The organism is Streptomyces sp. NPDC052040, from assembly GCF_044548405.1.
Taxonomy (GTDB): domain Bacteria; phylum Actinomycetota; class Actinomycetes; order Streptomycetales; family Streptomycetaceae; genus Streptomyces.
Map to the genome: position 1 here is coordinate 746497 of NZ_JBIUBV010000001.1, position 56648 is coordinate 803144.

Here is a 56648-nt window from a genome sequence, read left to right on the forward strand (position 1 = left end):
CTCGTCGGAGGCGCCGTACCGGCCGAGCAGCACCTGCACATACGGGATCTTCAGTGCGACGTCGGCGGTCTCCATGCGCCGTACGGTCGCCGGGGCGACCCGCAGCACCCGCGCCGCCTCCTCGCGCCTGAGCCCGGCGGCCTCCCGCAACTCCTGGAGCCGCCGTCCGAGCACCACTTGCCCCACGGTGGGGGCAGCCCGTCGCTCACTCACGCCATGCCTCCCCTGCACGCCGAGTCACCTCAGCAGTGTGGCACGCCGGGCCCTCTCTCTCACTGGGTCCGGGGGAAGCGGATCTTCCGTCAAACCCCCATGGCCTGGAGGTACTTGACCGTCGCCGGATCGGCGGGCAGAAATGTCTCGATCGCCAGTTCGGCCACTGTCACGTCCATGGGCGTGTTGAAGGTGGAGATGGACGAGATGAAGGACAGCGCGCGGCCCTCGTGCTCGATCCGCATCGGCAGCGCGAAGTACGGTACGGGCTCGGCCGGTTCGGGGTCGGCCGGTTCGGGGTCGGGCGCCCCGCCCCGGTCCGGAACCGGATAGGCCGCCACCTCCTCGTACAGCTCCCGCAGGACCGCCGAGCGTTGCAGTGCGATCTGACGCTCCATCTGTGCCAGCAAGTGGCCGCGCCACTCACGGAGGTTGAGGATGCGGGGCGCCAGACCCTCCGGGTGCAGCGTGAGGCGCATCGCGTTCAGGGGCGGGGCGAGCAGCCGTTCCGGGACGCCCTCCAGGAGCATGGCGATGCCCCGGTTCGCCGCCACCACGTCGTACCGCGCGTCCACCACCAGCGCCGGATAGGGCTCATAGCCCCGGATCAGCTGCTCGACGCCCGCGCGCAGCGCGCCCATCGACGGGTCGTCCAGCGGGGTCTCCGGATAGTGCGGGGCGTAACCGGCGGCCAGCAGCAGCGCGTTGCGCTCCCGCACCGGCACATCGAGGTGCTCGGCGAGCCGCAGCACCATCTCCTCGCTGGGCCGCGACCGCCCCGTCTCCACAAAGCTGATGTGCCGTGCCGAGGACCCCGCCCGCAGTGCCAGCTCCAGCTGGCTGACCCGCCTCCGCTCCCGCCAGCCCCGCAGCAGCGGACCGACGCCCGGGCCGGAAGGGGCCGGTGGGGAGACGGCGGTACCGGTCGCGACAATGGTCATACGGAGGACCGTAGTCGAGGAGTGGTGCATGTACGACCGGATTGACCTGTCCTGGGAGGCCACCGCGGTCCATCGGGCCCGGGTGCGCGGATCCCTCCTCGGGGGCGCCCTGGGCGACGCCCTCGGACATCCCGTCGAGTTCCTCTCCCTGGACGGCATCCGGGCCCGGTACGGGGAGCAGGGCGTCACCGGTCTCGTACCGGACAGTGAGGGTGTCGTCGGCAGGGTCACCGACGACACCCAGATGACCCTGTTCACCGCGGAGGGGCTCCGCCGCGCGTACGCACGTGAACGGGACCGGGGCATCGGCGGCGGCTGGTCGCAGCTGGTGCGGGAGGCGTACGGCCACTGGTTCGACACCCAGCGCCTGCCCGGCCCGCCAGAGGGCGCCACCGGTCTCGCCGCCCGGCCCTGGCTGTACGCGCGCCGCGCCCCCGGCAACGCCTGCCTGTCCGGCCTCGCCCAGGACTTCGTCCCCGACCCGGCGGCTCCGCTCGGCCGCCCCGGCCCGGTGAACCCCGACTCCAAGGGCTGCGGGGCGGTCATGCGCTCGGCGCCCTTCGGCCTCACCCGCGTCACCGCGGACACCGCCTTCGCCATGGCGGCCCACAGCGCCCAGACCACCCATGGCCACCCCACCGGTTACTACTCCGCGGGCGCCTTCGCCGCGATCGTCGCCCACCTGGTGGAGGGCGAGTCCCTGGAGGGCGCGGTGCTGCGCGCGCTGCGGCTGCTCGCCCGGCATTCCGGGCACGAGGAGACCACGGCCGCGCTGCGGGCCGCCCTCGACCTGGCCGCCGGGGGCCCGCCCAGCGCGGAACGGGTGCGGTCGCTCGGCGAGGGCTGGATCGGTGAGGAGGCCTTGGCCATCGCGGTGTACTGCGCCCTGGCCGAGCCCGATGTCCGGCGCGCCCTGCTGCTGTCCGTCAACCACTCCGGGGACAGCGACTCCACCGGCGCCCTCTGCGGCAACCTCCTCGGAGCCCGCCACGGCGACCACGGGCTGCCGGCCGACTGGCTGGAACACCTGGAGGGCCGGGCCGAGATCGCGGTGGCCGCGGACGACCTGGCGGCGGAGTGCGCCCGCGGCTGACGGTTCGCGGGGCGGGACACGAGTAGCGCGCCCCACGGAGGGGATGGGACAGGGTGGGGCGCATCCCGCGTCGTACGGAAGGAGCCGGATCATGCCTGTGGAACCGCTGTCGCAGAAGGAGATCGAGGACCGGCTCGCGGAGCTGCCCGGCTGGTCGCTGGACGGCGACCGGATCGCCCGCTCCTACCGGCTCGGCTCGCACATCGCGGCGACCGCGATGGTCGTGCACATCGCCCAGGTGCAGGAGGAACTCGACCACCACTCCGACTGCACCCTCGGCTACCGGACCGTCTCCCTCACGGTGCACACCCACTGCGCGGGCGGCGCCATCACTGAACTGGACTTCGAACTGGCCCGCCACATCGAGGAGTTGGCCCCCGGCCACGGAGCGAGCTGACCGGGCCGCCTACCCGGGAGCCGGTGCGTGAAGCCTCGAGGTGCTCTCGGTGCCGTGGATACCGGTGTGCCGTGTCGTACGGCGTCGTACGGCGTCGTGCAGAGTCGTTCGGAGCCGTACGGACAAATTTGCTGCTCCAGCAAGGGAAGTGGCCCCGTCGCGGTGCACCGGCGCAGGCTGGCGGCACCGAGCAGAAAGGGCGACCGACATGGCGCACGAGCACCACGGCCACCACGGCGGACACGGGCAGGGCGGACACGGCCACCACCACGACACCGATATCGACTGGGCCGTGATGGGTCCGCTGCTGGAGTCGCAGGCGGAGCTGTTCGCCCCTCTCTACACAAGTGTGACGGCGTGGCTCGCGGAGCAGTCGCCGGAGCCCGGGCTGATCGTCGACACCGGCAGTGGGCCCGGTGTGGTCGCCGTGCTCTTCGCCGAGGCCTTCCCCGGCGCGCGGGTCGTCGCGGCGGACGGTTCCGGTCCCCTGCTGGAGCGGGCCCGCGCCCGGGCCGACCGCCTCGGCCTCACCGGCCGCTTCGACACGATCACCGGTGAACTCCCGGACTCCCTGGACGCGTTGGACCGCCCGGCCGATCTGCTGTGGGCCGGCAACAGCCTCCACCACCTGGGTGACCAGAAGGCCGCCCTCGCCGCGTACGCCGAGCGGCTGGCGCCCGGCGGCACCCTGGCGCTGCTGGAGGGCGGTCTGCCCGGCCGTTTCCTGCCCCGGGACATCGGCATCGGCCGTCCGGGCCTCCAGACGCGGATCGACGCGGTCGAGGCGGAGTGGTTCACCCGGATGCGGGACGACCTGCCCGGGACCGTCGCCGAGGCCGAGGACTGGCCCGCCCTGCTGACCGCCGCCGGTCTGAAGCACACCGGCACCCGGAGCTTCCTCCTCGACCTGCCCGCACCGGTCGACGAGCGGGCCCGGGAGTATGTCGTCGCCTCCCTGAACCGGCTGCGCGAGGCCGTGGGTGACGGCCTCGACGCAACCGACCTCGCCGCCCTCGACCGTCTCCTGGACCCCGAGGACCCGGCGAGCGTCCACCGCAGGGCGGATGTGTTCGTGCTGAAGGCCCACACCGTCTACACGGCCGTACGGCCCCTCTGAGGGTGAAGGCGGCCCGACGGGAGGCGCCGGGCCGCGCCCGACCCGTCAGGCCGCGCCCACCCCGTCAGCCGACGTCGAAGGCCGCCGGGTCCGGGCCGATGCGCCGGTCCTCGTTCAGCGCGCTGATCGCCGCCATGTCCTCGGTGTCCAGGGAGAAGTCGAAGACCTCGATGTTCTCCCGGATACGGGACGGCGTCACCGACTTCGGGATCACGATGGTGCCGAGCTGGAGGTGCCAGCGCAGCACGACCTGGGCCGGGGTCCGGTTGTGCTTCTGCGCGATGGCCACGATCGCCGGGACCTCCAGCAGCCCCTTGCCCTGGCCGAGCGGCGACCAGGCCTCGGTCGCGATGCCGTGCTCCGCGTGGATGTCACGGGCCGCGTGCTGCTGGAGGTGCGGGTGCAGCTCGATCTGGTTGACCGCGGGGACCACCGAGGTCGCGTCGATCAGCTCCCGCAGGTGCTCCGGCAGGAAGTTGGAGACACCGATCGCCTTGGCGCGGCCGTCCGCGTAGAGCGTCTCGAAGGCCTTGTACGTCTCGATGAACGTGCCCCGGGACGGCAGCGGCCAGTGGATGAGGTACAGATCCACATAGTCCAGGCCGAGCTTCTCCAGCGAGGTGTCGAAGGCGCGCAGGGTGGAGTCGTACCCCTGGTCGCCGTTCCAGAGCTTGGTGGTGACGAAGAGGTCCTGGCGCGGGATGCCGGAGGCGGCGACCGCCTTGCCGACGCCCTCCTCGTTGCCGTAGATCGCCGCTGTGTCGATGCTGCGGTACCCGGCCTCCAGGGCGGTGGCGACGGCGCTCTCCGCCTCGTCGTCCGGCACCTGCCACACGCCGAAGCCCAGCTGGGGCATCTCGACGCCGTTGTTGAGGATGATCTGGGGGACCTTGCTGCTCACGAGCTCTTGATCCTTCAAGTCGTCGGGTGGTACTCCCATCGTCAACGATCAACGGCCCCGCCGCATTCCTGACCGGCGATTTCGCCCCCGATTCCCGGCCGCGGACCCGGGAATGACCGAAAACGGCCCCGTACGGGCACCGCGGCCCGCTCAGCCCCCGTACAACGCCTCCACCTCGTTCCCGTACGCCTTCTCGATCGCCCGGCGCTTCAGCTTCAGCGAGGGGGTGAGCAGCCCGTGCTCCTCGGTGAACTGGTGCGCCAGGATGCGGAAGGTCCGGATCGACTCGGCCTGGGAGACCAGCGTGTTCGCGGCGACCACCGCCCGCCGCACCTCGGTCTCCAGATCGGGGTCGCGCACCAGCTGTGCCGCGGTGAGCCGCGGCTTCTCGTGCATCTGGAGCCAGTGCTCCACGGCCTCGGAGTCGAGGGTGATGAGCGCGGCCACATACGGGCGGTCATTGCCCACCACGATGCACTGCGCGATCAGCGGATGGTCCCGCACCCGCTCCTCCAGCGGCCCCGGCGAGACGCTCTTGCCGCCGGAGGTCACCAGGATCTCCTTCTTGCGCCCGGTGATGGTGAGGAAGCCGTCCTCGTCCAGCAGGCCCAGGTCGCCGGTGGCGAGCCAGCCGTCGTGCAGGGTCTCGTCCGTGGCCTTCTGGTTGTTGAGGTACCCCTGGAAGACATGGCCGCCGTGCAGCCAGACCTCCCCGTCCTCCGCGATGTGCACCGTGGTGCCGGGAATGGCCTGGCCCACCGTGCCGTAGCGGGTGCGCCCGGGCGGGTTCGCGGTCGCGGCGGCCGTGGTCTCGGTGAGTCCGTAGCCCTCGTAGATCTGCACCCCGGCGCCCGCGAAGAACAGCCCGAGCCGGCGGTCCATCGCCGAGCCGCCGGACATCGCGTGCCGCACCCGGCCGCCCATCGCGGCACGGATCCTGGCGTAGACGACCTTGTCGAAGAACTGGTGCTGCACCCGCAGGGCCGCCGAGGGCCCCGGGCCGACACCCCACGCCTTCGCCTCGATCGCGTCCGAGTACTTCACCGCGACCTCGACCGCCTTCTCGAACGGCCCCGAGCGGCCCTCCTTCTCGGCCTTGCGGCGGGCCGCGTTGAATACCTTCTCGAAGATGTACGGCACGGCCAGGAAGAAGGTCGGCCGGAACGAGGCCAGATCGGGCAGCAGGGCCGCTGCGTTCAGCTGCGGCTGGTGGCCGAGCTTGACCCGGCCGCGCAGGGCCGCGACCTGCACCATCCGGCCGAAGACATGCGCCAGCGGCAGGAACAGCAGCGTCGCCGCCTCGTCGCCGCGGCGGGAGCGGAAGACCGGCTCCCAGCGTTCGATGACCGTGTCGGCCTCGAACATGAAGTTCCCGTGCGAGATCACACAGCCCTTGGGGCGGCCGGTGGTGCCGGACGTGTAGATGACGGTCGCCGTGGCCGCGGGGGTGACCGCCTGCCGGTGCCGGTGCACCACCTCGTCCTCCAGGTGCGCGCCCGCGTCGTACAGCTCCTGGAGCGCACCCCCGTCCAGCTGCCACAGCCGGTGCAGCCGCGGCAGCCGGTCGATCACCGTCGCGATGGTCATCGCATGGTCCTCGTGCTCCACCATCGCGGCCGACACCTGCGCGTCGTGCAGCATCCAGAACACCTGCTCCGCAGACGAGGTGGGGTAGATGGGCACCACCTCGGCGCCGATGGACCACAGCGCGAAGTCGAACAGGGTCCACTCGTAACGGGTACGGCACATGATCGCGACCCGGTCGCCGAACCGGACGCCGTCGGCGAGCAGCCCCTTGGCCAGCGCCAGGACCTCGTCGCGGAACTCGGCGGCGGTCACCTCGCGCCAGTGCCCCTCCTCGTCCTTGCGGCCGAGGGCGATACGGAGCGGGTCCTCCTGGGCATGGTCGAAGACGACGTCGGCCAGGCCGCCCGCGGGCGGCGTCGACGCCGCCCGAGGACTGGTGAACTCGCGCAATCCCGCTCCTAGAGGCGCTCCGCACAGCGCCGTGAAAGCTACCCCACAGAGCGTGAGGGCGGGAGGGGGTCGAAAACCGGCGGGCATGTCGCAAAACGCACAGGTCAGCCCGGGCGAATTCCCGCATACGCGGAGGGGAGGGACGTAATGTCCGGCGGCGTTTCAGGCCCGGGCCCGGCAATCTCCACGGAATCTGTACGACGCGATTACCGCCCCGCGACGCGATGACCGGACCCGCACACCCTACTCGCCAGTAGTTTCGATCCCTGTACCGGGTCGCGGGTTCCGGGGTCGTGGTCCGGCGGCCGCTCCGGCCTCGTCCACGACTGCCGTCGATCCGGCCCCGGTGCCCCGGCCTCGGGGTGTGGATCCGCGTCCCCTCCCGGATGCGGATCCGCGTCCCCTACCGCCGGTGCAGCCGGTCCCCGCCCGCCAGGATCGCCGCCGCCAGCGCTCGCGCGGTGTGCCGCGCCGCGCCCGGCCGCTCACCCTCGACGAGGACGAAGTCGATCTCCCCCAGCTCCGGCAGCCCGGCCCGCTCCGGAACCCGTACCAGGCCCGGCGGGACCAGTCCGCGGGCATGGGCCATCACCCCGAGCCCGGCCCGGGCGGCCGCGATCAGGCCGTTGAGGCTGCCGCTGGTGCACGCGATGCGCCAGGCGCGCCCCTGCTTCTCCAGTGCCTCCAGGGCCCGCGCGCGGGTGATGCCAGGCGGCGGATAGACGATCAGCGGCACCGGCCGCTCCGGATCCAGCCGCAGCCGCTCCGCGCCGATCCACACCAGCCTGTCGTGCCACACCAGCTGGCCCCGCGGATCCGGCGGCCGCCGCTTGGCCAGCACCAGATCCAGCCGCCCCGCCGCAAGCTGCTCGTGCAGCGTGCCCGACAGCTCGACCGTCAGCTCCAGGTCCACTTCCGGATGGTCGTACCGGAAGCGCTCCAGGATTTCCGGCAGCCGGGTCAGGACGAAGTCCTCCGAGGCGCCGAACCGCAGCCTGCCCCGCAGCCGGGTGCCGGTGAAGAACGCCGTCGCCTGCTCGTGCACCTCGGCGATCCGCCGCGCGAAGCCGAGCATCGCCTCCCCGTCCTCGGTCAGCTGCACGGAGTGCGTGTCCCGGGCGAACAGCGGCCGCCCGGTCGCATCCTCCAGGCGCCGCACATGCTGGCTCACCGTCGACTGGCGCAGCCCGAGCCGCCGGGCGGCCTGGGTGAAGCTCAGCGTCTGGGCCACCGCCAGGAAGGTACGCAGCTGGGCGGGGTCGTACACACCTCGAGGTTATCGCGGAACGCGATGGCAGTCAGAGCGGTGTACGGGATTCCCGATCGCCTGGGTCCGGGGCACGATGGACGGGGCACACCCGTGTCCGACCCCTGACGTACAGCGAGGCAGTGGAGCACTGTGAAACGCCTGCGATGGCCGCGCCGGATGCCCGTCGACCCGTACATCCTCCTGCTGCTCGGGACCGTGGGACTCGCGGCCCTCGTCCCGGCACGGGGCACCGCCGCGCATGCCGTGTCCGGCGCCGCCACCGCCGCCATCGCCCTGCTCTTCTTCCTCTACGGGGCCCGGCTCTCCACCCATGAGGCGCTGGCCGGACTGAAGCACTGGCGGCTCCATGTCACCGTGCTGGCCTGCACCTTCCTGGTCTTCCCACTGCTCGGCCTCGCCGCCCGCGGACTGGTCCCCGTACTGCTGACCCCGGGCCTCTACACCGGCCTGCTCTTCCTCACCCTGGTCCCCTCCACCATCCAGTCCTCGATCGCCTTCACCTCCCTCGCCCGCGGCAATGTGCCCGCGGCGATCTGCGCGGGCTCCTTCTCCTCCCTCGTGGGCATCGTGCTCACCCCGCTGCTCGCGGCGGCCCTGCTGGGCAACAGCGGCGGCGGCTTCTCCGCGGACTCGCTGCTGAAGATCGTGCTCCAGCTGCTGGTGCCGTTCCTCGCCGGGCAGGTGCTGCGGCGCTGGATCGGCGGTTTCATCACCCGGCACAAGAGGGTGCTCGGGCTCGTCGACCGCGGCTCGATCCTGCTGGTCGTCTACACCGCCTTCAGCGAGGGCATGGTGCAGGGCATATGGCACCAGGTGAGCCCGGCCCGGCTGGGCGCCCTGCTCGTGGTCGAGGCGGCCCTGCTCGCCGTGATGCTCGCCCTGACCTGGTACGGCGGCCGGGCGCTCGGTTTCGGCAGGGAGGACCGGATCGCGATCCAGTTCGCCGGGTCCAAGAAGTCCCTCGCCTCCGGGCTGCCCATGGCCGGGGTGCTGTTCGGCGCCCATGCCTCCCTGGCCGTGCTTCCGCTGATGCTCTTCCACCAGATGCAGCTGATGGTCTGTGCGGTCATCGCCAGACGCCGTGCCCGCGACCCCGAGCGGCCCGAGGTCAGCCCCGGGACAGCCGCAGCACCAGAAACCGCGGTCGGTACAGCGACACATCCCGGCTGAGGTTCGCCTGCGCCGCGAGCCCCGTTGCATCCAGCCAGTTGACGTCATAGCTGAGCACCAGCCCGCCGTCACCCCCCAGTTCCGGATGCGCCTGAGGGTTGTACGCGGCGACCTCGCCCGCGGGCAGCGGCGCGCGCAGCCCGGGCCCCGGACCGTGCCAGGGACCGGTCGGCGCGCACGCCCAGTAGGAGGTGACCGTGGTCAGCCCCCGGCTCCCGGCGGCCATGGTGAGCAGGACATACGTCCCCCGGTCACGGACCACCGTGAACGCGCTGCTCACACCGGTGGCGCGCCCGTCGCCCAGCACCGCCCCCGGGCGCGGCCGGGACGTCCAGGCCGAGCCGTCCCAGTACTGCCAGGCCGAGGCCTCGGCGAGCCGCCCCCGCTCCACCCGGGCCACGAAGGCCTGGGAGGCGGGCCGCGCCACGGCCCGGGCGTCGTCGCCGCCGAAGACATAGGTCCACCTCCCGTCGGCCGCCGTCGTCGTGCCGAACAGCACCCGCCGGGACGGGTCGGCCACCTGCTCCTGGTCGAGGATCCGCACCACACCCTCCACGCGCAGATCCGGCAGGGAGAGCGTGGCGACCTCGGTGGCGACGGGGACCCCGTAGATCCAGGGGTACGCGCCCGCCGCCCGGGTCCACAGCAGTACGCGCACCACCTGCTCGGACGAGCCGGGGGAGCGGGGCTCGACCCGTGCCGCCACCGGCCAGCGCCACCGGCCGGGCGCCGGATCGGGGAACAGCGGCGTGGGCAGGGTGCTCTCCAGCCGTCCCGCGGGGGACATCACCACCGCCGAGTTGCGCACCAGCGGGGCCGAGGTGTCCCGCCAGGCGTGCGGCTCGCCGTACAGATTGGGCGGGCCGTACACCCGGCCGAGATAGGTGTCCGAGAACAGCCACAGCACCCGCCCGTCCGGCAGCCGCACCGAATGGGTGCCGTCGCCGCCGGTCCAGTCGTCGGCCCGGGTGTCGTCGTCGCCGTACCGGGTGAACTCGGCGTCCAGCGCGCTGTCGGCCGTCCAGGACCGGGTGGTCAGCGGACCGCAGCCGCCCGGGTCCTCCCGCTCCTGGGGCGGGAGGACCCTGAGCAGCATGGCCGTGCAGACCAGGGCCAGGACCAGGCCGAGCCCGGCCCCGGCCCGCCGCCGTGCGGTGACGTCGTCGGGCACGCCAAGAACGCTATCGGCCTCCGCGGACGCGGTCCATGGGCAGCCACAGCACCGTGTCCCGCGGGGAGACCGGGGCGCCGGTGCGCAGCGCGGCGACCTCGTCGTCGCCGAGCGCCCGGCCGTAGACCCGTACGTCGTCGATCGCGCCGGTGAAGAAGGCCCTGCTGTCCATCCGCTGGCCGATGTGCACACCGAAGGGCGAATTGCGGCTCACCGAGCCGGGCACGTCCGCCGTGTCCAGCACGGTGCCGTCGAGGAACAGGGTGAGCCGCCCGCCGCCCCGGCGCAGCGCGAGATGGTGCCACTGCCCGTCGTTGTACGCGCCGGTGGTGCGCACATACGCGGACCGCGGGGCCGCGGCGCCGTCGCGGACCGTGATGAGGCCCTGGACCCGGTTCGACGCGGGCTCCCCGCGCAGCCACACCTGGGGCTGCGAGGTGCCGATGCCGCCCATCCAGAGCAGGGGCTGCTCCCCGGTCGCCGCGGTGTACCGGAACCACAGAGAGGCGGTGAAGTCCTTTGTGCCGAGCGGCAGTTGCGACTGGTACGGCAGGCGTACGGCGTCGTCGGCGCCGTCGAACTCCAGGGCCCCGCCGAACACCCCGTCCGTCTGCCGCGCCCCGCCCAGGACCGCGGCGGGCCGGGCGCCCGGGGCCCGGTCGGGGGTCGTCGGGTCGGGGCCGCGGCGCGGTTGCAGCCAGTCCTCGGTGAAGCGGGCGAACCGGATCTCGTCCCGCGCGTCGACCGCGCCGCCCTCGTAGAGGAGCCCCACGGTGTCCGCGTCGGCGCGGACCAGGTCCGAGTAGCCCGACCAGTCCGTGGTGACGACCGTGCCGCGGTCCACGCTGTCCCAGGTGCGCCCGCCGTCGTAGGAGGAGCGGATCATCATGGTCCGCCGACGGTCCGGGTCGCCGGGGCAGGCCAGCAGGAGGCGGTCGCCGAGGCGCAGCATCGAACCCTGGACCTGCGGTGCGTACAGGTCCGGCAGATCGCGGAAGGGGGAGACGAAGCTGTCGCCGCCGTCCCGGCTCACGGTCTGGGTACGGTGACCGAGGTCGGTGCCGTCCTGCTCGCGCCCGCTGACCAGGACCGAGCCGTCCGCCCGCTCGGCGAGGGCGAGTTCGGACGGCTTCTGACGGAAGGTGCCGTCGTCCGCGATCGGCCAGGAGTCGGTGGCGCCGACGCGCCAGCGGCCGCCGCCGTCGTCGCTGGTGATGAGCGCGGCATGGTTGGCGGTGACCCGGTTGCCGTTCCAGGTCTCGGCGTTGACGCCGAACACCAGCCGGCCCGCGTGCCGTCCGCGGGTCAGCTGGATGCCGTGCACCGGCCCGGTCGCGTACCAGGAGTTCCAGTCGGCGGGCAGGATCTGCGGGCTCAGGTCCCGCGGCGCCGACCAGCTCAGCCCGTCGTCGTCGCTGTACTGGAGGTGCGGGGTGCGGTCGCAGGGCACCGGGCAACTCGTGTTGTCCGTACGGCCCGTGTTGTACGTCTCGGCGATCAGGATGCGGCCGGTCCTGCGGTCCACGAGCGGAGCCGGGTTCCCATGGGTGTCCCCGCCGCCCTCGTTGACGACCTGCAACGGGCCCCAGGTGCGCCCGCCGTCGGTGGACCGCTTGACCACGATGTCGATGTCGGTCGCATCCCCGCAGTTCAGCACCCGGCCCTCGGCGAAGGCCAGCAGGGTGCCCTGCACCGTGCGGACGACCGCCGGGATGCGGAAGCAGGCGTAGCCGGGATCCTGGGAGGCATTGAAGAGCACCTGCTGCTCGAACTGGCCCTTTCCTCGCGCCGGTTGCGCATCCGCCGGACCCGGCAGCGCAAGCAGTGCGGCGCTGGTGAGGACGGCGATCAGGATCGGTCCGAGTCGGGCACGGAGACATGACGCCATGGTGCGGTCCGCCCTTCGAGCGTCTGGACTCACTGGACTCATGCGTCTGGACACAGCGGCACTACCTGTCCAACGTGCGTGTCGCAGACGGTACTTGGGGGCTCAGCGCCCTCACAAGGAGCGTGCAGGACCCGCGTTGCCCGTCCCGCACAGGGGCACTCGGGCCGGGATCAGGGGCGCAGCACCACCTTGCCGAGATTCCGCCGCGACTCGATCACCGCGTGCGCCGCAGCCGCCTCCTCCAAGGGGTCAACGACCTCCAGTCCGCCGGACTCGTGGTGCGCGCACCGGACCCCGGGGACCGGCGCAAGAACGCCGTGGCGCTCACCGCGGACGGCCAACGGCTGCTGAAACGCTGCAAGAAGGCGGCCCGCGAGGCCAACGACGCCCTGCTGGCCCCTCTCTCGGCGGCCGAACGGGACCACTTTGTCGACCTGTTGACCCGGATCGCGGGTGTCGACGGCTGAGGAGAAGGCTTGCGCGCCTCGATGCGTGGCCGGAGGGGGAACCGGAAATGAGGCGGCGGGGTGTGGCCCTCGTAGGGGGAACGGGGCGTTGGGGTGCGGCTCCGTGGGCTGGGCCGCGGTCCCCGTAGAGCCGGGCCGCGGTCCGGTCCCGTAGAGCCGGGCCGCGGACCCCGTATCAGCCGAGTCGCGGGCTCCCGTAAAGCCGCCGTAGCCCGCCCGGTTTCAGCCCTGCTGTGTCGCCGGGTCCCCCAGCACGACACGCTCCTCGCCCGCGTAGATGTTCATGGAGCTGCCCCGCAGGAACCCCACCAGGGTCAGCCCGGTCTCCGCCGCCAGGTCGACCGCGAGAGACGAGGGCGCCGAGACCGCCGCCAGCACCGGGATGCCCGCCATCACGGCCTTCTGCGCCAGTTCGAAGGAGGCCCGGCCCGAGACCAGGAGCAGCGTGCGGGACAGCGGCAGGTCACCGTTCTGAAGGGCGCGCCCGACCAGCTTGTCGACGGCGTTGTGCCGCCCCACGTCCTCCCGGATGTCGACCAGTTCCCCGTCCTCGGTGAACAGGGCCGCCGCATGCAGTCCGCCGGTCCGCTCGAAGACCCGCTGGGCGGCGCGCAGCCGGTCGGGAAGGCTCGCGAGCAGCTCCGGATCCACCCGGACCGCAGGGGTGTCGGCGATCGGCCAACGGGCCGTCGTACGCACCGCGTCCAGGCTCGCCTTGCCGCACAGTCCGCATGACGAGGTCGTGTACACGTTGCGTTCGAGCGTGATGTCGGGGAGGAGCACCTCCGGGGCGGTCTGCACATCCACCACGTTGTAGGTGTTCGATCCGTCGGCGGTCGCCCCGGCGCAGTAGACGATGTTCCGCACCTCGGCCGCCGCGCCGAGCACCCCCTCGCTGACCAGGAAGCCCGCCGCCAGCGCGAAGTCGTCACCCGGGGTGCGCATGGTGATCGCGAGGGGCTTGCCGTTGAGCCGGATCTCCAGCGGCTCCTCCGCGACCAGGGTGTCCGGGCGGGCGGAGACCGCGCCGTCCCTGACGCGGATCACCCTGCGTCGTTCCGTGACTCGTCCCATGTCCTGATCAGCCCCGGTTCTGTCTGCTCCGACTGTTGGTCTCATTGTCCGGCACACGCGGGGCGGGGGAGCAGGCGGCGGCCGCACCGGGCTCCGGAGCCCCGCCGCGCTCCCGGGCAGGGACACCGTGCCGGACACCCCGGGCTGCGGGAAGCCGCACATCCCAGTCGGTGGTACTGCGCATCCGGTCGGCGGGACTGCGCATCCGGTCTGCGGGAAGCCGACAACTCGGACGCCCCAATCCTGTCGCTTCACCTGCCGTCGTACCCGTGAGTCACTGATCAGACTGGTGGGTCCCGCTACCCATGGCACCGAGGGGAAACCACCCATGCACGGCTCACGCATCGCCGCCGTCGGCCACTACCAGCCCGCAAAGGTGCTCACCAACGAGGACCTGGCGGCCATGGTCGACACCAGCGACGAGTGGATCACGTCCCGGGTGGGCATTCGCACACGCCACATCGCGGGCCCCGACGAACCCGTGGACGAGCTGGCCGCGCACGCCGCGGCGAAGGCGCTCGCGGCGGCGGGCCTGACCCCCGGCGACATCGACCTGGTCCTGGTCGCCACCTCCACCGCCATCGACCGCTCGCCGAACACGGCGGCCCGGGTCGCGGCCCGGCTCGGCATCCCGCAGCCGGCCGCGATGGACATCAACGTCGTCTGCGCGGGCTTCCCGCACGCCCTCGCCACCGCCGACCACGCGGTGCGCGCGGGCGCGGCCGCCCGGGCGCTGGTGATCGGTGCCGACAAGATGTCCGAGGTGACGGACTGGACCGACCGCTCGACCTGCGTACTCGTCGGAGACGGCGCGGGAGCCGCAGTGGTCGAGGCCTGCCCTGCCGGGGCGGAGACCGGGATCGGGCCGGTGCTGTGGGGTTCGGTGCCCGGCATGGGCCACGCGGTACGCATCGAGGGCACGCCCCCGCGGTTCGCGCAGGAGGGCCAGAGCGTGTACCGGTGGGCCACCACCCAGCTGCCGCCCATCGCCCGCAAGGCCTGCGAGCGGGCCGGGACCGCCCCCGAGGACCTCGCCGCGGTCGTCCTGCACCAGGCGAACCTGCGGATCATCGAGCCGCTCGCCGAGAAGCTCGGCGCGGTCAACGCGGTCGTCGCCCGGGACGTCACCGAATCCGGCAACACCTCGGCGGCCAGCATCCCGCTCGCCCTGTCCAAGCTCGTGGAACGCGGAGAGGTCTCCACGGGCGACCGGGTCCTCCTCTTCGGCTTCGGCGGAAACCTCTCGTACGCGGGCCAGGTCGTCCGCTGCCCCTGAGTACGACCGCCCTCCGGGCGGGGAGCGGAGGCAGGCGAGGCCCACTCGGGTCACAGTCCCATGACGCAGGGTGCCCCCTCCGGCCTGCCCGCCCCACCCCCCGAATATGCAGGTGAAGGGCACTCCGAAACCTTGGTATTGTTGTCCATGTCGCCGCGGGGAAGATCCCCGGCCAGGCGGCAGACACCTTGTCCGGGTGGCGGAATGGCAGACGCGCTAGCTTGAGGTGCTAGTGCCCTTTATCGGGCGTGGGGGTTCAAGTCCCCCCTCGGACACCAGCTGAGACCCCTGTTGATCAGGGGTTTTCTGCTTTCCAGGACGGTGGCGTGACCAACCGAGCACTGCTCTGACTGCTCGAACTGTGATCACGTCTCTAGCGTCAGTGGTCGGATCCGCCCTCGGACCCTCGTCATGGCGATACGCGGATGAGGGCCTCGACCTGACGGTCGCGGCCCGCTCTGTGTTTTCGTAGCTGCGCTCGACCACCCGTCTGCGAGGCAGGACGCTGAAGCCCTTGGTGCCGGGAGTGCGGCGGACGACTTCGAGGCCGATGCCGAGGCGAGCGGCATGGGCAATGAGGTATTCGCGATATCCGCGGGTCGGTCCAGCCCTTGTGCCGGCCGGGAGTGGTCGGCGGGCAGGCGGTCCATGAGACGTCGGTCCTGGCTGTGGGGTCGTAGGCGAGCGGACGTCGCGGCGGGCAAGGGGCCGTTCTGGCCAAAGGATGCGACAACATCGCGTTATGACCCCCTAAAGAGCCCTTCCCTGCGGATCAATGACTCCGGTACTGCTGGTCTGTTCATGCATTCGACCATGGGGAGCGGAATGAGCCAGTTCGGTGTCGACCCCGACAGGCTGACCGACCTTGCCGGGAAGTTCGACAGGGAGGCGAAGGACCTGGCGACGCCGATCGACGGCTTCGCGGCGATCGCGTCCGAGATCGGAGAGGCCTTCGGCCTGCTCGGCGCCTGCGACGGTGCGGCCGAGAAGTACCAGACGCTGTTGGACAGCACCCTCAAGGCACTCGGGCAGCTGCCCGGGGTGCTCACCAGCGACGGCGACCGGCTGCGGCTCAACGCGACCAACTACAAGGACTCGGACCAGACCGCCGTGGACCACCTCCGCGCGGCGACCCAGCGGGCGGCGGGCCCGGCGTGAACATCAACGGCTGGATCGACGGCAAGGTCCTTGAAATCCTCCAGGCCTGCGGGGTGGAACTCCCGGGCGGCAATGGCGACACGCTTCGCTCGGTCGCTCGTGCCTGGGACACCATGGGCGACGAGCTGGCAGACGTCGTGCATGCCATCGACGTCCAGATCCAGGGCGTCGACAAGCAGGGCTGGCACGGTGAGGCCCGCGATGCCTTCGAGAAGCACTGGGGGGAGCAGAAGCACGTCATCACGGACGTCGCGCACAACTTCCACCAGGTGGCCGACGGGCTGCGGGTGTACGCCGACGAGATAGACAAGATCAACGAGGAGATCATCGACATCTGTGTCGAGATCGCCGAGATGGAGGTGGCCGGCGCGGCGCTCTCCTTCTTCACCGGCTTCCTCTCCGACCTCGTCGCGAACACGGCCGTGGCCTCGCGCGTCGCCAGGATCATCGACCTGGTGAAGCTCTTCACCTCGGCCGCGGAAAAGGTGGCGGCGCTCATCGAGAGGTTCTGCGGCCTCGCCGAGGAGTCGGCCGCGTTCGTGGAGAAGACGCTCACAACCGGGGCAAAGGTTCTCGGAAACTTCGCCAAGAAGGGGCTCGAGGGCTTCGCCACGAACTTCGTCGCCGACTCGGGCAGCATGATGCTCAACCAGGCGCTCAACGGCCAGCCGGTCACGGCAGGAGAGGACTTCGCCACTGGCGGCAAGGAAGCTCTGGGAACGGCCGCTTTCACGGCGGGTGGCGCGTCGCTGGCCCAGGGCGCCGACCTGACGGGCGCAGTCGGCAAGGTCCTCAGCGCCGACGGCCGGGTCGGGAGCGCGATCAACGGGGCGCTCGGCAACATCAGTGGCGGCCTGACGGCCGACGTGTGGAATCATCAGGACGGCGCGACGATCGGGTGGGACGCGGCGACGAACGCAGTGACCGGAGCGACCGGAAACGCCGCCAACGACGCCCACTTCCACCACATGGAGGAACACGGCAGCCTCGGCGGTGAAAACCTCAGCGACAGGGGCGAACTCACCGACTCCGCGTACAAGAACTCCTTCAGCACCGGCCTCAACGCGGCGGTCTACGCGGCGGGCTCCGGTATCGAGTCGGATGTCCAGAACCTGGCCGAGGACGCCGAGAAAGCGGGCGAGTGATCTGTGAACGGTGAGCTTGGCAACGTGATCCTCGCGGGAGTTGCCCACAACAACCCGAACTACGACCCCGGTTGGAAGGGCTTCCTCTCGGCGCTGGTCGTTGTCGCTGGGGCTGCACTCATCGGCGCGGGTGTGGTCGCGGGCTTCACCACGTGGCGGCGCACCGAGCAGCCGCGTGCAAAGGGTCTTTGGCGGGTGCTCCTTGCGACGACGGGGTGCTTCGGGGTCGTGGGCCTTGCGATCATCGCCGTCGGTGTGTGGCTGTATTGAGCCGCGCGCCCCGTGCCCCCCGCTCCAGGGCACTCTCTGGCCCAGTAATCCCCAGGGCCTCTTAGGGCGGGCCCGCCGACAGGTAGTGGCCGCCGACCGTGACAGTGCGGCGGGGCGTGCTCGCGCTGGGTACGACTAGCCCACTCAGGCGGTTGGGTTCTTCGACCGCCCTCGCGGCGTTGAGCTGGCACCCCTTCGGGTTCCTTGCGCTTCGACCGTCGCCGTGCGCGGCCCGGGTGGGTGCGGAGCAGGTAGTGATACGCGTAGTTCTCCCCTGCCCGGGACCGTGGTGCTCCGGGAGAGTGGTGGGGCCTCTGCTTCCGGTGTTCGACCTGTGCGATTGCCGGGAGTGGGGCCGAGGGGTCTCGCGTGGGCGGCTCGGGTGCATGCCGCTCTTCCTGGATTTCCTGCCTGGACAGGTTAAGCCCTGCCCTCTCGCCTGTTCTCTCAGGGGTTCATTGGGGCTGGGCTTGAACATGGCTGTTCAGCGGGTGTGACGTGCGTTACGTGAGCCTCGGGAATGGTGACAGGGGGATTCCCTGTTCGGACAGGTATTCAGGTGTGGGCTGCGGACGGAGCGCCCGAGCCGCGGAACGTCACTCCATCCAGAGAGGGAGAGATCATGACCACTGCTTTCGATCCGATTGTGCTGGGCGGTATGCGTCTGGCGAATCGTTTGGTGATGGCGCCGATGACGCGGAGTCGTGCGTTCGGGGTGGGTGCGGAGCCGACGGAGTTGATGGCGGCGTATTACGCGCAGCGTGCGGGTGCGGGGCTGATTGTGACGGAGGGGGTGCAGCCGTCGGTGGTGGGTCAGGGGTATCCGGATACGCCGGGGCTGCATTCGGCGGGGCAGGTGCGGGCGTGGCGTGGGGTGACGGATGCGGTGCACCGGGAGGGGGGTGTGATTTTCGCGCAGTTGATGCATACGGGGCGGATCGGGCATCCGAGTCTGCTGCCGGAGGGTGTGGTGCCGGTGGCGCCGTCGGCGGTGTCAGTGTCCTGGCCACGGCCGGGGACCACGACCTCGAACGCCTCACCGCACTCGGGGCGGCCGCGGTCCGCTACGGCGACGGCTGGCTCCAGCGCGTGAGGGCCGCGGCCCCGCAGGGCGTCGACCGCGTCTTCGACGCCTCCGGAGCGGGCGTACTGGCCGGCTCCGTCACCCTGACCGGCGACACCGCACACGTCATCACCATCGCCGACATGACCGCCGCGCAGCACGGCGTCCGCTTCAGCTCCGGCAACGCAAGCCAGGCCGGGGACTCTCTGCCCCAACTGGTGCAGCTGGCCGCCGACGGCAGGCTGAGCCTGCCCGTCTGGCGGACCTACCCGCTCGCCGACGCGGCCCACGCCCACGCCGATCTGGAGGCACGCCGTAACCGGGGCAAGGCCGTTCTGCTGCCCTGACCCCGGTAGGACCCCGTCCACCACGGTGGGCGGTCCCGGGCCGCAGCCGGACTTCCCGGGCCGGCTGCGGCCCACCCATCACCAACCGAACCCCGCCAACCCGCTGTCCCAGTCAACTCGTCGGCCCAGTCGACCCGTTGGTTCAGTCAACCGTTGGCCCCACCAACCCGATATCTCCTCGAAGAATGGAAGAACGCATCATGTCCGCTCGTGCCCTGCCCAAGGCGACCTTCGCCCGTACCGTCCTGGGGTCCGGCCCCGGCCTCGCGCTCGCCCACGGTGCCGGTAGCAGCGTGGCCGGCACCTACGGCCCGATCCTTGAGGGCCTGGCGGCCCGCCACACCGTCGTCGGCGTCGACTACCCCGGCAGCGGTGACACCCCCCGCTCCACCACCCCGCTGGAGCTGGACGATCTCGCCGACCAGCTGGTCGCCGCCGCCGTCGCCGAGGGCCTGGACACCTTCGCCCTGTCCGGCTACTCCCTGGGCGGCCCCGTCGCCATCCGTGCCGCCGCCCGCCACCCCGAGCGCGTCACCGCTCTCATACTCACCGCGACCTTCCCCCACCGGGACAACCGCCTCGCCCTCGCCCTGCCCGTCTGGCGCAAGCTGGCCGAGTCGGGCGACCGTGAGCTGCTGGCCCAGTACCTGACCATGATGGCCCTGGGTGCCGACGCCCTGGAGGCGATGCCCGCCGAGCAGCTTCAGCAGGCCCTTGCCTTCACCGCCGCCAGCGTCGCCGACGGCACCCCCGAACACGCCGACCTCGCCCCCCGGGCCGACGTCCGCGACGACCTGCCCCACATCAAGGCACCCACCCTGGTCATCTCCACCACCCAGGACTGGTTCACCTCCACCCGGCTGCACCACCAGCTCGCCGACAGCATTCCCGGCGCCCAGCTCGTGGAGATCGCCACCGGCCACCTGCCCATGGTGGAGCGCCCCGAGGAGTGGCAGAAGCTCATCACCGACTTCCTCGGCGGGCACGGCGCCTGAGCCTCACCGCCGGTGGGGGCACACCGATGACGCTGTGCTCCCACCGGCGGTGCGGTGGACCGAGCAGGTAGTGCTTGCGTAGCGGTTCACGTAGTTTCCGCCTTCTCGGGCGCGTGAGGGGCTGCGCAAGCTGAGAAGTGTTCAACCGCTGAAGACCGCTGAAGCCCGCGGAGGTCCGCTGAAGGCCACTGAAGGCCACTGAAGGCCGCCGACAACCGCTGTGCCGTGCAATGTCTGGAAAGAGCGATGGAAACTTCGCAGCAGCTCTCACAGGTGATACGGACGCCGGTGCGTACCGCCGGGGCCCTGGTCGAGAGCGATCCTCTCCTCGTCGATCACACATCGCGTCGCCTTGCTCACCGACCGGAAGCGGTCCGCCGTGCCCGGCGCATCGCCGAGTCGGCGCTCACCGCCTGGGGCATCCACGACGACGCCGCCCATTCGGTGCTGCTTGTGGTGTCCGAGCTGGTCACGAACGCGGTGGAGCACGGACAGCCGCCGCTGGCCCTGCATCTGGGCCGCGAGTGCACGGGCCCTCGGGTGTGGGTCGGCGTCACCGACGGCGGCCCCTCGGCAGGGGGAGGGCCCTGGACGTCGTCCTGCGCCCATGACGAACACGGCCGCGGCCTGGCCATCGTCGAAGCCCTGGCCGCCGCTCACGGCACCCACCGCCACCTGGGCGGAACCACACACTGGGCCCGCCTCCCGTGACGTCGGCTGACTCAAAGTCACTATCTGAGACTACTTTCTAGTAGCTTTTTATACCGTTCGAAGGTCGATTAATCTCCGGAAGTATGACTTCCGTGGCTCGGCCCAGCGCCCTGGAGGGTGCCGAGACCCTTCCGGTTGACGTCACTAGTTTCGTCGGCCGACGGCAGCAGGTGGCCGATGCGAAACGGCTGCTGGCAGCCTCAAGGCTATTGACGCTCACCGGTCCCGGAGGGGTGGGTAAAACGCGCCTCGCCCTGCATGTGGCCACCGCCGTGCGACGGAGTTCCCGGGACGGTGTGCGCTTTGTCGGACTGGCTGAATTGCGTGATTCCGCTCTGTTCGCGCATACGGTGGCGGCGCAGCTCGGACTGCACGACCAGCCCTCGGCCACGACGATCGACATCATCATCGACTATCTCGGCTCCCACGAGGTGTTGCTCGTACTCGACAACTGCGAGCATCTGATAGACGACTGCGCGCTGTTCGTCGATGCTGTCGTGCGCGCGTGTCCGCGGGTGCGGATTCTTGCGACGAGCCGTCAGTCGCTGGGCGTCTACGGCGAATCGACCCTGGTGGTCCCTCCGCTGCCGGTACCCGACCCGGAAGCGGTGCCGTCACCGGACGCGCTGACGCAGTACGACTCGGTGAAGCTGTTCGTCGACCGTGCCGGTGCCGTTCTGCCCGGGTTCGACCTCCACAGCCAGGACTGCACGGCCATCGCACGCCTGTGCCGCGCCCTCGACGGGATCCCGCTGGCGATCGAACTGGCCACGGTGTGGCTACGCGCACTGTCGCTCGGCCAGATCGAGGAACGCCTGTCCGAACGCTATCGCCTGCTCACCGTCGGCCCCCGGAACGCACCCACACGGCAGCGCACACTGCAAGCGCTGATCGACTGGAGCTACGACCTCTGCTCGGGGCCCGAGCAGCAACTGTGGGCCCGGGCATCGGCATTCGCCGGCAGTTTCGACCTGGACGGAATCGAATATGTCGGGGCCGACGAGGGAGTGTCGGCGGAGAAGATACGGAACATCGTCCTGTCCCTCGTCGACAAATCCATTCTCATTCGCGACGAGCGTGATGGCCAGGTGCGCTATCGGATGCTGGAGACCATCAGGGAATACGGTCAGGCGCGCCTTGTGGCATCCGGCGGGCATACTGCCGTCCACCGCCGCCATCGCGACTGGTACGCCCGTATGGTGGAGCAATTCCAGGCCGACTGGATGGGACCGGATCAGGAGTCCTGGATTCTTCGGCTGCGCCGAGAACACGCCAATGTGCGGGAGGCCCTCGGCTTCTGCCTCACCCAGCCCGGCGACGCCGTCCTCGCGCTGAGCCTGGCGGACCGGCTGGGGACCTACCTGGGCGTCCAGGGCTTCAACAGTGTGACGCGCCACTGGCTCGACCAAGCGCTGGCGGCAAGCTCCGAGCCTTCGCCCGAGCGGACCTCGGCGCTGCGCCGCAACGCCTGGGTCGCGCTGCTGCAAGGGGACGTCGACGCCGCCGACGCGCAACTCGCCGAGGCCGCCGAGTCGGCCGAGCGCCTCGGCCTCACCAAGGAGAGCGCGTTTGTGACGCTGGTGGCGGGGATGAAGGCCGTCTCCGCGGGAGACATGGAGCAGGCGGCACTGCTCACCGCCGACGCCATGTCCGGGTTCCGCTCGGTGCGGGAACTCAGCGGCAGTCTCCTGGCGATGTCCGTACACGGCCTCGTCCTAGGGCAGCAGGGTCAGCGCGAACAGGGTCTGGCCCTCCTCGAAGAAGCGGTCGCGATGAGCGCCGAGCGGGGAGAGGTGATCTGGCGCTCCTGGGCGCTGCTGGCCCTCTCCTTCGTCGAGTTCGACCACGATCTGGCCCGCGCGGAAGCGGCGGCGCACGAGGCTCTGAGCCTGCGCCGCCGGGTGAGCGCCCAGTTCCTGATGGCCTTCGCGTTCGAGATCCTCGCCTGGGTGAGCGAACGGCAGGGCCGCCATGTCAGGGCGGCGACCCTCAGCGGTGCGGCGGCCGCCATGTGGCGGACGGTCGGCACCTCCCCGGACTACTTCCACCCGGTGGTGGCGGTGCACCAGCAGCACATCGGCATGATCCGCGCGGCCCTGGGCGACGACCGTTACGACACCGCCTTCCAGCGCGGCTACGACCTCCCCGAACAGGCAGCCGTCGACTACGCCCTCGGAGCAGGGGCCTCGACCGGTGAGCAACGGCAGTCGAGCGGCCTCGAGTCGCAACTGACGCCGAGAGAGGCGCAGATCGCCAGACTGGTGTCCGAGGGCCTGACCAACAAGGAGATCGCGGCGCACCTGGTCATCGCCCCCCGCACGGCCGAGGGGCATGTCCAGCGCATCCTCACCAAGCTCGGCTTCAGCTCCCGTGCGCAGATCGCCGCCTGGTACGTCAGCGGACAGGCCGTACGGGACGTGCCCATCCCCTCGAACTGAGTGCGGAGCCCGGCCGAGACGCACGGGCGAAAGCCGAGGCGCACGGGCGAAAGCCGAGGCGCACGGGCGGGAGCCGAGGCGTACGGGCGGGGGAGGGCCCCGGCCCGATGGCCGGGGCCTGAGGTGCGGGCCGTGCGGGTCACACGTGCGGGCGGTGGCCCCTCTCCTGGCGGGGAAAGGTCTGGTCGGCACCGGGCAGGGTCGGCTTCGGGAGGGTCGCCACTTCTTCCTTCGCCTTCTCCAGTTGCTCCGCCGTGTCCTGGGGGAGCCGGGGAGCGCGGGGGCGGACGTCGGTGAAGCGGAAGGCGGACGTCAGGTCACCGAAGGCCGAGCGCCGCCAGTCGCTGATGTTCGACTCCTCCACACCGGTGAAGCCCTCCAGGAACTGGAGCGCGGAGGTGTGGTCGAAGGTCTCGGAGGCCACCCAGCCACCCACCGTCCATGGGGAGATGATGATCGCCGGAACGCGGAAGCCGCCGCCGATGGGCAGTCCCTGGATGAACTCGTCCTGTGTGCCCGCGGGCGGGGTCGGCGGGGCCACATGGTCGAACAGGCCGTCGTTCTCGTCGTAGTTGAGGATGAAGGCGGTCTTCCGCCACACCTTTGGATTGGACGCGATCGCTTCGATCTTGGAGGCGACGAAGTCGGCTCCGGCCGCCGGGAGATAGTCCGGGTGCTCCGACTGGTAGCTGGTCGGCATGATCCATGACACCGCCGGAAGTCGGTCGTTGCGGGCGTCGTCCTCGAAGGTGCCCTCCGGCTGGGGCCGCACGCCCCGCTCGTACAGGTCCGAGCCCGGCTGCGCGTTCTTGAACGCGGCGAACTGCTCCAGCATGTTGCAGCCGTAGTCGTCGTCCTGCTGGTACACCTTCCAGCTGACCCCGGCCGCCTGGAGCCGCTCGGCATACGTCGTCCAGCGGTACGGCGTGGGGGCGACGTTGCTGGTGATCGGGCCGCCCCGGGTGCCGCCCGGGTCGATCGAGCCGCTCATCCACATCAGGCGGTTCGGCCAGGTGGGGCCGAACACCGAGCAGAAGTAGTGGTCGCAGATGGTGAAGGTCTCGGCCAGCGCGAACTGGAACGGGATGTCCTCGCGCGTGTAGTACCCCATCACATAGGGGCCGTTGACGCCGTCGGCCTTGCGGTGGGCGGGCAGCCACTGGTCCATCTTCCCGCCGTTCCACGCCTGGTGCTGCACGGACCAGGCGTGCGAGGTGGAGGGGATGGCCTGTGCGCTCGAGGAGTGGGTGTCGAGGTGGAAGGGCAGGAGATAGCCCTTCGGGTTCTGGGCGTCCGGCTGGTAGAAGACGCTGCGGCCGGTGCCGAGCTTCAGGGCGTGGGGGTCGGCGAAGCCGCGGACGCCCGAGAGGGTGCCGAAGTAGTGGTCGAACGACCGGTTCTCCTGCATCAGCATGACGACATGCTCGATGTCGCGCAGGGAGCTGCGCTTCGGCGGTTCGGCGGCGACGGCCTTGCGGACGCTTGGGGGGAGGAGGGAGAAGGCCGCGGCGCCGCCCAGCGCGCCGGCGGCCGAGCCCAGAAGTCTACGACGGGTCAACTCGGCCATGAATGCCCCTACTTGAGGAGGAGGAAGCGCTCTTCGGAGTGACGCTCGGTCCGCATGGGACACGGACCCTGGACCACTCTCCGCCCGGCGCGCCTCGGGCCGTCAGGGGCAAGGAATGAACATGTGGCCAACGTGCGGGAAGGGATTGGTCAAGCAGTGCCCCATGTCACCGGGGCCTCGCTCGACCGCTGCCCCGGATGGGGGAACGCCGACCGGGCCGCGGGAAGCGAGCGACGTCGGCTCCCCGACCGGACCCGCCCTACGGCGCTACGGCCTGCCTACGGCGCTACGGCCTGCCTACGGTGCTACGGCCTGCCTACGGTGCTACGGCCCAGGGGTAGGGCGGCAGGCCAGGGCCAGGGGCAGGCGCAGACGCAGACGCAGACGCAGACGCAGAGCCGAGAGCCGGGGCCGGGAGCCGGAGCCGGGGCCGGGGCCGGGGCCGGGGCCGGGGGAGTGGGGCGGCGCTCTCGTCGCCGGGGCGGTGCGTCGCCCGCTTCACCCGGTCGGCTGTGCAGGTGCTCGGCCGGGACGTCCACCCTGTCGGAGGGGAAGGAGGCGCCGCGCGAGGCGGCCCCGGCCGCTCTGTGCCCGGTCATCCGGGGGACGACGACGGCGCCCCCCGGGGGACCGGTGGGGCGCCTCAGTGCGGTGTGCCCATAGCTCACCATCTCGCTTTTGCGGTGATCGACACGCGGGTGGCTCGGCAAAGGATTAGCGTGGGTCACGGACACGCCGGTCACGTCTTTACAGACCGGAACCCCGGCCCGATTCCGGCGGGCCGGGGTTCTCGTTGTGTGGTCACGCGAGTGACCCTGTCAGTCGTCGTAGCCGCCCTTGTCGCCGCGACCGTATCCGTCACGGTGCACGACTCGGAAGCTGCCCACCACGCCGTGCTTGACCTTCACGCCGCCCTTGATGTGACGGGGGAAGAGGCCGTTGCTGGAGCTGTGGGGGCCGACCGTGGCGATGGGAGAGCCGTTGTCGCAGGTCGCACCACTGAAGACCTCGACGACCTTCTTGCTGTCGTTGCGGACGTTGAGGCTGTTCGCCCCGAGGCCGCTGACGACCGTGATGCAGCCGTTGTCGTGGGCGGAGTACTCCCGCTCGTTGATGTAGACGCGACCCTCGTAGTGGCCCTTGTGGTCGTTGTCCTCGTTGTCGTTGTCGTGGTCCCGACCCTCGTTGCCCTTCGAGTTGTCGCCGTAGCTGTTGCCGTTGTTGTTGCCGTTGCCGCTGTTGCCCTGGGGGTAGACCGGGGCAGCCGGGGCACCGGCCGCCGGAGCAGCGGCGGGGGCGGGGGCCGCGACGGCAGCCGCCTGAGCCGGCTCGGAGGCGGCGTTGGCGTAGGTGATACCGGTGGCCACCAGGGCCGCGCCGGCCGCCAGCGCGGCGGTCACCACAGTGGAACGCGTTGCCATGTTGTTTCTCCTGTCTGAGAGACGTCGGCTGTGAGCCGATGCGAGATTGAACGTACAGATCATCTTCTGGTGTGTCATATCCGACATGCTGAAAATATGACGAACAATCCGTTTGGAGTAGAGATGACGCTGACGCCTCGTCATTACCGTGACCGGAAACCGCGTCGGCCGCACTTCGTTCCGGGTCCTCGAAGGGCCGGTCGGGCGGCCCGGAGCAGTGCCTCTGAGGCCGACTCAACTGTCTCCGGGAAGGTGGAAGGTGACGCCTCGTACGACCCTCCGGACCTGGGAAATCGCTTGTGGGGGAGTGGAGTTGCCGGAGGGTCCGGAGGGGGCGGCGCGCGCGGCGGACGGCCGGGCGGGTCGACGGGAGGGCGCCCCGGGTGACGGGGGCCGGAGGTGATCGGGGCGCGCATCCGGAGGGTGCTCGCGGCGAACGGGTGAAGTGGTCGTTGTGTCGGCGTGTCGTGACCTCCGGGCCCGGGCCCGGAGCCCCGTGTCGTGTCGGCCGGGACGGTCCGGTGGGCGTGTCGCGTCCTCCGGGCCGTCCCCGGAAGCGGTGACACGCCGACAGGCAGGGTGACGCGGGCGCTCCTATGCTGACGACGGGTTTCGTGGCCCGCGTTCCGCGCGGGGGCGCGGGCCCGCTCACGGTGGGAGTCGGCTCATGGCACGTGTGCGTGGACGGTTGCGTAAGGGCGTGGCGATCGTCGCCGCGTTCGGGGCCCTTGGGCTGCCCCTTGCCGCCGGAGCCGTATGGGGGGCCATGCGGGAGGCCGAACAGGGGGAACCCGCCGCGGTGACCGTCACCATCGGCGTCCCCCGTCTGCCCGGTTCCGTCTCGCCGCGACCCGAGGATGTGCCGTCCCTCGGCCCCGATGTGCAGCGGCGGCTCGATGCGGCCGTTCAGGGGATCATGCGGGTCGCGCATGTGCCCGGGGTGACCGTGGGGCTGTGGACGCCCGGAAAGGGCAGCTACGTACGTTCGTTCGGGGTCGCCGACAGGAGCAGCCACCGTCCGATGACGCCGGACCTGCTGATGCGGATCGGGAGCGAGACCAAGACGTTCACCGTGACGGCCCTGCTCCGACTGGTCGACCGGGGGAAGGCGGGTCTGGACGATCCGGTCTCGAAGTACGTCGACGGCGTGCCGGGCGGCAGCAGGATCACCCTGCGCCAGCTGGCCGGGATGCGCAGCGGGCTCTTCAACTACTCCGAGGACCCGGCCTTCCTCAAGGCGCTCACCTCCGACCCGCACCACTCGTTCACGCCGCGGGACCTGCTCGGATACGCCTTCAAGCACCGTCCGCTGTTCCCGCCCGGACGGCAGTTCGACTACAGCAATACCAATCTGATCCTGCTCGGCCTGGTCGTGGAGAAGGCGGGCGGCCAGCCGCTCGGAGAGTTCATCCAGAAGAACGTCATCCACCCGGCCCGCCTGGGCCATACGAGCTTCCCGACGGAAGCCGCCTTCCCGGGACCGCACGCCGAGGGGTACACGGAGCAGACCGCGAGCGGGAAGGCCGGGACCGCGACCGACTGGAATCCCTCCTGGGCCTGGGCGGCGGGCGCGATGATCTCCGATCTGGGGGACCTGCGGAGCTGGGCCCGCACGGTGGCCACCGGCATCCTGCCCGACGGCACCGCCCTGGTGAGCCCGGCCTTGCAGCAGCAGCGGCTCATCGGCTCCCCGACCTCGGTCGCCGGAGCCGGGTACGGGCTCGGCATCTTCGAGGTGCAGGGCTGGATCGGCCACAACGGCTCACTGCCGGGCTATGAATCCCTGGCCGTTTTTCTGCCGCCCGCGCGAACGACCCTCGTGGTGCTGCTGAACAGTGACGTCCGCAAGGACGGCCAGGAGCCCAGCTCCCTCCTCGGCGAGGCCATCACCAGGATCGTCACCCCGGACCACGTCTTCAGCCTGCCCGAGCAGCCGGCCGCCGGGTAGGGCCCTGGCCGGCCCCGCGTCCTGGTCGAGCCCGCGCCCTGGTCGAGCCCGCGCCCTGGTCGAGCCCGCGCCCTGGTCGAGCCTCCGCTCCCGTCGCGGCCGAGCCCGGCTCCCACGCCACACCCGCCCCCTGGCGCGTGGCTCACATCACAGGTGCTCAGCAGCCAATCGTGAAGCGGGACTTCACATCTTCATGGCATGCTCACGATTTGTTACCCGTCGGTATGACCCACCGTCGGGTTCTTGCTGCAACCCCCCACCACCTCAGGACAGAATCTTGCGTATCCGCAAGGGGCACCTGCGTGCCCTCATGCCCGTACTCACCGCGTCCGCCCTGCTGTTCGCCTCCGGCTGTGCATCGGGGTCCGGCCCTTCCACCGCCTCGGGCGCGACGCCCGCCGACCGCGCGGAGGCCTCCGCCGCGGCGGCCGACGACGCCGACGGCACCCTCGCGGTCAAGGCGGCACCCGCCGCCGCATCCACCGCGCTCGCCCGCCCGGGTGACACCGGCACTCGGGCCCGGCGCGCCGCCCTCAAGGTGAGTTCGTACGACCGCCATACCGGACGGGCCGTCATCTCACAGACGGTCAGACAGCCGCCCGCCCCCTCCGCACCGTCCACGGTCACCGGTTCGACCACCCCGTCGGCAACGCCTTCGGCCACTCCCTCCGGACCGCCTTCCGCCACCACGTCGAGCGCTCCCGGCCGGACCGCCGAGCCGGGCCGAAGCACCGCGCCCGCGCGGATCGCCGTCGGTGACGTCATCGCCAGCGCCCCCGCGCCCGGCGCCCCGCAGGGCCTCCTCGCCAAGGTCACCCAGGTGATGGGGGAGACCGGCCGGGGCACCGAGGTGCAGACCGCGCCCACCACCCTCGACACCGTGCTCGGGGACGACAAGGCCAAGGGCACGGTCCCCGTCGACCCCTCGTCCTTCGACGTCGAGCGGCTGCTGCCCGATGTGAAGGTCTCCTGGGCCAGGACGGGCGGTTTCCACGCGGGACCCGAGGGTGCGAAGCTCCCGCTGGGCAGCCTGCGCGTCGACCTCCGCGCCGGTGTCCCCACCCCCGCGGGCGCTCCGGTGCACGCGGACGCCACCGTCGCCGGGTTTGTGCAGGTCGCGCCCGAGGTCGACTTCTCCTACGGCGGGGGCGGTTCGTCCGGCTCCGCGGCGGGAGCCGGACACTCCGGGCCGGCCTCGGCGTTTCTCGGCGTGTCGGGCAACTGGACCTCGCGCTGGTCGTTGAAGGGCCATGCCGGGGCAGCCGGGGGGCCGGTGCGGGTGCCCTTCGCCAAGCTCCATGCCGACCCCGTCCTCCAGGTCGGTTCGGTCCCCGTCGTCGTCAACCTCGATCTGACGTGCTACTTCGAGGTCAGCGGTGACGGCAAGGTGAGCGTCGCGGTGGAACAGGACCTCAAGGGCGACTTCAAGGCCGGTGGCACCTACGCCCCGGGCAAGGGCTGGACGCCGGTCGACGAGTCGACGATGACGGGCACCCCGGTGAGTGCCTCCCTCACCGCCGCGGGGCACGCCCGGGCGACGCTGGGCGCGCAGGCGGCCGTCGGGCTGTACGGCGCGGTGGGTGTCACCGCCGACCTGGCGCCGTATCTGCGGGGCGAGGCACAGGTGGCGGCCAGCGCGGCGGTGGACACGGGCGGGCACCCCACGGCTGCCGCGACCGGGGCATGGGCCGTGTACGGCGGTGTCGATCTGAGCGGTGCGCTGCGCCTTCAGCTGTCGATCTTCGGTACGCCCGTGCTCCAGCGCACCATTCCGCTGGGCTCCCTCCACCGCGAGTGGAAGCTCGCCTCGGGCGCCGTCTGACGGCGCCTCCGGCCGTTCCCGTCCGGCGCTCGATGCTGGGCACTCGGCACTCGGCACTCGGCACTCGGCGCTCGGCGTCTGCGTCCGGCCGTTCCCGTCCGGCGGTCGGCGGTCGGCGCTCGGCGTCTGCGTCCCGGCCGTTCCCGTCCGGCGGTCGACGCCCGGCGTCCGCGTCCGGCCGTTCCCATCGGCGACGTACGCCCGGCGAGCGCGTCCAGTCGTTCCCATCGACGACGTACGCCCGGCGAGCGCGTCCAGTCGTTCCCATCGGCGACGTACGCCCGGCGTCCGCGTCCGGCCGTTCCCATCGGCGACGCACGCCCGACGGGAACGGCCGGACACCCCGGGTCCCCGCCCGTCCATGGGCCGCCCGGTGAGGGTGCCGGGCGGCCCGCTCCCACCTGGGCGGGGCGGCCCCCCTGCGTCCCACGGGACGTTCCGGGCATCCCCGGAACGGGGGAAACGGAATGGGGGACCCCCGATACGGAAACGCTGGGCGACGTGAGATCACGCCTTGTGATCGGAAACGTCAGCTCGGAGGTTTCCATGATTCGTCGGACACTTCAGGGCGGCCTGCTCGCCGCGGTCGCGATGCTCTCGCTCGTGCCCACGGCCGCGGTCGCCGTGGAGGGCGACCGGGCCGCCCCGGCGCCGGCCGTCGCGACGGTCCCGTACCGCCCGCACGCGCTCCCCGTCGCCGCCCGGCAGATGCCGGTCCGTCCCCACGCCCGCCCCTCCGCACTCTGCCACCGCTCCGTCCGCCACATCCGGCACGTCCGCCGCTACCGCTACGGCTGCCAACTGCGCCACGTTCCACGCACCATGCACCACCGCTACGGCACGCACACCGCGTACCGCCGCCGCATCGGCTATGCCACGGGCGCCACGTACCGCCACCGCATCGGCTACGTCACGGGTGCGACCTACCGCCGCCACTGCCGCCATGTCGCGGGCACGGCGTACCGGCATCACTCCCACCGGGTCGTCGGGCGGGTCGCCACGCGCTCCGTCCCGCTGAACATCCGCTCCGGCCCCGGCACCGGCTACCGCGTGGTGGGCCGCCGTCACGCCCAGGGGCGCCTGCTGCTGGTCTGCGAGCGGCACGGTTCGTATGTGCACGGAAGCGGGCGGTGGTACCGGCTCGCGCACGGCAGGGGCTATGTGTCCGCCCACTACGTCCGCACCCGGGGTGTCGTCCCCTGGTGCTGACACGCCCGACTCCCCTTCCCTGAAAGGGTGCCTGCCCGGTCACCTGTGCGTACCGGGCAGGCCCTCGGCATGCCCGGCGCCCGGCAACTCGCGCTGTTCATACCGGTTTCCAGGTGTGGCGGGACCGGTGCCCCGGGAACACATCCTGACAAGCACGGGTGAACCGCCCATTGCGGAATCGGCGTTGAGGGACGGATCATGCGAGAGCCCCAAGGACCCAGACCGTGAAGCCCGACTCGGCGCGGACGGCGGGACCCTGGCGTTCGGCGGCGGCCCCGGCGGCCGAACCGGCCGAGCCGGAGCAGGCGTTCGTGGCGGAGCTGCGCGGTCTGAAGGAGCGTACCGCTCTCAGTCTCGCGGCCCTCGCCGCGCGCACTCCGTACAGCAAGTCCGCCTGGCACCGCTATCTCAACGGCGCCCAGCGGCCGCCCCGTTCGGCCGTGGAGGCGCTCGCCCGTCTCGCCGGTGCCGACCCGGGCCCCGTCCTGGTGCGGTGGCGGGAGGCCGGGCGGTGTCAGGGCCGGCAGGAGCCCGCGGACGGCACCACGCCGCCGTCCGACCGGTCCCGGCGGCTGCGCCTGTCGGTGCTCGCCCTGGCCGTCGTGGTGGCTGCGGTCGCACTCACCCTGGTCGCGGCCCACCGTTCGGGCACGCCGTCGGGCCGCCCGGCCGCCGTCTCGCCCCGCTGCCGGGGCGCCTCCTGTCAGGGGCAGTTGCCCGATGTCTCCGCCTGCGACCGGGACGCGCAGACCAAGAGTTCGGTGCGGGACACCTCCTACGCGGTACGGCTCCAGTACTCGCCGTCCTGCGGCGCCGCCTGGGCCGAGGTCCGGGCGCGGGCGACGGAGGCCCGCGTCATCTCCGTACGCTCGGGGCGGGATGTGCTCTCCGCTGCCTATCCGGGGGACGGTACCGGAGGCTCCAGCAGTCCCATGCTGGCCGTCCATTCACTCGAAGGGGTGGAGGCGTGCGCTGAGGTTGACGGCAAGGTGGCCTGTACCGGCCTCGATGCCGACCCCGACGAGGCACGCTGAACGGATGATCGGCCCGGGGCGTGCGCCCGGAGTGCGCCGCGGTCGCGCTTCGGCCCTGAGGGAATTCCTACATGTTGTAGGGTTTGGCTCGTCCGTCCGGCCGCCGTCGGCCGGTCCTTCGTCGCCGATCGGGGGATCCGCGTGCAGGAGTCCGACGAGCCCTCACCCGTGGCGGGTCCGACCTTCGAGCGGATGGTCGACCGGGCCCTGGACGCCCCCGAGATCGCAGCCGTGCTCGGCTCCTCCGGTGCGATCCCCTCCCGCGACGAACTCCGTGAGCAGGCCCTCCGGGAGCGCCCCCGCCTTGTCGGCGCAGCCGCCTCCGAGTACGCCCGCTACCTCGCGGCGCGGGACGCCGCCGACCGTGAGGGGCCCGCGCGGGACGAGCAGCCGATGGTCGACACCGACACCCGTACGCGGAACCAGGACGCCGCCCCGGTAGGGGAGGGCCGCCCCCAGAAGGACATCTTTCCCGTGCTCGCCGTGCTGGTGCCGAGCCTCGGTGCCGCGGCCACCGGTGTGTTCCTGCTGTGCGGCTTCGGGCTGCGGGCCTTCGCCGTCCGTCCCCATATCGGCGACGGGCTCGTGATGGCCGGCGTGATCGCGGCCGCCGTGACGGCGGGAGCGGCCCTCGGGGACCTCGCCTGGATTCTGGTGACGAGCGCGCGAAGCCGCTCCGGGCTCCGCCGCGGCCCCGCGGCCGACCGTGACCCCGAGGTGTGCCGGGCCCGCGAGACCTGGGAGAACGCCCTGCTGGAACGGGGACTGGTCCCCTTCCTCCGCCAGCGCGCCGAGTCGGCGCGCACCGGCCCGGCCTACGCCGCCGAGGGGCGGCCCCGGGGCGCGGAGGACGGTGCCCGCTGACGGCCCGGACGGAACGCGGATCCTTGCCGGACTCCTACCTCGCCGGGTCACCATCGGGTCACTACGGAATGTAGGGTCGGTATAAGTGCCCGGGAGAACCAAGGGCAGACTGTCCCCGCCCCCGTGTCCGCTTCCGTCCACGCCGGTCGCTCCGGCTTCTCGTCAAGGTGAGTCATCGCGGTGCCCGCTCAACAAGATGCAGTGATCCCCCAGCAGCGCGCCCGGGACCCGCAGGGCGCGTCCGAGGGGCGAGTGCCGCTCCTTGTGCGCCTGCGCCCCGGCGCGGCCGCCGCCACGGTCTGGTACCTGCGGCTCCAGGCCCTGTTCAACACCGTCGCGGTCCTCTCGCTCCCCTTCCGCAACGAGGTCCACGCCCATAACGCGGGCCACTTCTTCACCCCCTATCTGGCCACCGCCGGACTGGTCTCGGCGGCCCTCGCGCTCTTCCTCGCCATGGTGATGAGGCGCCGCAAGCGGGCCGCGTGGATCTTCAACATGCTGCTGGCCGGACCGCTGTTCGCGCTCTATGTCCTCGCCCTCACCCAGGACGAGTACCGCCGCCATGCCTTCAACTGGATCTCCGTCCTGCTCACCGGCCTGTTCGTGGCCGCACTGCTGATCGGCCGCAAGGAGTTCCAGGCCGTCGGCGACCGCTCCAACCCGCGGCTCGCCCTGATCGTGGGCGCAGGCGGCATCCTGGTCAGCGGCGGTATCGGCACGCTGCTGGTGGACGCCACCAACAAGCTGTCCGGCGCCAACCTGACCGACAAGATCGCGTACACCCTGCTGCGCGGCGTGAGCGTCGGCCCGCTCGCCGACCGCATCGACGCCGTACACGCACCCCGCTGGGTCGACATCACCATCAACGTCCTGATGGCGGTCTCCTTCCTGCTCGTCCTCTACGCCTGCTTCCGCGCCCCCCGCGGCCGGGAACTCCTCGGCGACGCGGACGAACAGCGGCTGCGCGCCCTGCTCGCCAAGCACGGCGAGCGCGACTCCCTCGGCTACTTCGCGCTGCGCCGCGACAAGGCCGTGATCTGGTCCCCGAGCGGCAAGGCGGCCATCACCTACCGGGTGATCGGCGGCGTCACCCTGGCCTCGGGCGATCCCATCGGCGACCCCGAGGCCTGGCCCGGCGCCATCGACGCCTGGCTGGCGGAGGCCCGGCGCCACGCCTGGACCCCCGCCGTCATGGGAGCGAGCGAGGAAGCCGGAACGGTCTACGCCCGGCACGGCCTGGACGCGCTCGAACTGGGCGACGAGGCCATTGTGGAGGTCGCCGACTTCAGCCTCGAAGGACGCGCGATGCGCGTGGTGCGGCAGGCGCACAACCGGGTCCGGCGCGCCGGTTACACCGTGCAGATCCGCCGCCACGGCGACATCCCCGAGGCCGACATGGCCGCCCTGATCGAGAAGGCCGACCACTGGCGCGACGGCGGCAGCGAGCGCGGCTTCTCCATGGCCCTCGGCCGCCTCGGCGACCCCGACGACGCGCAGTGCCTGATGCTGGAGTGCCGCGACGAATCGGGCGAACCCCGGGCCGTGCTCAGCTTTGTGCCCTGGGGCGAGCACGGGCTGTCCCTGGACCTGATGCGGCGCGACCGCGGCTGTGAGAACGGCCTGATGGAGTTCATGGCGATCGAGCTGCTGCTGCGCGCGCCCGATCTCGGCATCAAGCGGGTGTCCCTCAACTTCGCGATGTTCCGCTCCGTCTTCGAACGGGGGTCGCGCCTCGGCGCCGGTCCCGTCCTGCGGCTCTGGCGCTCCGTGCTGACCTTCTTCTCCCGCTGGTGGCAGATCGAGTCCCTCTACCGCGCCAACGCCAAGTACCGCCCCGTGTGGGAGCCGCGCTTCCTGCTGTTCGAGAAGAGCAGCGACATCCCCCGTATCGGCATCGCCAGCGCCCGCGCCGAGGGATTCCTGACCGCGCCCAGCCTGCCGTCCCTCTTCCACCGGCGGCACACCCGCACCGGCGGACAGGGCCAGCCCCCGCTGGCGTACGACAAGGGTCATTGAGCGGCAAAGTTCCGGGCCCCGGGTGAGACGGGGCGCGCGGGACGACGTACAGCAGGGGAGGGGGACCGCGTCCCCTCTCCTGCCGTAGGCCCCTCCCGGAGGTACCCCGCACGTGACGTCCGTCAAAGCACCCCCGGCCCCGGTCGACCGGCGCCCCGACGAAGAGCCCGTGCAGGGCTGGCAGTTCACCTCCTCCCACGGCCTGATACTGCTGCTGCTTCTGCTGGTCGTCGGGCAGGGCCCCATCCGGCGGGCGCTGGGCGCGCCCGTGATGCAGAGCTGGATGACCGTGTTCCTCGCGGTGGTCGTCCAGGCCCTGCCCTTCCTCGTCCTCGGCGTTCTGCTCTCCGCGGCCCTCGCGGTGTTCGTCCCGCCCACTTTCTTCGCCCGCGCCCTGCCGAAGCGGCCCGCCCTCGCGGTACCGGCCGCCGGGCTGGCCGGGGCCGTGCTCCCCGGCTGTGAATGCGCCTCGGTGCCGGTCGCGGGGGCGTTGGTGCGCCGGGGGGTGACGCCCGCGGCGGCGCTGGCCTTTCTGCTGTCCGCCCCCGCGATCAACCCGATCGTGCTGACCGCCACCGCCGTGGCCTTCCCCCGCAACCCCGGGATGGTCCTGGCCCGGTTCGGGGCCAGCCTGCTGGTGGCCTGCGGGATGGGCTGGCTGTGGCAGCGGCTCGGACGCACCGACTGGCTGAAGATTCCGGCCCGCGCCTCCTACGAGGGCCAGAGCAAGGGCGCCGCGTTCTGGGGCTCCGTACGGCACGACGTGATGCACGCGGGCGGGTTCCTCGTCCTCGGCGCCATGGCCGCGGCGACCCTGAAGGCCGTGGCCCCCGCGGAGTGGCTGCGGACGGCGGCGGGCAATCCGGTGGTGGCGGTCCTCGCCCTCTCGGTGCTCGCCGTGCTGCTGTCCATCTGCTCCGAGGCGGACGCCTTCGTGGCGGCGTCGCTGTCCCAGTTCTCGCTGACCGCCCGGCTGGCGTTCCTGGTGGTGGGTCCGATGATCGACCTGAAGCTGTTCGCGATGCAGGCGGGCACCTTCGGGCGCTCCTTCGCCCTGCGCTTCGCGCCCGCCACCTTCGCCCTCGCGGTCCTGGTGTCGGTCGTGACCGGGGCGGTGCTGCTGTGAACCGCCAGGCACAAGCGGCCGTACTCTTCCTGGTCGGCGGCGCGATGCTGCACGCCGGCACCACCTCGCTCTATCTCCGCTACGTCAAGGCGGGCCTCCAGCCCCTGCTGCTCGCCGCCGGTGCTGTACTGATCGTGGCCGCCCTCACGACCGTCCACTACGAACTGCGCAGCGCACGGGAGGCCCGACGACGGCGGAACGGGGAAGAACCCCATGTCGGCGACGGTCATGTCGAAGACCGTCATGTCGACGACGGCCATGTCGACGATGGCCATGGCCATGGCCATGGCCATCACGAGCCGCGGATCTCCTGGCTGCTCGTGCTGCCGCTGTTCGCCCTGATCCTGGTCGCCCCGCCCGCCCTCGGCTCCTACAGCGCGCTGCGCGCCGGTACGGCCCTGCAACCGCCCCTTGCCTACCCGGCCGCCCTGCCGCCCCACGACCCCGTCCCGCTCAGCCTGGTGGACTACGCGGGCCGTGCGGCCTACGGCCACGGGCACTCCCTCGGTCGGCGCGAAGTGGAGATCACCGGCTTTGTCGCGCTGGACCACGGCGGGGCGCCGTATCTCGTCCGCATGGCCCTCAACTGCTGTGCCGCGGACGCCCAGCCCGTCAAGGTCGGACTGTCCGGCAAGCTGCCGCCCGTCCTGCAACCCGACTCCTGGCTCCAGGTCACCGGCACCTACACCGCCCGGCAGGCCAAGGACCCGGTCAACGGCGGCATCATCCCGTTCCTCGACGTCACGGCGGCCAAACCGGTCCCGGTCCCGAAGGACCCCTACGACGAGAGCTGGAACCAGTGAGGACGCAGGGGGCGTAGGCAGCAGAGGCCGCGGAGGTGCCGGATGACAGGATGGGGGAATGGCAACGGAACGGCCGTGGGCGGCTCATGATGATCTTCTCGCGGCGAAGGAGCGGGTGTACGACCCGAGCGGATTCTCCTGCACCGCGCCGACACCGGAGCCGGAAAGCGCCGAGTACGCGGCTTACGCGTTCACGCTGAACGGGCTCTCCGTCAGGTTCCGCGCGGCCAGGACCACCCCGACCAAGGCCGGTCAGTTCGTCACCGTCTGGCAGCGGTCCGCCGAAGGTCCGATCCGGCCTTTCGACGTGGCCGACTCCGTCGACCTCTTCGTCATCAGCAGCCGGGAGGGCGACCGGTTCGGGCAGTTCGTGTTCCCCCGGGAGGCGCTTTGTGCCAGGGGAATCGTCTCCCGGGCCGGTTCCGGCGGAAAGCGGGCGTTCCGGGTCTACGCGCCATGGGTGACCACGACAAGCCGCGCGGCCGGTGCCACTCAGGAGTGGCAGTCGGCGTACTTCCTGCCCCTCGTGGGCCTTGGCCCGGTGGACCTGCTGCGCGCCAGGGCCCTCTACGGCACCGAGCGCTGACCCCTCGGCGCCGTCGGACCCGTCGCACCGTCCCGCAGGGATGCGGGGCCACGCCGAACGGCGGTCAGACGAAGAAGGCGTTCATTCCGGGCACATCGGAGAGATAGGTCTCGATACTCGCGATCTTTCCGTCGACGAGACGGCAGACCGTGGCCAGGTACTCGTCCAGCACGGTGTCCTCCCGGCGCGCGGTGTTGTGCAGGGAGAGCGCCAGGTTCTCCCTGCTGACCAGCAGGTGCAGCAACTCGAAGTTCAGGCCGTACGAGGCGATCAGCCGGGCCCGCTCCACCACGGCGTCGGCACCCTGAGCCGTGCCCGAGATGGTGTTGTCGCCGGGCAGGGTCCAGGTGGCGTCATCGTGCAGCAGGGCCCGGATCCCGTCCCAGTCGCGCGAGATGAGGGCCTGATGGAAGCTGCGGCCGAGGGTGAGAGCGGCTTCGTGGGAAGACATGGCTGTCCTTTCGAACGGTACTAAAGCAGTTATCTCTGCTTTAGTCGCACTCTAGGCATGCCATCTCCTAAGGCGCAACCCTTTGCTTTAATGGTGGGGTGAATGCCGACGTACCGACGAAGCGCCCCGGTGGCCGCAGCAGCCGTGTCCGTGCCGCCGTGCACAGCGCCGCGGTCGCGCTGGTCGCCGAGCGCGGCGCCGACCAGGTGACCCTTCCCGCCGTGGCCCAGCGCGCGGGGGTCAACAGCAGTACTCTCTACCGGCGTTGGGGCACGCTCGGCGCGCTGCTGGCCGACATCGCCGAGCATCAGGGTGAAGCCGGTTCACCCCCGCTCGTCGGCGACCTGCGCACCGATCTGGAGAACCAGGCGGTCTGGACACTGGCGGAGCTCACCCGGCCCGGCGGCATCGCGTTCTTCCGGGCCGAGGTCGCCCCCGCCGTCGACGAGCGGCGCGCCGGACTGAGCGAGTGCCTGAACCGGGTCAGTGAACGCTTCCGTCCCGTCCTCGATGCGGCGCGGGAGCGGGGCGCGACGCCCCCGACCCTGGAACAGGTTCTGGACCGGATCGTCGCACCGATCTACTTCCGGGCCGTCTTCTCGATCCCCGACACGGACGAGGCGTACGTCCGCGGTCTCGCCGCGGACCTCCTCGGCGAGCCCCGGCACACACTCTGACCTCTGCCCGGTCCTGAGCTCTGCCCGGTCCTGACCTCCGCTGTCCGGATACGGCACTGTCTGCGTACGGCACTGTCTGGACAGGACTCCGCGCGTCCCACTACTCTGAAAATGAACTAGTCGTGGTTCGTGAGTAGAGGGCTGAGGTGACTACTGCATGCCGGTGGGTGAACCCTCCTCGGGCTGGCTGCGCGGTGTGCTGCCCTTGGCGCTCGCCGCCGTGTTGGCGCGGGGCGATCAGCACGGGTACGCGCTGGTTCAGCAGTTGGCCGCGCACGACTTCGGCACCATCCGTGGCGGCGCGCTCTATCCGGTGCTCGGCCGGATGGAGGCCGAGGGGCTGGTGGAGGCCCACTGGGAGCCCGGAGAAGGCGGACCGGGCCGCAAGGTGTACCGGCTCACCGACGCGGGGCGGGCCCGGCTGGCCGAGGAGACCGCGGGCTGGCAGCGCTTCTCCGTATCGATGGACCGATTGCTGAAGCAGGACATGGGGGAGGGGACGTGACGGACACGACCACGAGGTGGAAGGCCCGGCTGCGGCTGGCGCTGGCGGAGAAGTCGGTGGACGCGGAGACCGCCGACGCGGTGCTCGACGAGGTGGAACTGCACTGTGCGCAGAGCGGTGAGACGCCCGAGGACGCCTTCGGCGCACCGGAGGAGTACGCCGCCGAGGTGGCCCGCGAGCGCATACCGCTCGAAGAGCGCAGCGGTCGCCGCTGGGACGGTCCGACCCGCTCGGACCTCGCCTTCGCCGCCCTCGCCCAAGTGGGGCTGGCCGCCGTGTTGTCGGGCGTCTACCTGTGGGTCTGCGACGGAACCATGCTGACCGTGACCCCCGCGGGGCTGGCGGGTACGGCACTCACCGCCATCGCCCTGCTGTGCGCCTGTTGCGCGGCGGGCTGCGCCCGCTCCCGGATGCGCGGCGCCCTCGGCTGGGGAGTCGCCGCTCTTGGGGCGGTGCTGCTGGCCGCGACGGCCTTCACCACACTGCCGGGGACCTCGATCGGCCGGCTTCCCGCCCCGTCCCTGTGCGTCCTGGGTGTCCTGCTCCTCTGGACGGCCGCAGGCCACGAACCGGACCCGAACCGCGAGCAACGCGAGGTGAAGGCGCCGACCGGGCCCGCGGACTGGCTGACCGAACTGCCCCGACTGCTCGAAGAACGGCACGGACTCTCCCGCGCCCGCGCCAGTGAACTCACCAGAGAGGCCGCCCACCACCTCACCGCCACGGGCCACTCCGCCGAGGAGGAATTCGGACCCGTCGAGGTGTACGCGCTGCGGCTCGCCGAGGAGCAGACGCCACCCCGCGCACCGTGGTGGACGCGCGACGACATCCAGGCGGCCGTATTCACCGCCGTCTTCGCCACCTACCTGATCTCCAGCCTCAGCTCCCGGGGCCCCCTCTGGCAGACCGCACTGGCCGCCACCGCCCTGGCAATCGAACTGGCACTCCTGGCAACCCGTTTGCTGCGCAGGCGACGTACGGGCTCGGGCGCGCGGTAGTCACGAGCCGTTGCGTCAGCGGGCGGGAGCGCGTGCCGCGAGTACCGGGATGGAAGCGATCTTCTGTGTGTCCAGGTGTTCCCAGATCAGTCCGGACGGTCGGTGCGGGGAGGGGCAGGTGATGGTCTCCTCGGGTGTCACGATCACGTCGATGCCGACGTCATGCGGGGTCGCGGGCAGTTCCTCGTCGAGGACTTGGAGTGTGTGCACAGTGGTCACGACCACGGTGTGTTCGCCGATGAGGCCGGCTTCGACGAGGAAGGCGAATTCCAGGTCGGAGTAGCCGGCCCCTTTGCCGATGCGTACCCCTGCCCGGTTCACGGCGACGCTGCCCAGTACCACCATGTCCACCGGCCGGAGGGCGTCCACACCGACTTTGGGGGCGATGTCGGCGGCGACCCGGCTGGACGCGGCCTCGGTCGGCGGGATGGTGAGGGCCGCGGGGTCGAGCAGGTAGAAGGGGAGGGGGTCGGCCAGTTTGGGCACGGCCATGTAGACGGTCCTGCCTTCGGACAGGGCGAGGGCGCGCACGGGCAGCTGGGCCTTGTCCGGCACGGACTTGACGACTCTGGCGCTTTTCCAGGCGGCCAGCTCGCCGAGTGCGACGGCTGCCTGTTCTGATCCGATGAAGTTCGGGATGCGGCCGTGCGTGGTGGCGTCGTGGGCCGCTCCGCCGGCGTCAAGAGTGTCCCAGACGCGTTCGCGCACTCGCTGCTTCTCGCGGTCCACGTCCGTGGACGGTCGGTGGTCATTCATGCCGCCTCCATCAGTGCCATCAGGCGATCCTGGGCCTCCTGTACCGCGTTCTCGGCCCGCCAGGGGCGCAGTTCGCGCGCGGCACGGAAGACGATGTTCATTCCACCACCTCCGCGCGTTCCCCGCAGTTCGTCAATGGCATCGTTGAACACGACGAGCGCGGCCTCGAGGTCACCACGGCGGATCGCGGCAAGGACGAGGTTCCCCAGGACGATCGCCCGCGACTTACGGCGGCCCTGCATACACGCCGCCGTGTCTTGTAAGAACTGCTGTGCCTTGTCGAACTTCCCGAGAGTCAAATAGCAGGAGCCGGCGAGGCGACCGAAGTGGGTCGGGGTGAACAGTTCATGGGCCGCGTCGGTTCCATCAGAGCGTTCGAGGCGCCTCTCGGCTCCGAGCAGGGCACGTTCGCATTGGCTGGCTTCGCCGAGGAAGGCATGAGCCTCTGCCGCGTGCAGCAGGGCAAGACCTGTCAGGGCATGGCTCGTTTTCCGGGCGACCCGAGCGGCCTGGAGTGCGAGTTCGAGACCCTGACGGTGATCGTTCGCTCCGTACAGGGCGACGTAGCAGGTGCGGAGGAGGGCATGACCCTCGGTTGCGTGGTGACGCAGGTGGCGTGCCAGCTCCAGGCTCTGTGCGTAGTAGGCGCGGGCTGACGTGTGGTCCCGCCGTTGTGACACGTCCCAGATCAGCTGGCCCATGAGCGTGGCCGCGTCGGCTTGCAGTGCGCGCAGTTCGCGCTGCACACGGCCGACCGGGGCCCCATCGGCGAGGAACGCGGTCTTGTCGAGGTGCTGTGCGGCTTCCGCGAGCAGCGTCGCCGAGGGTTCGACGTCGTAGCGGTCCGTCAGGTTTTCCATTTCGGAGCGCAGTTCCGCTGCCACGATCAGGTCGACGCCCGATGGATGTCGTAGTGCGTAACTGACACGTTCCGTGCGCCTGAACGCAGTCGATGACACCGCCGTCAGCAGGTCTTCCAGTTCCTCGGCGCCCACGCGGAGGAGTCCGGCCAGGCGGGGCCGTATGAAGGGGAGCGGGCTGGAACCGCCTGCCTCCCAGCGCCGAACCGTGGAGCGCTCCACCCCGAGCTGCTCGGCAAGGGACTCTTGGGTGAATCCCAGTGCACGACGCCGTCGAACAAGTTCGTTCCTCTTCACCGCCATGGGTCAACTCTCCCCATCGTCATCGGCCTCGACAGCAGAGAGGCATCCCAGGCCGGGCCCTGGTCTGCCCCCGCGATGCCCCCCGTCCCCGCCCCAATTCTGCTCTGGTTCCGCCTGCTTGGAGGCGGTTCCTTGGATCTGGCTCAGCGGACCGAACCACTCGCTCCGCACTCCCTTCCGCCAATGACCGTTGAGGAGACCCGTTGCTGAGGATCGACGACGTGGACCCGGGTGCGGGGCACCATCAAGTGCCACGGGTGAACTGTTCGCCCGACACCCACCCTTTCGACGGCGTCATCCCGGCAGAGAAAAGACCAGGGCGCGTGGACGAACGGGTTGAACTCTGGCTCAGGCGCACGGCCGCCTCCGTCGGGAAGGCGCGCGCCTTTGTCCGGGCAGTACTCCCTGTCGAGCAACTCCGCCATCGTATCGACGACATCACGCTCTGTGTGTCAGAGCTGGCCACGAACGCGGTGCTGCACGGCAGCCCGGCCGGTCACCTCATCCTCGTGCGAGTGATCGCCCACGAGGCGCTCCTGCGGATCGAAGTGCACGACGCAGGTGAAAGCCATCCCCTGCCGAAGGCCCCGGCCGACGATGACCCGTCTGGACGCGGGCTCTTCCTTGTCGAGGCTCTCGCCGATGACTGGGGGGCCGCACCACGTGATGGACTCGGCAAGCTCGTCTGGGTCGAATTCACGTTGCCTGCGGACGTGTCCGTACATCAGCCCCTGTCATGCTGATCGCTCCGCCGACCGTGGGTCCCCTTGAAACGTGCCGCTGTGCGGGTCCCAGTTGATCACCGGTGGGGCCCATTCGCCGCACTCGAAGGCCCCGTTGCGCTTGCGCTCGGCCCCGGCCCGCTCGGTGACGGGTCGCCCTGACGTCGGCAGCCGGGCTTCACTCATCCGTCTTGTTTTTGCAGGAGGCAGCTGTGCCCATCCACCGAACCGCCGTCCGGAGCTTCCTCGGCGGCCCCGGACTGACCCCCGCAGATCTGGCCATGGTCTTCCTCATGCGGGAGGACGACGACACAAAGCCCCGGCCGATGCCCACGCTGCCTCTGCGAGAGGTCTCCGCGGCTGTCGAGGCCCTCGCATCCGTCGGCGTGAAGGCGGTGAAGATCTTCGCGGGGTCCAGGGTCAGAGATGCCCAAGCATCCCAGGGTGCTTCCCCCACCGGCCTGATGGCCCGCTCCATCCGGTCAGCGAAGAAGACCGCACCCGGCATGCTCGTCATGACGGAGACATGTGTCTGCTCGCACAACGACTCCGGTGAATGCTGGCTCGCCGACCAGCGTGGGGACATGGACCTGAAGCAGACGATCAGGATCCTCGCGGCCCAGGCTGTGATGCAGGCCGAGGCAGGGGCGGACATCGTGGGCCCGGCAGCGATGATGCCCGGAGCCGTACGTGCCGTCCGCGAGGCTCTCGACGGGGCGGGTCACAGGGCGGTGGGCATCATGCCGCACCTGATCTTCGAGTCGTCCCTGTACGAGGGCTACCGGGCCTCCATGGGAGCAGTTCCTCGCTCGGGAGCCCGGGTGTTCCAGATCGACCCGGGTCGGCCCCAGCAAGCGGTCCAGGTGGCACGCGACATGGTGGACGAGGGCGCCGACATGATCCTCACCGAGCCCGCACTCCACACTGTCGATACCCTCGTCCACCTCAAGGACAAGATTCCCGTCCCCGTGGTCCCGTTCTCCGTATCGGGCGAGTACCTGCGCCTGACCGACCGTCGCGACGACGGCGGTCGCGACGTGAGAGGCCTGATCGAGGCATATACCGTCCTCAAGCGCGCGGGTGCGGCCCGCATCATCACCTACGGTGCCCTGGACATCGCCCGAGAGATCAGGGCTCTCTGATCGACGCCAGAATGTCGGCCGCGCCCTGTGCGAGGAGATCGGCCGCGACGCAGGCGCCGAGCTTGTCGGGGTCGTCGACCGGTCCCTCTCCGATCGCCGTAACCTGCCGAACCCCGTTCAGAGAGGTCACCGCGGCGGAGAGGTGGAGAAGTCCGTCAGGGCCGATCCGGCCCCAGGCGCCAACGGGGACGGAGCAGCCCCCGTGAAGTTCGGCCAGCAGGGCGCGCTCGGCACGTACGCAGGCGTCGACCCCCAGGTCCCCCGTCCGCGCCAGGAGTCTGGCAGCCGGAGAGTCGGCTCGGACCTGGATGCCGAGCGCACCCTGCCCGGGAGACGGAGGGAAGAGTGCGGGGTCGAGCATCTCGTGCACCTCAGGTGCCAGGGCGAGCCGGTTCAGTCCCGCTGCCGCGAGCACCACGGCGTCGAGTCCGCCCTTGGTCGTCCGGGCGAGCCGTCCGGGGACGTTGCCGCGGATCGGCACCACGTCCAGGTCCGGTCGGTGAGCGAGGAGTTGAGCGACCCGGCGCGGGGCTCCGGTGCCGACCCGGGCTCCCTTCCGCAAGCCCGCCAGCGTCGATCCGCACAGCACGTCGCGTACGTCCTCGCGTGGTCCGGGAGTCCTCAGCAGGAGTGTGCCGTCGTGCACGGAGGTGGGAAGGTCCTTGAGTGAATGGACGATCACATCGACCTGCCCGGTGACGAGGGCTGCCTCCTGGTTGGTGGAGAAGGCGCTCCCACCGGCGGTCCTGGCGACCTCGGCGAGAGTCGGTGTCACACGGTCCTGGTCACCTCCTTCGAGGATGACCTCTCGCTTGAACGTGACGCCAGGGAATTGCTCGGCGATCGGCGTGAGCCACTCCGTGACCTGCGTCCGGGCCAGCTTGCTGGCCCGGGAGCCAATGCGCACCACGTCGCCCATTCGGATCAACTCCTCGTCCCAGCAGGCTTGTTGGCGACTCATCGTACGTCCATCGAAACCGTGTGTTTTCCGACGGATTGTCACCAAAGGGGAATCCGCGGATGAAAGCCCTGCGTGGTGGTGTCGGAAGGGCGGCCGGGGGGTGTCCGGGCGTGGCCGGTGGTCAGGTGGTGGGCCGGGTTCGTATGCCGTCCAGGGCTACGGCCAGGACGCGGTCGCGCTGGGCGTCGTCCAGGAAGTTCGTCGCGGTGATCCCGGCGACCATCCGGATCACATCGTCGAAGCCGATGTCGGTGCGGGCGCCGCCCTCCTTCTGGGCCCGCTCGAACAGGGGGCCGCCCGCCTGGTACATGGACTCCCGGCAGGCGAGGAAGATGTCCGACTCGTCGTCCATCGCCTCGCGGATGGCCCGCTTGGTCACCGTGTAGTCCACGAACCGGCGCAGCCAGGAGGTGAGCGCCTCCCACGGCTCCCGGTCCGCCACCTCCCGGGCCACCCGGCACAGATCGTTGACTTCCCCGGCGTAGACGCTCTCGAAGAGGTGCCGACGGGTCGGGAAGTTGCGGTAGAGGGTGCCGATGCCGACACCGGCGCGTCGGGCGATGTCCTCCAGGGAGGCTTCCGCGCCGTTCTCCGCGAAGGCCTCGCGGGCGGCGGCGAGCAGTGCGTCGTAGTTGCGGGCGGCGTCCTTCCGGTGCGGTCGCTGGGCCGCGACGATCTCGCTCACGGGGAACGGCTGGGCCGTCACTGCTGCCTCCCTGACGGAACCCGCTTGAAGCGGAGGGTCACCTCCGGTACAGTGGAGGCGTACCTCCACTTTAGCAGTCGGGGTGTGCCCCGGCCCGGCCGTGTGCACGTCGTGCGCGGCGCCGCCGTTCCCGTACCCCTCGACATCGCCTCGACATCTTTTGAACCGAGCCGGGCCCGGTGTCCGGCCGCACACCTGTGATCGCCGTCCGCGGCTCCCGGTGTGCGCCGTGCCGCCCGTGGCACGGCGGAACCCGTACCACCCCGGACCGACGACCTCGGCCCCACCCTGCCCGGAGAGGCTTTTCGATGCCACGGAACTCCACCCGTCTCACCTTCGCCGTCCTGGCGACCGGTGCGGGCGTGTTCTCCATGTTGCAGTCGCTGATCGCGCCCGCCCTGCCGACCGTCCAGCACGCGCTGCACACCTCGCAGTCCACCGCCACCTGGGTGATGACGGCCTATCTGCTGTCCGCCTCGGTGTTCACACCGATCCTCGGCCGGGTCGGTGACCTCGTCGGCAAGAAGCGCACCCTGGTCGCCGTGCTGCTGACCGTGCTGGCGGGCTGTCTGCTCGCCGCCCTCGCGCCCAGCATCGGCGTACTGATCGTCGCCCGGGTCGTCCAGGGCGCCGGCGGTGCGCTGTTCCCGCTGTCCTTCGGGATCATCCGTGACGAGTTCGCCCCCTCCGAGGTCCCCGGAAGCATCAGCAACCTGTCCGCCGTGATCGCCGCGGGCGGCGGCGTCGGCATGGTGGCGGCGGGGCCCATCGTGTCCGCGCTCGACTACCACTGGCTGTTCTGGATCCCGGTCGGCGTCGTCGCCGCCACCACGCTGATCGCCCTGCGCTATGTGCCCGAGTCGCCGCGCCGGGCCGAGGGCCGGGTCAACTGGGCCGGTGCCGTGCTGCTCTCCGCCTGGCTTGTGGCCCTGCTGCTGCCGCTCAGCGAGGCGACCCGATGGGGCTGGGGCTCGGCCCGGGTGATCAGTCTGTTCGTCGCGGCCGTGGTGCTCTTCGCGCTGTGGCTGACCTCCGAGGCGCGCTCCCGCAGCCCGCTGATCGATCTGCGCGTCATGCGGCTGCCCGCCGTGTGGACCACCAACGCCGCCGCACTGCTGTTCGGCGCCGGTATGTACTCCATCTGGTCCTTCCTGCCGGGCTTCGTCCAGACGCCCTCTTCGGCGGGATACGGCTTCGGCGCGACCGTGACCGCGTCGGGACTGCTCATGGTGCCGATGCTGGTCGCCATGTTCCTCTCGGGTGTGCTGAGCGGCCGTCTGGAGCCGGTGGTGGGCGCCAAGGCCCTGCTCACGACCGGTGCCGCGCTGGGCGCGGTGGCCTGTGGCTTCCTGGCGCTCTGGCACGACCGGCAGTGGCAGGTGGCCCTGGTGGCGGGCGTGTTCGGCTTCGGCATCGGACTGGCCTTCGCCTCGATGGCCAATCTGATCGTCGGCAGCGTGCCGCCCGAGCAGACCGGCGCCGCGACCGGGATGAACGCCAACATCCGGACGATCGGCGGCTCCATAGGCGCCGCCGTCACCAGCGTGCTGGTGACGGACCGCCTCCAGCCCTCCGGCCTGCCCTACGCCTCCGGCTACACCCATGGCTTCGGGCTGCTGGCCCTGCTCTGCCTCGGTGCTGCCCTGGCCGCGCTGCTCGTCCCGGTCCGGCACGCGGGCCGTGTCATCGGTGTGCCGCGCGCCGCCGATCACCCGGTGCACACCGAGCCGGAGACCGCCGTACCGGGCACACGCGGCTGACCCCCGCCGGGCTCTGTCCCGCTGTTACCAAGTGCGGACAGAGTCCGGTGAACTCCCCTCGCTGGAGGGTCATCTGACGGGGTGTAGGCAATAGAAGACCGGCGGCCCCCCTGCGGGGAGCAGGGGGAAGCGCCGTGTCCCGACCATCCATGGGGGATTCCGATCATGACCACTCGCCCTGTCCGCCACGCTCGTCGTGCCGTCCGTACCGTCCGTACCGTCCGTACCGTCCGTTCCGTCGGCCTGGTGGCCGTCGCCGCGGCTGCGGCGTTCTCGCTGACCGCCTGCGCGGGCGGGGGCAAGAGCGCCGCAGCCGGTTCGGAGACGAGGACCGCCGCCTCGGCCGCCTCGCTCTCCGTCGGCAGCGGCGGTGCGCACCACGGCGCCAGGACAAGCGCGGACAACGCCCCGGCCGGTGTGCGGACCGGCACGCTGGCCGCCGTCGCGCACCACGGCACCACACCGTCCGCCGCGGCCAGGACGGAAACCCCGGTCCGCACCCGGACTCTGGCGGACGGCAGCAAGGCCGAGATCTACCGGCTCAGCGGCCAGCGCTACCGCGCCAAGCTGGTCCACCAGGGTTCGGTCTACGCCACCCTGGAAACCAACGGCCGGGACGCCGGGCTCGACGCCAATGACATGTTCGTGGTGCTCACTCTGGGCGGCGAGGTCCACTCCTGGATGGGCGGCGGACACCAGGGACCCGGCACCTTCCACCTCGCGGGCGACTGGACGGCCAAGGTGACGAAGATCGGTGACAACAACCGGTACCGGGCGCAGATCATCGGGCTCGACGGCTCGGTGGACGCCACACTGGACGCCAACCAGCACGATGTCGGTCTCGACGCCAACGGTGTGTACATCGTGCTCAGCGCCGGTGGCGTGATCAGCGCCCACATGTAGCCCACATGTAGCCCACCCACATGTAGCCCGCATGCAGTCCGCACGGGGTCCGCGGGCAAGGGACTTCGCCCGCGGGACCCACGGCCGCGGCGGGCCGGCCTCAGCGGTGGCGGCGGATCACCGGCCCGTCCTCCGCGGCCAGTTCACGGGCCCGCTCGACCGCGGCGGCGACCGAGGTGCGGATGATCGGGCCATGGCCGGGGAGCAGCACATCGGCGTCCAGCTCCGCCAGAACGGTGAGGGAGTCCAGCGCCCTGGCCCGGTCGCGGTGGAACATCCTGGGCAGCAGCTGGGGCCCGCGGCACCGGGAGGTCGGATGGCCGCTCACCAGCGCGTCACCCGTGATCAGAATCCCGCTGTCCGGCAGCAGATAGGCGCAGTGCCCATCGGTGTGACCGGGGGTGAGCACCGGAAGCGGTCGCCCCGGGAGGTCGAGTCGGCCCTCCCCGGGGAACGGCTGCGGCTCGACGACCGGGACATGTGCCGTCCCGCCCGCCCGCAGGGCGTGCGCGGCCCAGGACAGGACGCCGGGGCGCCAGCCGTTGGCCAGGACCCGGCCGACCGACACCTGGTGCAGGAACTCCCGCCGTGCATGCGGGAGTTCCGCCCGGTGCATCAGAACGGCCGTCCCGTGTGTGCACCGCAGATGTTCCGCCGCGCCCATGTGGTCGTTGTGCGCATGGGTGATCAGCACGGCCGCCACCCCGCGGGGGTCGACGCCCACGGCCGCCAGGGACGCGAGCAGGCGCTCCCGGTCCCGGGGGTATCCCGTGTCGACGAGGACGGCGGCGTCACCGTCCTTGACGATCACCCAGTTGGTACTGCTCCCGGGAACGAGGAACACATCGGCCGCGACCTCGACAAGGCTCACAGGGGGCATGGGATCACCGGTCTTCCCTCGGGGCCGGAGAGCGGGCGGCCCGGACGTACGGCGGACAGAAGACGCCTCGCCGGGCGCCGCGGAGGCATCCTCTCGCAGCCGGGGCCGAGTCCCGGGCATCCCGCGTGCACGGGAGGGCGGCAGCCCGCCTTGTTCACGGTGAGCGCCGCTGATACGGGCATCCCGCGTGCACGGGAGGGCGGGTGCGGTGCCGCCGTCCGGGCGAGGTGACTGCTCCGGCCCCGCACGCCGCGGGGGCCGGGCGGAGTAGTCTGCGCGCCATGCGGATCTCGGTCTCCTCTGACATGGACGAACCCGTCGCCCGCGGCCTGGTCGAGGAGTTGCGCGACCGGGGTCATGAGGTGCTGCTCCACGGAGCCCTGCGTGCCGGTGACGACGACCGGTGGGCGGTGTGCTCGGAGGCGGCGGCCCGCGACGTCGCCGAGGGGAGGGCGGACCAGGCCGTCGTGTGCTGCTGGACCGGCACCGGCGCGTCGATCGCCGCGAACAAGGTGCCGGGAGTACGGGCCGCGCTGTGCACGGACGCCTACACGGCCGGGGGCGCGCGCCGCTGGAACGACGCCAATGTGCTGGCCCTCAGTCTGCGGCTGACGTCCGGGCCGCTGCTGAGGGAGATCCTCGACGCCTGGTTCGCGGCCGAGGCGAGCGCGGAGGCCGACGACCGGCAGAACGTCGCTCATGTCGGACGCATTGGAGACATTGGGCGCATTGGACCCACTGGACCCATCGGACGCATCGGCCGCGAGGGGGCCGCGCCGTAGTCGCCGGGGGAGCGTCGGTCCGCCCGGGCCCGGGCCCGGGGCCGGCAGTCAGCCGCCCGCCACCAGTTCCGGCACCGTCCGCAGCGCCGACTCGTCCGCCGTCGGGCCCTCGCCCCGGTCCCGTACGTTCCCGCCCCGGTCCCGTACGCTCCACAGCCACAGCACATCCCGCCCGAACGACCACACCAGGGACGCCAGCGCGCCCGCGACCACCGCCGCCGTGGCCGCGTACGGCAGGAAGCCGGACCCGGCCGCCAGCAGGGCGACGCCCTGGAGGGCCGCCACCGTCTTGCGCGCCATGCTCGGCGGCAGCGCGCCGTTCAGCCACGGCAGCACCCGGGCCGCCGCCACGAACACGTAGCGCATCCCGCCGATCAGCAGCACCCAGGGGCCCAGCGACATCGACACATAGACACTCAGCACCAGGATCAGAAACGCGTCGACCTCCATGTCGAAGCGTGCGCCCAGCGCCGTCGAGGTGCCCGTGCGGCGGGCCACCTTGCCGTCCACGCCGTCCAGGATCAGCGCCACCGCGGTCAGGCCCACCAGCAGCGTCACCGGCGGCGAACTCTCGAAGGAGTCGGCGACCAGCGCCGTGACACCGCCCACCAGGGTGGCCCGGCCCAGGGTGACCCGGTTGGCCGGACCGAAGGAGCGCAGCCGGGAGCGGAGCACGGCACGGGTGAGCACCGCCCAGGTGGCGAGCGCGAACGCCAGGCCGGTCAGCCAGCCCGCCGGGCCCATGCCGATCGCCGTGCCCAGCAGGGTCAGCAGCAGCACCTGCACACCCGCTCCCACGGTCGTCTCCTGCTGCAAGAGCCTCGCCTCGTACATGTGGTTCAGGGCCACCGCTCACCTTCCGGCCAAGTGACAGATTCGATCTTCGCCGCGTACCTTGTGCGCGACTTCTCGTAGCTGCGGTACGTGAAGAGTCGGTCGATCGTTCAGGAGGACGCAGATGGACCTCACCGCTCGGGCCTTCTGGCTGCGCTCGCCGGGCCAGGGGGAGGTGCGCCGCACCGAGCTGCCCGAACCCGGCGACGGCGAGGTACTCGTACGCGCCCTGTACTCGGGTGTCAGCCGCGGCACCGAGACCCTCGTCTTCCGCGGCGGGGTGCCGGAGAGCCAGCATGCCGCGATGCGTGCCCCGTTTCAGGAGGGCGACTTCCCGGCCCCCGTGAAATACGGCTATCTCAGCGTCGGCCGCGTGGAGCACGGGCCCGCCGACCTGGCCGGACGCACCGTCTTCTGCCTCTACCCGCACCAGAGCCGCTATGTGGTGCCCGCCTCGGCGGTCACCGTCGTACCGGACTCCGTGCCCGCCGGCCGTGCCGTCCTGGCCGGCACGGTGGAGACCGCCGTCAACGCGGTCTGGGACGCGGGCCCCCAGATCGGGGACCGGATCGCGGTGGTCGGCGGCGGCATGGTCGGCTGCTCCGTCGCCGCCCTCCTCGCACGCCACCCCGGGGTACGGGTCCAGCTCGTGGACGCCGACCCCGGCCGCGCCGGGACCGCCCGCGCGCTCGGCGTGGACTTCGCGCTGCCCGGGGACGCGCTCGGCGACTGCGACCTCGTCGTCCACGCCAGCGCCAGCGAGGCGGGCCTCCTCACGTCCCTGGAACTGCTCGCCCCCGAGGGCACCGTCGTCGAACTCAGCTGGTACGGCGACCGGCGCGTCACCCTGCCGCTCGGCGAGGCCTTCCACTCGCGCCGCCTCACCCTGCGCAGCAGCCAGGTCGGCACCGTCTCGCCGCGCGCCCGGCACGGACGCGGCTACGCCGAACGGATGGCCCTCGCCCTGGAACTGCTCGCCGACCCCGCCTTCGACGCACTCATCACCGGGGAGTCCGACTTCGAGGACCTCCCCGGCCTGCTGCCGCGCCTCGCGGACGGCGAACTCAAGGGCCTGTGCCACCGTATCCGCTACGCCGCCGACTGAGTCCCGGCCGTCCCCGCCGCCCGAGTTGTCCGGACTCCTGGGAAACCCTCAGGGAATTCGCAGAAAAGACCGGCACAAGGAGAACGGGCAGCTGAACAACGCGCCGGGACCGGCCGTACTACACGACATGCCCCGACAGGGGGCAGACGTACCGCACCTGGAGGGTCGTCCGTTGTTCAGCATCACCGTCCGCGATCACCTGATGATCGCCCACAGCTTCCGCGGCGAGGTCTTCGGACCGGCGCAACGACTGCACGGAGCGACGTTCCTCGTGGACGCCACCTTCCGCCGCGCGGAGTTGGACGACGACAACATCGTCGTCGACATCGGACTGGCCACACAGGAGCTGGGCGCCGTGGTGAGCGCGCTCAACTACCGCAACCTCGACAACGAGCCCGACTTCGCGCACACCAACACCTCGACCGAGTTCCTGGCCAAGGTGATCGCGGACCGCCTCGCCGAGCGGATCCACCAGGGAGCGCTGGGCGAGGGCGCCCGGGAGATCGCCGGTCTCACCGTCACGCTCCACGAGTCCCACATCGCCTGGGCGAGTTATGAGCGTGCCCTGTGACGGACACGACCATCGGCCGTACGCCACCGGGCTCACTCGGCCGGACGCCCCCGGCCCGGCTGAACTATGTGCCCGTGCAGAACACGGCGCTGAAAAACGCCGATGTCATCCCCATGTCCCTGCGCACCGTGCACTTCGTCATGCCGGGCGGTGTCGACGACCCGGCCACCCCCAGCGGCGGCAACGCCTACGACCGCCGTATCTGCCTCGACCTGCCCGGCTTCGGCTGGCAGGTTCGGCAGCACACCGTGGACGGCTCCTGGCCCCGGCCCGGGGCCGCCGCCCGCGCGGAACTCGCCCGCACCCTGCGGGAAATGCCCGACGGCACGACCGTCCTGCTCGACGGCCTGGTCGCCTGCGGCGTCCCCGAGATCATCACCCCCGAGGCCGACCGGCTCGGCCTCGCCGTCCTGGTGCATCTGCCGCTCGGGGACGAGACGGGCCTCGACCCGGCCACTGCGGCCGCACTCGACGCCAAGGAGCGCGCCACCCTGCGCGCCGTGCCCGCCGTCGTCGCCACCAGCGACTGGGCCGTACGCCGGCTCGTCTCCCACCACGGACTCGCGCCCGAACGCGTCCACGCCGCCGCGCCCGGCGCCGACATCGCGCCGCTGGCCCCCGGCACCGACGGCGTCTCCCGTCTGCTGTGCGTGGCCGCCGTCACCCCCCGCAAGGGCCAGCACCGGCTGATCGAGGCCCTCGCCGCCGTCAAGGACCTGCCGTGGAGCTGCCACTGCGTCGGCGGCCTCGGCCAGGACCCCGAGTACGTCGACCGGCTGCGCGCCCTCATCGACACCCATGGCCTCGGCGATCGGCTGCACCTCGTCGGACCGCGGTCCGGCGCCGCCCTCGACGCCAGCTACGCCGCCGCCGACCTGATGGTCCTGACCTCCTACGCGGAGACCTACGGCATGGCCGTCACCGAGGCGCTCGCCCGGGGCATCCCGGTCCTCGCCACCGACGTCGGCGGCCTGCCGGAGGCCGTCGGGCGCGCGCCCGACGGCGGGGTGCCCGGCATCCTCGTACCGCCGGAGGACCCCGCCGCACTGGCCGCGGAACTGCGCGGCTGGTTCGGCGAGGCGGATGTGCGCCGGAGGCTGAAGGCCGCCGCGCGCGGCCGCCGGGCCGCACTGGACGGATGGGCGACCACGGCCCGCAGCCTGGCGGGCGTTCTGGCCGGGCTGCCCCACAAGCCCTGGAGGGCGGCATGAGCACACCGAGCACTCCCCCCGGACCCGGGGCGCACCCGGTCCCCGCCGAGGGCTCCGGGCCCGACGTCCCCCGCTACGCCCCCCAGTGGCTCCAGCTGCGCGAACCCGCGGACGCGGCGGCCCGCTCCCGGGAGCTGCTCGACCCGCTGCGCAAGCGGCTCGGGGCCGACGGCGACGTGGTCGTGCACGACCTGGGCTGCGGCACCGGCTCGATGGGCCGTTGGCTCGCCCCGCTCCTCGACGGCGCCCAGCACTGGGTCCTGCACGACCGGGACCCCTATCTGCTGCACTTCGCCACGGTGAGCGCCCCGGGGACGGCCGCCGACGGGAGCCGGATCACCGTCACCACCCGGCGCGGCGACATCGGACGGCTCACCCCGGACGCCCTGGCAGGGGCTTCCCTGGTGACCGCCTCCGCGCTGCTCGACGTCCTCACCGCCGAGGAGCTGGAAGCCTTCGCCGCGGCCTGCGTCGGGGCGGGGTGCCCGGCGCTGCTCACCCTGTCCGTCGTCGGCCGGGTGGACCTCACCCCCGGCCATCCCCTGGACCGGGAGATCGCCGACGCCTTCAACGCCCACCAGCGCCGCGGGGGCCTGCTCGGCCCGGACGCGGTCCCGGCCGCCCGCACGGTCTTCGAGCGGCTGGGTGCGACCGTGGGCGTGGCGGCCAGCCCCTGGCGGCTCGGCGCCGAACAGGCCGCACTGACCGCGGAATGGCTGCGCGGCTGGGTCGGCGCGGCCGTCGAGCAGCGGCCGGACCTCGCGGACCGTGCCGATACGTATCTTCAGGACCGCCTGGCCCTCTGCGCGGCGGGACGGCTGGACGTCGTGGTGCACCACAGCGACATCCTCGTGCTGCCGCGTCCGAAGGGGGCGGCGGGATGACCACCCGGACGGCCGCCCCGACGATTCCCGCGGCCCCGGCCGCCGCGGCTCCGGCCGCAGCAGCCCCGGTCGCTACGGCTCCGGCTGCCGCAGCTCTGGCCGCCGCCCTGGTCGCCACGGCTCCGGCTGCTGCCGCCCCGGCTGGCGCCGCCCCGGTCGCCGAGCAGGCGTCCGCCCGTCGCCGCTCCCTCCCGCGTGCCCTGCGCACCCACCTCGGGACCCTCGCGGGCACCGCCATCCTCGGGGTGCTGCTGTGGCGGCTCGGCACCGGTGTCTTTCTCGACGGACTGCGCCGGATCGACGCCCCGACCCTGCTCGTGGGGCTCGGAATCGGCGTCCTGACCACGGTGTTCAGCGCCTGGCGCTGGTGCCGGGTCGCCGCCGCCCTGAACATCCGGCTGCCGCTCGGCGCCGCCGTCGCCGACTACTACCGCGCCCTGTTCCTCAACGCGGCGCTCCCCGGTGGTGTGCTCGGCGATGTGCACCGCGCGGTGCGCCACGGGCAGAGCACCGGTGATGTGGGGCGGGGCGTACGGGCCGTGGTGCTGGAACGCACCGCCGGTCAGGTGGCCCTGGTGGCCGTCGGCGTGCCGGTGCTGCTCACCTTCCCGTCCCCGGTGCTCGACCAGGGCCGCCGTCTCGCCGGACTACTGGTGCTCGCCGCCCTCGGGGTGCTCGCCGTGGTGGCGGCGCTGCGGCCGGGCCGGGCGTCCCGGCGCTCCCGCCGGTCGCGCACGCTCGGGCCCGCGCTCGCCGAGGCCCGGTCCGCCCTGCTGGCCCGCGGCAGTTGGCCCGCGGTGCTGGTCTCCTCCGTGGTGGTGCTCGCCGGGCATCTGCTGATGTTCCTGGTGGCCGCGCGGGCCGCCGGGTCGCGGGCGTCCTGGGCCACGCTGCTGCCCCTGGCGCTGCTCGCCCTCATCGCCATGGGCCTGCCGCTGAACGTCGGCGGCTGGGGCCCCCGCGAGGGCGTCACCGCCTGGGCGTTCGGCGCGGCGGGCCTCGGTGCGGGCACCGGGCTGGGCGTCGCGGTCGTCTACGGCGTCCTCAGCTTCGCCGCGAGCCTGCCCGGCGTCGTCGTACTCCTGGCCCGGTGGTACACGGGACTGCGGGGCCGGGCAGAGGAACCTGGGATGGCGCAACCCGCCGACCCGGAGGCGTCCTTCAGCCCGAAGGAGCCCTCCAGCTCGGAGGCGCCCTCCAGCCCGGAGGAGCCGTCCAGTTCGTCCAAGGAGTCCGGCGTACGGGGCACGGAGCGCACCCCCCACGCGCTCCGTGCCTCCGTGCCGCACGCCCCGTACCCCCGCTCACCTCCCGGTGCGCGCCCCCGGCTGCTGACGCGGCGTCACGCCCGCCGCGGTGCCCCGGGAGCCGTGCCGTCCGGCCGGGGAGCGGCGGCGGGTTCCCCGGAGGCGACCAGGGAGACATACGCGCCGAAGGAGTCGGCGAGCGCCGCGAGCAACTGCTTCCCCTTCTCCGCGGAAGCCAGCGAGGGACGCCCGATGACACCGGACTCCGTATAGGCCGACATGCCGAGGGTAAGTAGATGCCTGCGGTCGTCGGCAATGAAATCAGTGGTCTCGTAACCGGCTCCGACCCATTCGGGACGGCAGTGCAGAAGAATGGAGGTCTCGATTTCTCCGGCATGCATGTCACTGAGCAACGAGGTCTGTACGCCAGCCTGTTCGCGGGCCGCCTCCCAGTCCTCCGGGGCGGGGAAAAGGGCCATCCGCACACCGCTGCCCGCGGATTCCTGTACGACATTACCGAGGACATAATTCCCGCCATGGCCGTTGACCAGCACCAGGGCCTCCACGCCCGAGCGCCTCAGCGACTCGGCGATGTCCCGCACCACCGCGTGCAGGGTGACCGCGGAAATGCTCACGGTGCCCGGCCAGTCCGCGTGTTCGTGCGAGCAGGAGATCGTCACCGGAGGAAGGAGGTGCACCGGATGGGCGGCCGCGATCTCTTGGGCGATCGCGCAGGCCACCAGGGTGTCGGTGGCCAGCGGCAGATACGGACCGTGCTGTTCGAAACTGCCCACCGGAAGGACGGCGACCTGACGGCCGGAACCCTCCGCCCGGGCCCGGACGTCGTGCGAGGTGTCCGACGGCAGCACATCCGCGCCGCCCCCCGGCCGGTGTCCGGCGGCAACCGCCTCG

General features: G+C 71.4%; 51 protein-coding genes, 1 tRNA gene and 3 pseudogenes (2 of these 55 only partly in view). 37 read left to right on the forward strand and 18 right to left on the reverse strand.

All coding sequences use genetic code 11. The features are described 5' to 3' along the window. Both ACIHAA_RS03120 and ACIHAA_RS03125 read right to left on the reverse strand, forming a co-directional pair. On the reverse strand, window positions 1–213 hold the 5' portion of the coding sequence (locus ACIHAA_RS03120; RefSeq protein WP_399812287.1) for a helix-turn-helix domain-containing protein. Its footprint begins 651 nt before the window's first position; 213 of the gene's 864 nt are visible here — the first part of the coding sequence; its start codon is at window positions 211–213; the stop codon falls past the left edge of the window. An 89-nt stretch (window positions 214–302) separates the two neighbouring features. Next, window positions 303–1154, reverse strand: a complete 852-nt coding sequence (locus ACIHAA_RS03125) for a helix-turn-helix domain-containing protein (RefSeq protein ID WP_399812289.1) — start codon at window positions 1152–1154, stop codon at window positions 303–305. A 28-nt stretch (window positions 1155–1182) separates the two neighbouring features. Here ACIHAA_RS03125 and ACIHAA_RS03130 point away from each other — a divergent pair, with 28 nt between their 5' ends. The 3 genes from ACIHAA_RS03130 (at window position 1183) to ACIHAA_RS03140 (ending at window position 3761) form a co-directional block, all read left to right on the forward strand. After that, window positions 1183–2247 carry an ADP-ribosylglycohydrolase family protein gene (locus ACIHAA_RS03130; protein ID WP_399812292.1) on the forward strand — a complete coding sequence of 355 codons (1065 nt, stop codon included), beginning with the start codon at window positions 1183–1185 and terminating at the stop codon, window positions 2245–2247. 91 nt (window positions 2248–2338) lie between these two features. Then, window positions 2339–2644 (forward strand): 4a-hydroxytetrahydrobiopterin dehydratase, encoded by a 306-nt coding sequence (locus ACIHAA_RS03135; RefSeq protein WP_399812294.1) that lies wholly within the window; start codon window positions 2339–2341, stop codon window positions 2642–2644. Between the two features lie 208 nt (window positions 2645–2852). Beyond that, window positions 2853–3761: a class I SAM-dependent methyltransferase gene (locus tag ACIHAA_RS03140; protein WP_399812296.1), complete on the forward strand. Its 909-nt coding sequence runs from the start codon at window positions 2853–2855 to the stop codon at window positions 3759–3761. Window positions 3762–3825: 64 nt separating this feature from the next. Here the strand turns inward: ACIHAA_RS03140 and ACIHAA_RS03145 are convergent, their stop codons facing one another. The 3 genes from ACIHAA_RS03145 to ACIHAA_RS03155 form a co-directional block, all read right to left on the reverse strand. Continuing rightward, the gene (locus tag ACIHAA_RS03145; protein WP_399812298.1) at window positions 3826–4662 is read right to left on the reverse strand and encodes an aldo/keto reductase; all 837 of its coding nucleotides are present in this window, start codon (window positions 4660–4662) and stop codon (window positions 3826–3828) included. 150 nt (window positions 4663–4812) lie between these two features. Then, window positions 4813–6639 (reverse strand): AMP-dependent synthetase/ligase, encoded by a 1827-nt coding sequence (locus tag ACIHAA_RS03150; protein ID WP_399812300.1) that lies wholly within the window; start codon window positions 6637–6639, stop codon window positions 4813–4815. A 403-nt stretch (window positions 6640–7042) separates the two neighbouring features. Continuing rightward, the gene (locus ACIHAA_RS03155) at window positions 7043–7906 is read right to left on the reverse strand and encodes a LysR substrate-binding domain-containing protein (protein ID WP_399812302.1); all 864 of its coding nucleotides are present in this window, start codon (window positions 7904–7906) and stop codon (window positions 7043–7045) included. Between the two features lie 159 nt (window positions 7907–8065). Between ACIHAA_RS03155 and ACIHAA_RS03160 the strand changes: the two genes are divergently transcribed. Further along, on the forward strand, window positions 8066–9079 hold the full coding sequence (locus tag ACIHAA_RS03160; RefSeq protein ID WP_399813703.1) for a bile acid:sodium symporter family protein: 1014 nt from the start codon (window positions 8066–8068) through the stop codon (window positions 9077–9079). On the opposite strand, the gene ACIHAA_RS03165 is transcribed toward ACIHAA_RS03160, so the two are convergent. Together ACIHAA_RS03165 and ACIHAA_RS03170 are read right to left on the reverse strand one after the other, a co-directional pair. Next, on the reverse strand, window positions 9018–10250 hold the full coding sequence (locus ACIHAA_RS03165; protein WP_399812304.1) for a hypothetical protein: 1233 nt from the start codon (window positions 10248–10250) through the stop codon (window positions 9018–9020). The two genes, ACIHAA_RS03160 and ACIHAA_RS03165, sit on opposite strands and share 62 nt — an antisense overlap. Before the next feature lie 10 nt (window positions 10251–10260). After that, window positions 10261–12138, reverse strand: a complete 1878-nt coding sequence (locus ACIHAA_RS03170) for an exo-alpha-sialidase (RefSeq protein WP_399812306.1) — start codon at window positions 12136–12138, stop codon at window positions 10261–10263. A gap of 248 nt (window positions 12139–12386) precedes the next feature. On the opposite strand from ACIHAA_RS03170, the pseudogene ACIHAA_RS03175 reads away from it, so the two are divergent. Further along, window positions 12387–12605: pseudogene (locus ACIHAA_RS03175) on the forward strand (MarR family winged helix-turn-helix transcriptional regulator); the annotation flags it as partial. Window positions 12606–12827: 222 nt separating this feature from the next. Here ACIHAA_RS03175 and fdhD read toward each other — a convergent pair. Further along, complete coding sequence (gene fdhD / locus ACIHAA_RS03180; RefSeq protein ID WP_399812308.1) at window positions 12828–13679, reverse strand: formate dehydrogenase accessory sulfurtransferase FdhD; 852 nt, start codon at window positions 13677–13679, stop codon at window positions 12828–12830. Window positions 13680–14007: 328 nt separating this feature from the next. Between fdhD and ACIHAA_RS03185 the strand changes: the two genes are divergently transcribed. From ACIHAA_RS03185 to ACIHAA_RS03230, 10 genes and pseudogenes are all read left to right on the forward strand, one after another. Further along, window positions 14008–14955 carry a beta-ketoacyl-ACP synthase III gene (locus tag ACIHAA_RS03185; RefSeq protein ID WP_399812310.1) on the forward strand — a complete coding sequence of 316 codons (948 nt, stop codon included), beginning with the start codon at window positions 14008–14010 and terminating at the stop codon, window positions 14953–14955. 190 nt (window positions 14956–15145) lie between these two features. Continuing rightward, window positions 15146–15233 (forward strand) — tRNA-Leu (locus ACIHAA_RS03190). 547 nt (window positions 15234–15780) lie between these two features. After that, window positions 15781–16113: a WXG100 family type VII secretion target gene (locus ACIHAA_RS03195; RefSeq protein WP_399812312.1), complete on the forward strand. Its 333-nt coding sequence runs from the start codon at window positions 15781–15783 to the stop codon at window positions 16111–16113. Beyond that, the gene (locus tag ACIHAA_RS03200) at window positions 16110–17258 is read left to right on the forward strand and encodes a WXG100 family type VII secretion target (protein WP_399812315.1); all 1149 of its coding nucleotides are present in this window, start codon (window positions 16110–16112) and stop codon (window positions 17256–17258) included. The genes ACIHAA_RS03195 and ACIHAA_RS03200 overlap by 4 nt, the downstream gene beginning before the upstream one ends. 24 nt (window positions 17259–17282) lie before the next feature. Beyond that, complete coding sequence (locus ACIHAA_RS03205) at window positions 17283–17528, forward strand: hypothetical protein (protein WP_399812318.1); 246 nt, start codon at window positions 17283–17285, stop codon at window positions 17526–17528. A 622-nt stretch (window positions 17529–18150) separates the two neighbouring features. Next, window positions 18151–18525 (forward strand): annotated as a pseudogene (locus tag ACIHAA_RS03210) (alkene reductase); the annotation flags it as partial. 92 nt (window positions 18526–18617) lie between these two features. After that, entirely contained in the window at window positions 18618–18938 is a 321-nt protein-coding gene (locus ACIHAA_RS03215; RefSeq protein ID WP_399812320.1) for a zinc-binding dehydrogenase, read from the forward strand. Between the two features lie 200 nt (window positions 18939–19138). After that, on the forward strand, window positions 19139–19933 hold the full coding sequence (locus ACIHAA_RS03220) for an alpha/beta fold hydrolase (RefSeq protein ID WP_399812322.1): 795 nt from the start codon (window positions 19139–19141) through the stop codon (window positions 19931–19933). A 246-nt stretch (window positions 19934–20179) separates the two neighbouring features. Continuing rightward, complete coding sequence (locus ACIHAA_RS03225; protein WP_399812324.1) at window positions 20180–20644, forward strand: ATP-binding protein; 465 nt, start codon at window positions 20180–20182, stop codon at window positions 20642–20644. An 83-nt stretch (window positions 20645–20727) separates the two neighbouring features. Continuing rightward, entirely contained in the window at window positions 20728–23082 is a 2355-nt protein-coding gene (locus ACIHAA_RS03230; RefSeq protein ID WP_399812326.1) for an ATP-binding protein, read from the forward strand. A gap of 139 nt (window positions 23083–23221) precedes the next feature. Here the strand turns inward: ACIHAA_RS03230 and ACIHAA_RS03235 are convergent, their stop codons facing one another. Further along, the gene (locus ACIHAA_RS03235) at window positions 23222–24649 is read right to left on the reverse strand and encodes an alkaline phosphatase family protein (protein WP_399812328.1); all 1428 of its coding nucleotides are present in this window, start codon (window positions 24647–24649) and stop codon (window positions 23222–23224) included. An 818-nt stretch (window positions 24650–25467) separates the two neighbouring features. After that, the gene (locus tag ACIHAA_RS03240; protein WP_399812331.1) at window positions 25468–26070 is read right to left on the reverse strand and encodes a hypothetical protein; all 603 of its coding nucleotides are present in this window, start codon (window positions 26068–26070) and stop codon (window positions 25468–25470) included. 667 nt (window positions 26071–26737) lie between these two features. On the opposite strand from ACIHAA_RS03240, the gene ACIHAA_RS03245 reads away from it, so the two are divergent. The 9 genes from ACIHAA_RS03245 to ACIHAA_RS03285 all read left to right on the forward strand — a co-directional run bounded on the left by ACIHAA_RS03245 (window position 26738) and on the right by ACIHAA_RS03285 (window position 37478). After that, the gene (locus tag ACIHAA_RS03245) at window positions 26738–28018 is read left to right on the forward strand and encodes a serine hydrolase domain-containing protein (RefSeq protein ID WP_399812334.1); all 1281 of its coding nucleotides are present in this window, start codon (window positions 26738–26740) and stop codon (window positions 28016–28018) included. A 277-nt stretch (window positions 28019–28295) separates the two neighbouring features. After that, complete coding sequence (locus ACIHAA_RS03250; protein ID WP_399812337.1) at window positions 28296–29840, forward strand: hypothetical protein; 1545 nt, start codon at window positions 28296–28298, stop codon at window positions 29838–29840. A 546-nt stretch (window positions 29841–30386) separates the two neighbouring features. Further along, on the forward strand, window positions 30387–31049 hold the full coding sequence (locus ACIHAA_RS03255) for a hypothetical protein (RefSeq protein ID WP_399812340.1): 663 nt from the start codon (window positions 30387–30389) through the stop codon (window positions 31047–31049). A 224-nt stretch (window positions 31050–31273) separates the two neighbouring features. Beyond that, window positions 31274–32083: a DUF2690 domain-containing protein gene (locus ACIHAA_RS03260; protein WP_399812343.1), complete on the forward strand. Its 810-nt coding sequence runs from the start codon at window positions 31274–31276 to the stop codon at window positions 32081–32083. Between the two features lie 141 nt (window positions 32084–32224). Continuing rightward, complete coding sequence (locus ACIHAA_RS03265; protein WP_399812346.1) at window positions 32225–32947, forward strand: hypothetical protein; 723 nt, start codon at window positions 32225–32227, stop codon at window positions 32945–32947. Window positions 32948–33127: 180 nt separating this feature from the next. Further along, window positions 33128–34963: a phosphatidylglycerol lysyltransferase domain-containing protein gene (locus ACIHAA_RS03270; protein WP_399812349.1), complete on the forward strand. Its 1836-nt coding sequence runs from the start codon at window positions 33128–33130 to the stop codon at window positions 34961–34963. 112 nt (window positions 34964–35075) lie between these two features. Beyond that, a complete protein-coding gene (locus tag ACIHAA_RS03275; protein WP_399812351.1) occupies window positions 35076–36089 on the forward strand; it encodes a permease in 1014 nt (337 codons plus the stop codon). After that, the gene (locus ACIHAA_RS03280) at window positions 36086–36892 is read left to right on the forward strand and encodes a TIGR03943 family putative permease subunit (RefSeq protein WP_399812354.1); all 807 of its coding nucleotides are present in this window, start codon (window positions 36086–36088) and stop codon (window positions 36890–36892) included. The genes ACIHAA_RS03275 and ACIHAA_RS03280 overlap by 4 nt, the downstream gene beginning before the upstream one ends. A gap of 58 nt (window positions 36893–36950) precedes the next feature. After that, window positions 36951–37478 carry a MepB family protein gene (locus ACIHAA_RS03285; protein WP_399812356.1) on the forward strand — a complete coding sequence of 176 codons (528 nt, stop codon included), beginning with the start codon at window positions 36951–36953 and terminating at the stop codon, window positions 37476–37478. A gap of 64 nt (window positions 37479–37542) precedes the next feature. Here ACIHAA_RS03285 and ACIHAA_RS03290 read toward each other — a convergent pair whose 3' ends face one another. Continuing rightward, window positions 37543–37929, reverse strand: a complete 387-nt coding sequence (locus ACIHAA_RS03290) for a nuclear transport factor 2 family protein (RefSeq protein ID WP_399812359.1) — start codon at window positions 37927–37929, stop codon at window positions 37543–37545. A gap of 98 nt (window positions 37930–38027) precedes the next feature. Here ACIHAA_RS03290 and ACIHAA_RS03295 point away from each other — a divergent pair, with 98 nt between their 5' ends. The 3 genes from ACIHAA_RS03295 to ACIHAA_RS03305 all read left to right on the forward strand — a co-directional run bounded on the left by ACIHAA_RS03295 (window position 38028) and on the right by ACIHAA_RS03305 (window position 40109). Beyond that, a complete protein-coding gene (locus ACIHAA_RS03295) occupies window positions 38028–38606 on the forward strand; it encodes a TetR/AcrR family transcriptional regulator (protein WP_399812362.1) in 579 nt (192 codons plus the stop codon). 157 nt (window positions 38607–38763) lie between these two features. After that, window positions 38764–39111, forward strand: a complete 348-nt coding sequence (locus tag ACIHAA_RS03300) for a PadR family transcriptional regulator (RefSeq protein WP_399812365.1) — start codon at window positions 38764–38766, stop codon at window positions 39109–39111. After that, the gene (locus tag ACIHAA_RS03305; RefSeq protein WP_399812368.1) at window positions 39108–40109 is read left to right on the forward strand and encodes a hypothetical protein; all 1002 of its coding nucleotides are present in this window, start codon (window positions 39108–39110) and stop codon (window positions 40107–40109) included. The genes ACIHAA_RS03300 and ACIHAA_RS03305 overlap by 4 nt, the downstream gene beginning before the upstream one ends. A 15-nt stretch (window positions 40110–40124) precedes the next feature. On the opposite strand, the gene ACIHAA_RS03310 is transcribed toward ACIHAA_RS03305, so the two are convergent. Both ACIHAA_RS03310 and ACIHAA_RS03315 read right to left on the reverse strand, forming a co-directional pair. Then, window positions 40125–40865, reverse strand: a complete 741-nt coding sequence (locus tag ACIHAA_RS03310) for a 5-formyltetrahydrofolate cyclo-ligase (protein ID WP_399812370.1) — start codon at window positions 40863–40865, stop codon at window positions 40125–40127. Then, window positions 40862–42028: a helix-turn-helix transcriptional regulator gene (locus ACIHAA_RS03315; RefSeq protein ID WP_399812373.1), complete on the reverse strand. Its 1167-nt coding sequence runs from the start codon at window positions 42026–42028 to the stop codon at window positions 40862–40864. Before ACIHAA_RS03315 ends, ACIHAA_RS03310 begins: the two co-directional genes overlap by 4 nt. Window positions 42029–42231: 203 nt before the next feature. Between ACIHAA_RS03315 and ACIHAA_RS03320 the strand changes: the two genes are divergently transcribed. Both ACIHAA_RS03320 and ACIHAA_RS03325 read left to right on the forward strand, forming a co-directional pair. Next, window positions 42232–42771: an ATP-binding protein gene (locus ACIHAA_RS03320; RefSeq protein ID WP_399812375.1), complete on the forward strand. Its 540-nt coding sequence runs from the start codon at window positions 42232–42234 to the stop codon at window positions 42769–42771. 191 nt (window positions 42772–42962) lie between these two features. Next, window positions 42963–43892: a hypothetical protein gene (locus tag ACIHAA_RS03325; protein ID WP_399812377.1), complete on the forward strand. Its 930-nt coding sequence runs from the start codon at window positions 42963–42965 to the stop codon at window positions 43890–43892. Here the strand turns inward: ACIHAA_RS03325 and hemC are convergent. Then, window positions 43879–44853 (reverse strand): hydroxymethylbilane synthase, encoded by a 975-nt coding sequence (gene hemC / locus ACIHAA_RS03330; protein WP_399812381.1) that lies wholly within the window; start codon window positions 44851–44853, stop codon window positions 43879–43881. The genes ACIHAA_RS03325 and hemC overlap by 14 nt on opposite strands. Window positions 44854–44974: 121 nt before the next feature. Continuing rightward, on the reverse strand, window positions 44975–45559 hold the full coding sequence (locus tag ACIHAA_RS03335) for a TetR/AcrR family transcriptional regulator (RefSeq protein ID WP_399812383.1): 585 nt from the start codon (window positions 45557–45559) through the stop codon (window positions 44975–44977). A gap of 308 nt (window positions 45560–45867) precedes the next feature. On the opposite strand from ACIHAA_RS03335, the gene ACIHAA_RS03340 reads away from it, so the two are divergent. Further along, a complete protein-coding gene (locus ACIHAA_RS03340; RefSeq protein ID WP_399812385.1) occupies window positions 45868–47319 on the forward strand; it encodes an MFS transporter in 1452 nt (483 codons plus the stop codon). Between the two features lie 165 nt (window positions 47320–47484). Next, window positions 47485–48222: a hypothetical protein gene (locus ACIHAA_RS03345; protein WP_399812387.1), complete on the forward strand. Its 738-nt coding sequence runs from the start codon at window positions 47485–47487 to the stop codon at window positions 48220–48222. 100 nt (window positions 48223–48322) lie between these two features. Here ACIHAA_RS03345 and ACIHAA_RS03350 read toward each other — a convergent pair whose 3' ends face one another. Continuing rightward, a complete protein-coding gene (locus ACIHAA_RS03350; RefSeq protein WP_399812390.1) occupies window positions 48323–49102 on the reverse strand; it encodes an MBL fold metallo-hydrolase in 780 nt (259 codons plus the stop codon). 281 nt (window positions 49103–49383) lie between these two features. On the opposite strand from ACIHAA_RS03350, the gene ACIHAA_RS03355 reads away from it, so the two are divergent. After that, window positions 49384–49884, forward strand: coding sequence for an RpiB/LacA/LacB family sugar-phosphate isomerase (locus tag ACIHAA_RS03355; RefSeq protein ID WP_399812393.1), 501 nt, complete (start codon window positions 49384–49386; stop codon window positions 49882–49884). Window positions 49885–49932: 48 nt separating this feature from the next. Here ACIHAA_RS03355 and ACIHAA_RS03360 read toward each other — a convergent pair whose 3' ends face one another. After that, complete coding sequence (locus ACIHAA_RS03360) at window positions 49933–50733, reverse strand: CDP-alcohol phosphatidyltransferase family protein (RefSeq protein WP_399812396.1); 801 nt, start codon at window positions 50731–50733, stop codon at window positions 49933–49935. A 109-nt stretch (window positions 50734–50842) separates the two neighbouring features. On the opposite strand from ACIHAA_RS03360, the gene ACIHAA_RS03365 reads away from it, so the two are divergent. The 5 genes and pseudogenes from ACIHAA_RS03365 to ACIHAA_RS03385 form a co-directional block, all read left to right on the forward strand. Then, window positions 50843–51823, forward strand: a complete 981-nt coding sequence (locus ACIHAA_RS03365; RefSeq protein ID WP_399812399.1) for an NAD(P)-binding protein — start codon at window positions 50843–50845, stop codon at window positions 51821–51823. Window positions 51824–51995: 172 nt separating this feature from the next. Continuing rightward, window positions 51996–52394 (forward strand): 6-pyruvoyl trahydropterin synthase family protein, encoded by a 399-nt coding sequence (locus ACIHAA_RS03370; protein ID WP_399812402.1) that lies wholly within the window; start codon window positions 51996–51998, stop codon window positions 52392–52394. Further along, the gene (locus tag ACIHAA_RS03375) at window positions 52391–53605 is read left to right on the forward strand and encodes a glycosyltransferase family 4 protein (RefSeq protein WP_399812404.1); all 1215 of its coding nucleotides are present in this window, start codon (window positions 52391–52393) and stop codon (window positions 53603–53605) included. The genes ACIHAA_RS03370 and ACIHAA_RS03375 overlap by 4 nt, the downstream gene beginning before the upstream one ends. Further along, window positions 53602–54489, forward strand: coding sequence for an SAM-dependent methyltransferase (locus tag ACIHAA_RS03380; protein WP_399812406.1), 888 nt, complete (start codon window positions 53602–53604; stop codon window positions 54487–54489). The genes ACIHAA_RS03375 and ACIHAA_RS03380 overlap by 4 nt, the downstream gene beginning before the upstream one ends. Further along, window positions 54486–55493: pseudogene (locus ACIHAA_RS03385) on the forward strand (lysylphosphatidylglycerol synthase transmembrane domain-containing protein); the annotation flags it as partial. The gene ACIHAA_RS03380 and the pseudogene ACIHAA_RS03385, both read left to right, overlap by 4 nt. A gap of 338 nt (window positions 55494–55831) precedes the next feature. On the opposite strand, the gene ACIHAA_RS03390 reads toward ACIHAA_RS03385, so the two are convergent. Beyond that, window positions 55832–56648: the 3' portion of a creatininase family protein gene (locus ACIHAA_RS03390; RefSeq protein ID WP_399812409.1), read on the reverse strand. It continues 47 nt past the right edge of the window; the window shows 817 of its 864 coding nt (coding positions 48–864); its start codon lies off the right edge, out of view; its stop codon occupies window positions 55832–55834.

What these genes read in the sequence shown, in the direction of transcription:
- ACIHAA_RS03125 (WP_399812289.1), bottom strand. Translation starts at nt 1,154, where the DNA reads ATGACCATTGTCGCGACCGGTACCGCCGTCTCCCCACCGGCCCCTTCC.
- ACIHAA_RS03130 (WP_399812292.1), top strand. Translation starts at nt 1,183, where the DNA reads ATGTACGACCGGATTGACCTGTCCTGGGAGGCCACCGCGGTCCATCGG.
- ACIHAA_RS03135 (WP_399812294.1), top strand. Translation starts at nt 2,339, where the DNA reads ATGCCTGTGGAACCGCTGTCGCAGAAGGAGATCGAGGACCGGCTCGCG.
- ACIHAA_RS03140 (WP_399812296.1), top strand. Translation starts at nt 2,853, where the DNA reads ATGGCGCACGAGCACCACGGCCACCACGGCGGACACGGGCAGGGCGGA.
- ACIHAA_RS03160 (WP_399813703.1), top strand. Translation starts at nt 8,066, where the DNA reads ATGCCCGTCGACCCGTACATCCTCCTGCTGCTCGGGACCGTGGGACTC.
- ACIHAA_RS03170 (WP_399812306.1), bottom strand. Translation starts at nt 12,138, where the DNA reads ATGGCGTCATGTCTCCGTGCCCGACTCGGACCGATCCTGATCGCCGTC.
- fdhD (WP_399812308.1), bottom strand. Translation starts at nt 13,679, where the DNA reads ATGGGACGAGTCACGGAACGACGCAGGGTGATCCGCGTCAGGGACGGC.
- ACIHAA_RS03185 (WP_399812310.1), top strand. Translation starts at nt 14,008, where the DNA reads ATGCACGGCTCACGCATCGCCGCCGTCGGCCACTACCAGCCCGCAAAG.
- ACIHAA_RS03195 (WP_399812312.1), top strand. Translation starts at nt 15,781, where the DNA reads ATGAGCCAGTTCGGTGTCGACCCCGACAGGCTGACCGACCTTGCCGGG.
- ACIHAA_RS03220 (WP_399812322.1), top strand. Translation starts at nt 19,139, where the DNA reads ATGTCCGCTCGTGCCCTGCCCAAGGCGACCTTCGCCCGTACCGTCCTG.
- ACIHAA_RS03225 (WP_399812324.1), top strand. Translation starts at nt 20,180, where the DNA reads ATGGAAACTTCGCAGCAGCTCTCACAGGTGATACGGACGCCGGTGCGT.
- ACIHAA_RS03230 (WP_399812326.1), top strand. Translation starts at nt 20,728, where the DNA reads ATGACTTCCGTGGCTCGGCCCAGCGCCCTGGAGGGTGCCGAGACCCTT.
- ACIHAA_RS03235 (WP_399812328.1), bottom strand. Translation starts at nt 24,649, where the DNA reads ATGGCCGAGTTGACCCGTCGTAGACTTCTGGGCTCGGCCGCCGGCGCG.
- ACIHAA_RS03240 (WP_399812331.1), bottom strand. Translation starts at nt 26,070, where the DNA reads ATGGCAACGCGTTCCACTGTGGTGACCGCCGCGCTGGCGGCCGGCGCG.
- ACIHAA_RS03245 (WP_399812334.1), top strand. Translation starts at nt 26,738, where the DNA reads ATGGCACGTGTGCGTGGACGGTTGCGTAAGGGCGTGGCGATCGTCGCC.
- ACIHAA_RS03255 (WP_399812340.1), top strand. Translation starts at nt 30,387, where the DNA reads ATGATTCGTCGGACACTTCAGGGCGGCCTGCTCGCCGCGGTCGCGATG.
- ACIHAA_RS03285 (WP_399812356.1), top strand. Translation starts at nt 36,951, where the DNA reads ATGGCAACGGAACGGCCGTGGGCGGCTCATGATGATCTTCTCGCGGCG.
- ACIHAA_RS03290 (WP_399812359.1), bottom strand. Translation starts at nt 37,929, where the DNA reads ATGTCTTCCCACGAAGCCGCTCTCACCCTCGGCCGCAGCTTCCATCAG.
- ACIHAA_RS03300 (WP_399812365.1), top strand. Translation starts at nt 38,764, where the DNA reads ATGCCGGTGGGTGAACCCTCCTCGGGCTGGCTGCGCGGTGTGCTGCCC.
- ACIHAA_RS03310 (WP_399812370.1), bottom strand. Translation starts at nt 40,865, where the DNA reads ATGAATGACCACCGACCGTCCACGGACGTGGACCGCGAGAAGCAGCGA.
- ACIHAA_RS03315 (WP_399812373.1), bottom strand. Translation starts at nt 42,028, where the DNA reads ATGGCGGTGAAGAGGAACGAACTTGTTCGACGGCGTCGTGCACTGGGA.
- hemC (WP_399812381.1), bottom strand. Translation starts at nt 44,853, where the DNA reads ATGAGTCGCCAACAAGCCTGCTGGGACGAGGAGTTGATCCGAATGGGC.
- ACIHAA_RS03340 (WP_399812385.1), top strand. Translation starts at nt 45,868, where the DNA reads ATGCCACGGAACTCCACCCGTCTCACCTTCGCCGTCCTGGCGACCGGT.
- ACIHAA_RS03345 (WP_399812387.1), top strand. Translation starts at nt 47,485, where the DNA reads ATGACCACTCGCCCTGTCCGCCACGCTCGTCGTGCCGTCCGTACCGTC.
- ACIHAA_RS03350 (WP_399812390.1), bottom strand. Translation starts at nt 49,102, where the DNA reads ATGCCCCCTGTGAGCCTTGTCGAGGTCGCGGCCGATGTGTTCCTCGTT.
- ACIHAA_RS03355 (WP_399812393.1), top strand. Translation starts at nt 49,384, where the DNA reads ATGCGGATCTCGGTCTCCTCTGACATGGACGAACCCGTCGCCCGCGGC.
- ACIHAA_RS03365 (WP_399812399.1), top strand. Translation starts at nt 50,843, where the DNA reads ATGGACCTCACCGCTCGGGCCTTCTGGCTGCGCTCGCCGGGCCAGGGG.
- ACIHAA_RS03380 (WP_399812406.1), top strand. Translation starts at nt 53,602, where the DNA reads ATGAGCACACCGAGCACTCCCCCCGGACCCGGGGCGCACCCGGTCCCC.